Genomic DNA, 57671 nt, shown 5'->3' on the forward strand with positions numbered 1-57671 from the left:
CGAGCGGCGTCTTGACGCCGGCCTCGGCCAGCAGCTTCTTGGCGAGTTCCGGATCGTAGGGATTGATGCCGGTGGTATCGACATAGCCGAGCGATCCCGGCACATAGAAGCTGCCGATCGGCGTGCCGAAGCCATCGACGGCGCCGTCGATCATCGCCTTGCGGTCGATCGCGGCGAGGATGGCGCGGCGGACGCGCACGTCGTCGAGCGGCTTCTTGCGCTCGTTGATGCCGACGATGGTTTTGGCCCTGCTACCGCCGATCAGGACGTTGAAGCGCGGATCGGCCTTGAACTGCGCCAGGCTGCGCGCCGCCGCAACCCGCGGAAACGCGTCGACATCGCCGGACAGCAGCGCCGCGACCTGGGCTGCGGGATCGCCGATGAAGCGGATCGTCACCTTGGCGAGCTTGATTGCGGCGGCGTTGCGATATTCCGGCCATTTGACCAGCGTGATCGACGAGCCCTTGGTCCAGCTGCCGAGCGTATAGGGCCCGGTGCCGACCGGCTGCGTCGCATCGGTCGGCGCGCTCTTCGGCTCGACGATCGAGCCCGACGCCTGGCCGAGCAGGAACGGCAGGTTCGGCTCGGAGTATTTCAGCGCGACCACGATCGTCTCGGCATCCGGCGCCGTCACCGACGTGAACGCCTGGTACAGGCTCCTGTCCTTGTTTGTCGAAGTCGGCGCCGCGGCACGTTCGTAGGTGAACCTCACCGCCGCGGAATCGAACGGCTCGCCATTGTGAAATTTGACGCCCTTGCGCAGCTTGAAAGTGTAGGTCTTGAGATCGGGTGAGGCCTGCCAGCTCTCCGCGAGCAGCGGCGAGACCGAGCCGTCCTCGTTGATCTTGGTCAGCGTCTCATAGATGTTGTAGAGCGTGACTTCGGCGATTGCGGCGGCTGCCGCGTTGGTCGGATCGAGCCCCGGCGGCTCCAGCGTCATGCCCATCACGACGCTGTCCTTCTTGCCCTGCGCGAGGCTCGGCAGCGGCGCTGCGGCGAGCGCGGCAGCCGCCGCGATGACGCATAATTTCCTCAACATCGGCTTGCTCCCCGGACGTGCTCTTCCATCGACTTGGGTTGGTCCCGCACAAAGGACTAACCGGCCTCCGCGACCACAGGCGGCTGCGCCATCACGGCTTCGGCGTGATGGCAGGCGGCCAGGTGGGCCTCTCCCACTGTGCGTAGCGCAGGCGCGGTCTCGCGACAATGCTGGTCGGCCAGGGGACAGCGCGGCGCGTAAGGGCACCCGGTCGCAGCCGATGCCTGCGAGCCGATCGCCTGCGCGCCGCGGCGGCGCCTGATACCACCGGCCCGGGCGCGCGGAACCGCATCGAGCAGCGCGCGCGTATAGGGATGAGCGCCGTGGGCGAACAGATCGGCCGGCCGCCCCTGCTCGACGATCCTCCCCTGATACATCACCGCGATCTCGTCGCAGAGCAGATCGACCACCGCGAGGTCGTGGCTGATCAGGATGTAGCTGAGACCAAATTCGTCCTGCAGGTCCTGCATCAGATTGAGCACCTGCGCCTGCACGGAGACGTCGAGCGCGGAGACCGGCTCATCGGCCACGATCAGCTTCGGCTGGGTGATCAGCGCGCGCGCGATCGCGATGCGCTGGCGCTGGCCGCCGGAGAATTCGTGCGGGAACTTGTCCATGTCGGCGTCGCGCAGCCCGACCTGGCGCAGCACCGCGGCGACGCGCTCGCGCAAGCCAGCGCGATCAATGCGCCCGAGCGCGGTCAGCGGCTCGGCAACGATCCGCGCAATGGTCTGCCGCGGATCGAGCGAGCCATAGGGATCCTGGAACACCATCTGGAAATCGCGGCGGGCGCGGCGCAGCTCATCCGGCGGCATCTGGTTGAGATCGCGGCCCAGCAAGGACACCGTGCCGGACGTCGGGCGCTCCAGCGCCATCACCAGCCGCGCAAAGGTCGATTTGCCCGAACCGGACTCGCCGACGACGCCGAGGCTCCTGCCCGGCATCACCTGCGCTGAGACGCCGTTGAGCGCGTGGACCTGCGCCGCCGGCCTGAACAGGCTTTCACGCGGCAGGGTGTAACGTTGCGCGAGATCCGTCACCGCGAGCAGCGGCGTCGCAGGCGCGACTGATGTTCGATCCAGCACCGTCATGCGCCAACGCCCCCGGCGGCCATCGAGACATCGGTCCTGATGCAGCGCACGCCATGCGCGCCGCCGACATCCACCACGGCCGGCAGCGCCGCGCGGCAGCGCGCCTCGGCGATCGTGCAGCGATCGGCGAACGCGCAGCCCGCGGGCAGGTCGGCAAGCTCCGGCACGGTGCCGGCAATGGTCTTGAGCCGAGTCCCCTTGCGCGCGCCGAGCCGCGGGCGGGCGCGGAACAGGCCCTGGGTATAGGGATGGCCCATCCGCGTGAACACGGCATCGGTCTTGCCGTTTTCGACGACGGTGCCGCCATACATCACCATCATGCGCTCGACATTCTCGGCGATCACGCCGAGATCGTGCGAGATCAGGATCATCGACATGCCGCGCTCCGCGACGAGATCGGCGATCAGATCGAGGATCTGGCCCTGGATGGTGACGTCGAGCGCGGTGGTCGGCTCGTCGGCGATCAGCACATCGGGCTGGCAGGCCAGCGCCATCGCGATCGTGATGCGCTGGCGCTGGCCGCCGGAAAACTGGTGCGGATAGGCATCAACGCGCTTGGCCGCATCGGGCAGACCGACGCGGTCGAGCAAGGCGATCGCTTCGCCGCGGGCTTCAGCCGCCGAGATTCCGGTGTGCCGCCGCAACGGCTCGGCGACCTGACGCCCGATCGTATGCATCGGATTGAGCGCGGTCATCGGCTCCTGGAAGATCATGCTGATGCGGTTGCCGCGCAGCTTGCAATAGGCCGCATCCGGCAGGCCGACGAGCTCGGCGCCATCGAGCCGGATGCTGCCGCTGATCACGGCGCTATCGGGCAACAGCCCCATCAAGGCCAGCGCCGTCACCGACTTGCCGCAACCGGATTCGCCGACCAACCCGATCGTCTCGCCGCGGCGAAGCGCAAAGCTGACGCCGCGCACGGCCTGTGCAGAGCCGCGGCTGGTGTTGAGCCTGACGCCAAGGTCCTTCACCTCGATCAGCGGCGCTTCACTCATGCTCAACGCTCCCGCGCCAGACGGGGATCGAGCAGATCGCGCAAGCCGTCGCCGAGCAGGTTGAGCCCGAGCACCGCGATCGCAATCGCCGCACCCGGATAGACCGCGAGCATCGGCGACTGGAACAGCAGCGTCTGCGCATCATTGAGCATGCGGCCCCAGGACGGCTGCGGCGGCTGGGTGCCGAGCCCGAGATAGGATAGCGCGGCCTCGGCGAGGATCGCGAGCGCGAACTGGATCGTCGCCTGCACGATCAGGATCGACAGGATGTTGGGCAGCACGTGCTCGATGGTGATGCGGAACGAGCCCTTGCCCGCGGCGCGCGCGGCCAGCACGAATTCGCGGGCCCAGATCGCATTGGCCGAGCCGCGGGTGACGCGGACGAAGGTCGGGATCTGGAAGATGCCGATCGCGGTGATCGACGTCACCATGCCCGGACCTGCGACGGCGGCCAGCATGATCGCCGACAGCACCGCGGGAAACGCGAAGGTGAAGTCGCTCATCCGCATGATGAGCTCCTCGGTCCAGCCCTTGCGCGCCGCGGCGATCAGGCCGAGGCAGACGCCGAAGCTCAGGCCGATGCCGACCGCGATGACGCCGACCATGATGGTGGAGCGCGCTCCGACCAGGAGCAGCGAGACGATGTCGCGGCCGAACACGTCGGTGCCGAGCCAGTGCGCCGCCGACGGCGGCCGCAGTTTCGAGGCGACGTCGATGTCATAGGCCGACCACGGCGTCCACAGTAGCGAAAGCAGCGCCGCGCCGAGCACGAGCAGGCTGAGCACTGCGCCAAGCACGAAGCTGCGGTGACGCGATGCGCGGCGCCAGAAGCCGGTCGCCGGCCGCGTGCCCGCTGCGATGGCCGGCGTGCCGGCGGAGGCGGTCAGCGGCGCGCTCATAGATTGGCCACCTTGATGCGCGGATCGATGAAGGCGTAGAGCATATCGACCACGAAATTGACGATCACGACCATCGCAGCCAGCAGCATCACGCAATTGCGCACCACGATCAGGTCGCGGTTGGCGATCGACTGGAAGATCAGCCGTCCGAGGCCCGGCAGATAGAACACGTTCTCGATCACGATGGTGCCGGCCAGGAGATTGGCGAATTGCAGGCCCATCACCGTCATGACCGGGATCATGGCGTTGCGCAGCACGTGGCGCCACAGCACCTCGCGCTTGCCGAGCCCCTTGGCGCGCGCGGTGCGGACGAAATCCTCGCGCAGCACCTCCAGCACCGCCGAACGGGTGACGCGGGCGAGGATCGCGGCCTGCACCACCGCGAGCGAGATCGCGGGCAGCAGCAGCGACTTGACGCCCGGCCAGATGCCGTCGTCCCAGCCGGCAAAGCCGCCGGCGGAGAGCAATTGCAGCTTCACCGAGAACAGCAGGATCAGGAGGATCGCGAACCAGAAATTCGGCAGCGCGATGCCGATTTGGGTCAGCGACATCACGCCGACATCACCGATTTTGTTGTGGTTGGCCGCGGTGTAGATGCCGGCGGCGAGCGCCAGCACCACCGTGATCGACATCGACATGATCGCAAGCGGGATGGTGAGCACCAGCCGCTCCGCGATCAGGGAAGCCACCGGCGTGCCATAGACATAGCTGTTGCCGAGATCGCCTGCCACCATGCCCTTGAGCCAGAGCAGATAGCGAACCGTGAGCGGCTGGTCGAGCCCGAGCTTGACGGTGAGTGCGCGCACCGCCTCGGGCGAGGCGTCGGCGCCCATCAGCATCTGGGCGGCATTGCCCGGCAGTGCGTCGAGCACCAGGAAAATGATCAGCGACGCCGCGAACAGCGTCGCCACCAGGGTCAGGATCCGCCGCAGGAAGAAAACGCTCATGCGCGCCCGGGGTGCAAGGAACGGAGCGCAGGTTTCAACATGTTCGCGAGCGAATGCAAGCCCCTCGCCGCGCCGTTCATGACACCAGCGCCGGCCAGCGGCCGAGCAGATCGCTGGCCTCCTCGAACAGCGCGGCGACGCGCAGCAGTTCCGCATCGGCCCGGAAGCGGCCGACGAGATGCAGTCCGATCGGCAGGCCATCGCGGCCGAAGCCGGAGGGGATGCTGACCGCGGGATGCCCGGTCATGTTGAACAGCATGGTCCACGGAAACCAGTGCGGCCGCACACTGTCAAAACTCTGCCCGTCGATCTCGATGGTGCCGAACAGATCCTGGTCGATCGGCAGCGCCGTACGGGTCAAGGTCGGCATCGCCAGCAGATCGCCGTGCGCGAGCAGCGACTGCACGCGGCGGAACAGCGCGGTGCGGTCGAACATCGCCTGCTGGTACTCGACGCCGCTGACCTCAGCGGCGAGCGCGAGCTGTTTCAGGAACGTGGAGCTGAGGTCATCGGGATAATCGGCCGCGAGCTTCTCGAAGCGGGTGCGCCAGACGGTGTGATTGATGGCGCGCCAGATCGGCTCGATGTCAAAACCGTCGCCGGAGAATTCCTCGAGTTCCGCTCCGAGGCTGGCCAGCCGGTCGAGGCTCGCCTTGAAGTCGGCGGCGACATCCGATGTCACCGGGCGGCCCGGCGGCGACAGGCAGAACAGCACCCGCTTGCCCCTGAGATCGCCGCGCGGCGCCGCACGATCGAGATAATCAGGCACCGGCACACCGATCGACCACGGATCGGACGGGTCCTCGCCGGCCATCGCCTGCATCATCAGCGCCGTATCGGCGACCGTGCGGGTGGTCGGCGTGACGTAGGTCTGGTTGCCGAAGGCGTCCTGCACCTGGCTGTGCGGGATCACGCCGTTGCTCTGCTTGATCCCGACCACGCCGTTGCAGGCGGCGGGAATCCGGGTCGAGCCGCCGCCATCGGTCGCAACCGCCAGCGGCGCGATGCCGCTCGCCACCGCCACCGCCGCGCCGCCGCTGGAGCCGCCGCTGGAGCGCTCCGCGCTCCATGCATTGCGGGTGCGGCCGAACAGCGGCGAGTCGGTCAGGCACTTGCTGCCGAACTCCGGCGTCGTGGTCTTGCCGATCAATATTCCGCCCTGCGCACGAAGCCGCGCCACCGCCACGGCATCATGATTGGGCACGTTGTCCTGGTACGGCACCGCGCCGAAGGTCGTCCGCACGCCCCTTGTGCTGACGATGTCCTTCACGGTGAAGGGGATGCCATGCAGCAGGCCGAGCGGCTCGCCCGCCATGAGCTGGCGCTCCGCGGCCTTCGCCTGCGCCATCGCCTCGTCGGCGCACAGCGTGATGAAGCAGTTCAGTTCGCCCTGCAGCCGCTCGGCGCGAGCAAGCACCGCCGCGGTGACCTCGACGGGAGAAATTTCCCTGGCGCCGATGCGCGCACGCAATTCGGTCGCCGGCAACAGGCACGGATCTCCGCTCATCCCCAAAACGCTCTCCAAAAGTCGGCCGGCAACGTTCGACCGCGTTGACAGCCAGAATGCCTCCCATGTTTACTCGGCGTCCAATACGAATTTGAAGGCCAACCCATACGTTTTCGGTATGCCTATGGATTTGCGTCGGCTTCGTTATTTCGTCGCGGTGGCTGAGGAGCGCAGCGTCGGCAAGGCCGCCGAACGGCTGCGGATGGCCCAGCCGCCGCTTTCCGTGCAAATCCGTAAGCTCGAGGCCGAGCTCGGCACGCCGCTGTTCCGCCGCGGCACGCGCGGCATGGATTTGACCGAGGCTGGCCTCGCGCTGCTGACGCGGGCGAGCGAGGCGCTGGCGCTGGCCGAGGAAGGTGTCGAGGCGGCGCGCGCGATCGCCTCCGGGCAACGCGGACGGCTCGCGGTCGGCTACATGTTCGTGCTGGCAAGCGCGGTGCTGCCGCGCCTGGTGCCGGAGCTGCGCCGGTCGCTGCCGGGCGTCGATCTCGATTTCGTCGAGCTTTCCGCATCGACCCGGGAGACGCTGCTGCTCGACCGGGCCGTCAGCGTCGCCTTGTGCATGCCCGCGATCCATCATCCGGAAATCCAGGTGTCCCAGATCGGCACCCAGCCGCTGATGCTGGCGATGCCCGCGCGCTCGCCGCTCGCCCGCCTCGCCGCCGTGCCGGTCGGCAGATTGCAGGGTCGTCCACTCATCGCCCTGCCTCGGCCTGAGGAACAACCGACCTCGTCGGCGGTGTCGGCGATGCTGCGCCGGCATCAGGTGGTGATGCCGATCGTCAGCCGGGTGGAGACCGTGCACTCGGCGCTCAGCCTCGTGCTCGCCGGCGAAGGGCTCGCGATCCTGCCGGCTTGCGCGAAGCTCGGCGCGCCACCGGGGATCGCGTTCCGGCGCTTCGTCGACATCACTGATGCGATCGAGATCGCGGCCTGCTGGCGGCGCGATTCCGCGAGCCCGTTGATCCGAAGCTTCCTCAGGAGTGCCGAGAAGGTCGTTGCGCACCTGTAAGCACGGTCTTTGCCGTGACGGAGCGACTACCAAGTGTCCGCGGGCAATTCCCAGCTCCGCGGCGGATCGGCGCCGGCGCGCGTGCAGGTGAAGGCGGCGCATTTGCAGGCAAACGACAGCGCGCGGGTGAGCTCGGCCGCGCTGATCTCGCGCAGTTGCTGCCGTGCGATCCGGTTCAGCCGATGCAGCGCGGCGAGCAGCGCGGCCTGAAAACTGTCGCCGGCGCCGATCGTATCGACGACCTTCACCGCCGGCGACTCGACCTCGATCGCCCCCGCCTTGCGATGCCAGGCGCTGGCGCCACTGTTGCCGCGCGTGATGACGACGAGCGATGCGCCGTCCGACAGCAGCGCCGCCGCCCTCTCAGTATAAGCCTCGTCGCCGAACAGATAGGCGAAGTCGACGTCGGACATTTTTACGATGTCGGCCGTGCCGCAGAACGCCAGTATCCGCGTGCGATAGGCGTCCTTGTCCTTGACCAGGTTCGGGCGGCAGTTCGGGTCGAGCGAGATCGTCACCTTCGGCCTGATATCCTCGATGAAGGCCAGCGTCTCGGCTGCACCCTTGTCATGGACCAGCGTGGTCGAGCCGGTGTGAAGGCAGGTGACGCCATCAAGCGCGATCGCATCGCGCCGATAGACCCAGTTCCGTGACGCGGTGTCCGCGTCATAGAACGCGTATTGTGTCTCGGTACCGGTCACCCGCGCAAAGGCCAGCGTTGCCTGGTGATCGCTGCGCGTCGCGCGGCCGAGATCGACGCCCGAGGCCGCGGCGTGATCGGCGATCATCCGGCCGAACGTATCGGTCGAGATGCCGCCGACGAAGCCGGTGGGAACGTCGAGCCGGGCACTGCCGATCGCGATATTGAGGCAGGAACCGCCGACCGCGGGCGTCAGGGCCTCGCGTCCATCCGCCGTCCGTGACGGCAGGAAATCGATCAGCGCATCTCCGCAACTCAGCAGCATGGTGCAAACACCTTACGTCGGCGCCTCGCCGGGCGCCCGCTTCATCGCCTCGCGGCTGTCGCGGTCGAGCGCCCGCAGCATCCTGTGCACGCCGCGCTTGCGGTCGTGAAACTCGGTAAGCTCGGGCCTGGTCGGTTCGCTCAATCGGCCGAGCGCCGACATGCCGGCCATCGCCGCATTGATCGAATTGTGCGCACCGCTGGCGACCGCGCCCAGCATCGCGGCGCCCAGCAGCACGGGTTCTTGCGTCTGCGGCAACGCCACCGTGTAGCCGGTGGTGTCGGCCATGATCTGGCGCACCAGCGGGCTGCGGCTCGCGCCGCCGCCGATCACGATGGTCTTGCCACTGACGCCATGCGCCTGCAGCGCGTCGATGACGTCGGCAAGGCCATAGGCAAGCCCGCACAGGCCGGCGATGAACAGCCGCTCCAGCGCCGACACGTCGGTGTCGAGATCGAGCCCCGCGATCACGGCGCGCGATCCCGGATCGGCATAGGGCGACCGGTTGCCGAGAAATTCCGGCAGGACGTGAACATTGCGCGCAAGCAGCGCCGCCGTGCCGGCGTCGCCCGCACGCGCCAGGATGCGCTTCTCGAGGTACTCGATGACGTCGACGCCGTCGTGCTTCGCGGCGGCCAAAACCTCGGCATGCGCCGGGTGCGATTTCAGCAGGTGATCGACCGCCGCTCCCGCCGCGGACTGGCCGCCCTCATTGAGCCAGAAGCCCGGCACCATGCCTTCGAAATACGGCCCCCAGACGCCCGGCACGAAACAGGGCTCGACCGTCGTCGCCATGATGCAGGCCGACGTTCCCATGATGTAGGCGAGCCGCTTGCAGACATCGACCTCGGCGCCGGAGCCGTCGCGGCCGCCGATCGCGCCGACGCCGCCGGCATGGGCATCGATCAGCGAAGCGCCGACCGCGGTTCCCGGCAGCAGGCCGAGTTCGCGCGCAGCATCCTCCGACAACCCGCGGCCGAGCGGCGAACCGGGCGGCACGATCTCGGCGCCGATCCGAGCAAAGCGGTCGGCTGCGAGGGCCTCGAGCCCGACCCGCTTGAGGAACGATTCGCTCCAGCCGCCCTCGCCGGCGACATAGGTCCATTTGCAGGTGACGGTGCAGGTCGAGCGCGCCTGCGAGCCGGTGGCGCGGAACGAAAGATAATCGGCGAGATCGAAGAAGTGGCCGGCGGCCTCGAAGGTCGCGGGCAGATGCCGCTTCAGCCACAGGATTTTCGGGATCTCCATCTCCGGCGAGATGGCGCCGCCGACATAACGCAGCACGCGATCACCGGTCGCGTTGACGAATTCGGTTTCGTCCATCGCGCGGTGGTCCATCCAGACCACGACGTTGCGCGCGGGATCGCCGGACGGGCTGACGGTCAGCGGTCGTCCGGCCTTGTCGAGCACCACCAGCGAGCAGGTCGCGTCAAATCCGATGCCTTTGACCTGCTCAGCGGCAACCGCCGCCTCGCGCATTGCATTGCGCACGGAGGCGACGCAGGCCGCCCAGATATCGTCGGAGGACTGCTCGACGATATCGCTGGGCTCATGCCAGCCCCGGATCGGATGCCGGGCCGACCCCAACAGCTTCCCGGCCTCGTCGAATACCCCCGCCCGGGCACTGGTGCTCCCGACGTCCACCCCGATATAGGCTTGCCGCATGACCGCTCTATCTTTTGTTGAGCCTGATCGTTCGGCGCAACCCTACCAGCAAGTGTAGCCGCCATCGACAAGAACGATGCTTCCGGTCATAAGGCTCGCCGCCTCGGAGGCGAGGAACAAGACGACGGACGCGATCTCGTCGACCTGCCCCATCCGCGCCATCGGGGTTCCGCCGATCCAGGCGTCGTACATTCTGGGGCTGTTCTTCACGAAGGCGTTCAGCGGGGTCTCGATATAGGTCGGCGCCACCGCGTTGACGCGAACCCCGCGCGCGCCCCATTCGGCCGCCAGCGATTTGGTGAGATGGTGCACCGCGGCCTTGGAGGCATTGTAGAAGCATTGTTCCTGCGGCTTGTTGACGATGAAGCCGGACATCGAGCCGACATTGACAATGGCTCCGGCCTTCGCCTTCAGCATGTGGTTGCCGAAGGCGCGGCAGCACCAGAAGGTGCCGTTCAGATTGACGTCGATGACGTTGAGCCAATGCTCGTCAGTCACGGTCTCGGCCGGAGTCTCGCTGCGCGCGATGCCGGCATTGTTGACGAGAATATCGACCTTGCCGTATTTGCGGACCAGTTCGTCGGCGACCGCGGCGACGCGGCCGGAATCCGTCACGTCCATCAGCGCGATGTCGGCGTCGAAGCCCTTGGCCTTCAGCGCCGCCTGCGCATCATTGGCGACCTTGGCGTCGCGGTCGCCGATAATGACCTTGGCGCCGGCTTCCGCCAGCGCTTCGGCGCAAGCGAGGCCGATGCCCTGGCCGGCACCGGTGATGATGGCGGTCTTGCCGCCGAGCCTGAATTTTTCGAGATACATTTTCTTCTTCCTTTGCCTAGAGCCCGCATTTCGCGGGCGTGCCGCCCCGGCCAGAGCGAAATCAACTGCGAAAAAGCCCGCGTCCTAACTTCTTTTTGAGCATGATCTGTTCGGAAAACCGCTTCACACTTTTCCGGATCATGCTCTACGCGTGGATCGATTTTCCGCTGTCGTCGAACCGATGGATGCGCGCCGGATCCGGGATCAGCGACACGCGATCGCCGGGATGCAGGTCAAGCTCGCCGACATAGCGCGTGGTCAGCATGCCCTGCGGCCCGGCGTCGACATAAAGGAAGGTGTCACTGCCGAGATGCTCGGCGACCGAGACCGTGCCGGGCCAGCCGCCCTGGCCGTCGCGCTCGACCTTCAGATGCTCGGGCCGCACGCCGATCGTCGCAGCGCCCTGCTGTTTCGCGGGCTCGCCGGTGACGAAATTCATCTTCGGCGAGCCGATGAAGCCGGCGACGAACAGGTTGGCCGGCTTCTCGTAGAGTTCGAGCGGCGAGCCATATTGCTCGATCTTGCCGCCGTTCAGCACCACGATCTTGTCGGCCATGGTCATGGCCTCGACCTGGTCGTGGGTGACATAGATCGCCGTGGTGCCAAGTTGTTTCTGCAATCGCGTCACCTCGAGACGCATCTGCACGCGCAGCGCAGCATCAAGGTTCGACAGCGGCTCGTCGAACAGGAACGCCTTCGGCTCGCGCACGATGGCGCGCCCGATCGCAACCCGCTGGCGCTGGCCGCCGGACAGCTCGCGCGGCTTGCGGTCGAGATAGGGCGTGAGGTTGAGGGTCGCCGCGGCGGCCTCGACCTTGCGGTTGATCTCGTCCCTGGCAATGCCGGCCATCTTCAGGCCGAACGCGATGTTGCCGCGCACGCTCATATGCGGATAGAGCGCGTAGGACTGGAACACCATCGACAGCCCGCGCTTGGCCGGCGGCACGTCGACCACGTTGCGCCCGTCGATCAGGATGGCGCCGCCGGTGACGTCTTCCAGCCCCGCGATCAGCCGCAGCAGCGTGGTCTTGCCGCAGCCGGAGGGACCGACAAAGACGACAAAGGAGCCGTCGGCGATCTCGAGGTCGGCGCCCTTGATGATGTGGACCGGCCCGAACGATTTTTGCACACCCTGCAGCGTAATCTGACCCATGGCAAAAGCCTTTCTGCTACTTGACCGCGCCGAAGGTCAGGCCGCGGACGAGCTGCCGCTGACTGAACCAGCCGAGCACGAGAATGGGCGCGATCGCGAGCGTCGACGCCGCCGACAGTTTGGCCCAGAACAATCCTTCCGGGCTGGAATAGGATGCGATGAACACGGTGAGCGGCGCGGCCTCGAGCGTCGACAGGTTGAGGGTCCAGAACGCCTCGTTCCACGCCAGGATCAGATTGAGCAGCAGGGTCGAGGCGAGCCCCGGCACTGCCATCGGCGTCAGCACGTAGATCAGCTCACGCCCGATCGTGGCGCCGTCCATCCGCGCCGCCTCGAGGATATCCTTCGGGATCTCCTTGAAATAGGTGAACAGCATCCAGATCACGATCGGCAGATTGCCGAGGCACAGGATGAAGATCAGGCCAGAGCGGGTGTCGAGCAGGCCGAAGGTCCGGAAAATCAGGTAGATCGGCACCAGCACGCCGACCGGCGGCATCATCTTGGTGGAGAGCATCCAGAGCAGCACGTCCTTGGTCCGCTTGGTCGGCGAGAACGCCATCGACCACGCTGCCGGAATCGCGATTAGCATCGCGATCAAGGTCGAGCCGCCGGCGATGATGATCGAGTTGAGCGCGTGATGGATATAGTCGCTGCGCTCCTGCACGGTCGCATAGTTCTCCGTCGTCCAGTGGAAGAACAGGAACGACGGCGGGATCGCGAAGGCCTCGAGCTCGGTCTTGAAGCTCGCCAGCACCATCCAGAGGATCGGGAAGAAGATCAGGAAGCCGACCAGCCAGGCCGCCGCCGTCGAGATCACCTTGTTCCGTGTCGTGACCTTCCGTGCCATGACGTTACGCCTCCAGATTCCGGCCGACGATACGAACGAGGAAGAACGCGACGATATTGGCGAGCACCACCGCGACCAGGCCGCCCGCCGACGCGCTGCCGACGTCGTACTGGATCAGCGCCTGCGAATAGATCAGGAAGGCGATGTTGGTGGTCTGCAGGCCGGGGCCGCCGCCGGTGGTGACGAAAATCTCCGCGAACACCGTGAGCAGGAAGATGGTCTCGATCAGGATCACCACCGTGATCGGACGCGCCAGATGCGGCAGCGTGATGTAGATGAAGGTCGAGATCGCGCTTGCGCCGTCCATCTCGGCCGCCTCCTTCTGCTCCTCGTCGAGCGATTGCAGCGCGGTGAGCAGAATCAGGGTCGCGAACGGCAGCCATTGCCAGGAGATGATCAGGATCACCGAGAACAGCGGCGCATCGTTGAACCAGTCGATCGCCGGCAGCCCGAACAAATGTGCGATCCAGGCGAACAGGCCCGACACCGGATGCATCAGGAGATTCTTCCAGACCAGCGCGCTGACCGTCGGCATCACGAAGAACGGCGCGATCACCATCAGCCGGACGAGGGAGAGCCCGACCACCTGCTGATCGAGCAGCAGCGCCAGCGGCACGCCAAGGATGATCGTGATTGCGAGCACCGAGCCGACCAGCACCAGGGTATTCTGCAGCGAGGCGAGGAAGGCCGGATCGGTCAGGAAGTAGCGAAAATTCTCCAGCCCGACGAATTGTTCGGAACCGGGATCGAGCAGATTGTAGTGCAGGGTCGCGAAGTAGATCGTGAGCGCCAGTGGCACGATCATCCAGATGAACAGCAGCGCCACCGCGGGCGTGAGCAGCGTGCGTGCAAGCAGTTGGGTCTGCTGGGTCGCCATCCCCGCCTCCTTCTCTCGAAAGGAGCGACCATCCCGTTGCGGGACAGGATGGTCGCGAGTGGCCCAGCTCGGGAGGTTTGAGCTGGTCGGGCGGCCAAGGCGCGTGCTGCGCCCTGGCTTTGTCTGGTGTGGCTTGGTCTGGCGTGGCTTATTTGATGTAGCCCGCGCGTTTCATTTCGCGCTCGGTCGCGGACTGCGCAGCGGCGAGTGCGGCATCCACTGTGGTCGAGCCGGACAGTGCCGCCGAGAATTGCTGCCCCACCTGGGTGCCGATGCCCTGGAATTCAGGAATCGCCGCATACTGCACGCCGACATAAGGCACTGGCTTCACGGTCGGCTTGTTCGGATCCGCAGCATCGATCGAGGCCAGCGTCAGCTTGGCGAAGGGGGCGACCTTCAGATAGTCGGGGTTCTTGTACAGCGAGGCGCGCGTGCCAGGCGGCACGTTGGCCCAGCCGTCCTTCGCGGCGACGAGCTTGGTGTAGTCCTTGCCGGTTGCCCAGGCGATGAACTTCTCGGCCGCCTCGACCTTCTTCGAGCCGGCGGGGACCGCGAGGCTCCACGCCCACAGCCAGTTGGCGTTCTTGCCGAGCCCGGTGTTCGGCGCCAGCGCAAAGCCGACCCTGTCGGCGACCCTGGACTCCTTCGGATTGCTCACGAAGGACGCCGCCACCGTGGCATCGATCCACATCGCGCATTTGCCGGCGTTGAACAGCGCGAGGTTCTCGTTGAAGCCGTTGGAGCTGGCGCCGGGAGGGCCGGCCTGCTTCATCAGGTCGACATAGGTCGTCAGCGTCTTCTTCCATTCCGGCGAGTTGAACTGCGGCTCCCACTTCTCGTCGAACCAGCGCGCGCCGAAGGAGTTGGCCATCGCAGTGAGGAACGCCATGTTCTCGCCCCAGCCGGCCTTGCCGCGCAGGCAGATGCCGTAGACGCCGCCCGACTTGTCGGTCAGCTTCTTGGCCGCGTCGACCACGAAGTCCCAGGTCGGGCTCTCCGGCATCTTCAGGCCGGCCTTGTCGAACAGGTCGGTGCGATACATCACCATCGAGCTCTCGCCGTAGAACGGCGCGGCGTAGAGCTTGCCGTCGACCGAGACCGCGTCCTTGATCTTCGGCAGGAGATCGCCGACGTCATAGTCGGCGCCGAGCTTGTCGAGCGGCACCAGCCAGTTCTTCTTGGCCCAGATCGGCACCTCATAGGTGCCGATGGTGAGCACGTCGAACTGTCCGCCCTTGGTGGCGATGTCGGTGGTCACGCGCTGGCGCAGCACGTTCTCCTCGAGCGTCACCCATTTGACGATGATGTCGGGGTTCTTCGCGGTGAATTCGCTGGAGAGCCCCTGCATGCGGATCATGTCGCCGTTGTTGACGGTCGCGACCGTCAGCGTGGTCTGGGCGATCGAGGGGGCAGAGATCAAAAGAGCAGCCGCGCCCGCAACGGCGCAAAGGACGTTTTTCAAGGTGACCTCCCTTATGTCACGTTGAGCATATGCCCACGTGTTGGGCGTATGTTCACCCTGTCGCCAAGTTTTGTCAAGCGCGCGGGTGCGCCGTCCCACGCGATTGCGGGTTCCACTGCAGCCTGGAATGGTGGTTTTTGCGGAGGCGTAGAGAGCGGCCGACTGGAAGTGGATTGAGCTGGAGCAGCACCCAATGTGCACCTCTCCCGCTTGCGGGGGAGGTCGGATTGCATCGGAGATGCAATCCGGGTGGGGGCTCTCTCCACAATACGATTCGAGGATAGACCCCCACCCCAACCCTCCCCCGCAAGCGGGAGAGGGAGTGCACCCGACTCGTGGCGTCTAGCGATCCAGCACCGCGCGCGCGGTCGCCTCATCCGTGATCAGGCCGTTGATCACCCGGCCCGCCAGCGCGGCCTTGATCGACGGCACCTTGGCGGCGCCGACCGCCGCCGCGATCGTGGTTTGCTCCGCGGGAATCTGCGGCGGAATGCTGGTCAGGCGCTTGTTGGTGCCGCCCTTGATCAGGCGCCCCTTGGCGTCATAGGCCCAACCGGTCACCTCGCCGATCGCGCCGAGCCGCATCATCTCCAGCAATTCCTCGCGGGTGACGAAGCCGTCGACATGGACCTGGGCCTTCTGGTCCATCTGGCCGATGCCGATCAGCCGGAGATCGGCCTTGGCGGCGACCGCCCTCACCCGCGCGATCGGGTCGATGCGCACCATGCGATTGCGCTCGTCCTCGCTCGACATCAAGAACGGCAGCGGCATCGGGTAGTGGCGCGCGCCGGTGCGATCGGCGAGCCGTCCCACCGTGTCGTAGAAGCTCGCCGAGCCGTCGGCGGAGATGTTGCCGACCAGCGAGACGATCTGGTGATCGGGCCGCTCGATCGGCGAGACCCGCTCGACCGCGGCGCGCACCGCGCGGCCGGTGCCGAGCGCCACGATCACGGGCGTCTCTGAGCGCAGCGTCGTCTCCAGCAGATTGGCGCTGCGTTCGGCAATTCCTGCATTCGACAGCGGCGCCGCCGGATCTGATGGCACCACGTCGCAATGCACCAGATCGAACCGCGCCTTCAGCCGGGACGCCAATTCCATACAGGCTGCAATCGGGTGCTCAAGACGGAACGTGATCAGCCGCTCCGCCAGGCACAGCGAAACCAGGCGCTGCGCCGAGGCGCGCGACACCTGCAGCATTTTGGCGATTTCGTCCTGGGTGTGGCCCGCGATGAAATACAGCCAGCCGGCGCGCGCCGCATCGTCGAGGCGAGACTTTTCGTTGTCGGGCGCAGCCATAATCCTGTGTCAGCCTTCCATCCAGAAATCCGTCATCGCGGCGAAGATTCGATCCGCCCCGGCCTGCCGCAGCAGAGCACTGCCGTCCGCCAACCGATAGTGGGCGCCGCCGACAAATCCCCACACTTTCATGCCCGCCGCCCTCGCGGCCGTCACCCCGCTGACGCTGTCCTCGATCACAAGCGTGCGGCGCGGCTCGGCGCCCATCGCGCTTGCCGCATGCAGAAACAGATCCGGCGCCGGCTTGCCGCGCTTGACCATTTGCGAGGTGTAAAGCCGCGGCCCAAAGCTTGACGCAAGGCCCGTCAGCTCCAGCGAGAACCTCACCCGCGCGAGATCGCTCGATGAGGCGACACAATACGGCAGGCGCAAATCCGTCAGCACCGCCGCGACGCCTGCGATCGGTTTGAGCTGGGATCGGAAGGTCTCGCGGACCTGCAACGCCAGATCAGGCAGGAAGCTCGCAGGCAAAGACTTTCCTGCGGCCGCGGCATATTCGATCACGGCCGCGGTGCTACGGCCGAGGAAGAGTTCGAGCGCCCGCCCCGTGCTCATCGCGATGCCGGCCTGGACCATCGCCTCGGCGAGGCAGCGGCAGCTCAACGCCTCGCTGTCGACAAGCACGCCGTCGCAGTCGAAGATGACGAGATCGGTCTCGGGCAGCCGCGGATCCATTCCGACATGAGATCATATGCTCACGCTATGAGCAATAGATCACAATTTCCGCGCGGAATGCCGCGCCTCAAATGGTCGCGGTGCACCACTGGGTATGCTGTGCGACAAGGCGAAATGCCGCATGACACACCTCTGATCGCGACCATCGTCGCGGGACTTGGATTAGCTTTCGTCTTCGGAACCATCGCCCAGCGCTTCCGGGTTCCGCCACTGGTCGGTTATCTGCTCGCGGGTGTCGCCGTCGGTCCCTTTACGCCCGGCTTCGTCGCCGATCAGGCGCTGGCGACCGAGCTCGCGGAGCTCGGTATCATCCTCCTGATGTTCGGCGTCGGCCTGCATTTCTCGCTGAACGACCTGTTGTCGGTGCGCGCGATCGCGGTGCCCGGCGCGATTGCCCAGATCGCGGTCGCCACGCTGATGGGCCTCGGCCTCGCGCTGTTGATGGGCTGGACCGTCGGCGCCGGCCTGGTGTTCGGCTTGGCGTTGTCGGTCGCGAGCACCGTGGTGCTGTTGCGCGCGCTGCAGGAGCGCCGGTTGATGGACACCGAACGCGGCAAGATCGCGGTCGGCTGGCTGATCGTCGAAGACCTCGCCATGGTGCTCGCGCTGGTGTTGTTCCCGGCGGTGGCGAGCTTCCAGGGCGGCGACGGCGCAGCGCTCGTGGCCGATCCGCTCGCCACCCGCTTCGGCCTCGGACTGACCGGCGTGCTGGTGCTGACGCTGGTCAAGATCGCCGTGTTCATCGCCTTGATGCTGGTGGTCGGACGGCGGCTGATCCCGTGGGTGCTGCACTACATCGCGCACACCGGATCGCGCGAGCTGTTCCGGCTGGCCGTGCTTGCGATCGCGCTCTGCATCGCGTTCGGCGCGACCAAGCTGTTCGGGGTATCGCTGGCGCTCGGCGCTTTCTTCGCCGGGATGATGCTGCGGGAATCGCCGCTCAGCCAGCGCGCCGCGCAGGAAACCCTGCCGCTGCGCGATGCCTTCGCGGTGCTGTTCTTCGTCTCGGTCGGCATGCTGTTCGATCCGCTCAGCATGGTCCGCGAACCCTGGCCCTTGGTCGCGACGCTGTTCGTCATCGTGGTCGGCAAATCGCTCGCCGCGCTCTTGATCGTCGTGCTGTTCCGTCACCCGATGGCGACCGCCTTGATGATCTCGGCGAGCCTCGCCCAGATCGGCGAATTCTCCTTCATCCTGGCGGAACTCGGCGTTGCGCTCAACCTGCTGCCGAAGGCCGGCCGCGACCTGATCCTGGCCGGCGCGATCTTCTCCATCATGCTCAACCCGCTGGTGTTCGCGGTCGTCGATTGGCTGACGTCGCGGCTGGAGAAACCGCAAGCGGCATCGCCGACCGTTGCGACCTCAGAGGCGATCCCGGTTACCGAGCTGCAGGACCACACCATCCTGGTCGGCTACGGCCGGGTCGGCAGCATCGTCGGCGATTCCCTGCATCAGCGCAACGCGCCGTTCCTCGCGGTCGAGGCGTCCGACGACATGGTCGCGAAGCTCAGGCAGCGTGGCATCGAGGCCCTGATGGGCAACGCCGCACGCGCCAGCGTGCTGCGCGCAACCAATCCCATCGGCGCACGATCGCTGGTCATTGCGATTCCCGAAGCGTTCGAAGCCGGACAGATCGTCGAGCAGGCGCGCGCGGCGAATGCCGGTATCCAGATCATCGCGCGCGCACATTCCGACGCCGAGGTCGATCACCTGAAGGGGCTCGGGGCCGACATCGTGATCATGGGCGAGCGCGAGATCGCCCGCGGCATGATCGAGGAGCTGGATCGGCGATATCCGGGTGCCGCCACACCGGATGCGCGGGCGGCCGAGCAGGACTCGGCGGCCTGAGGGCGCAGCGGACGCACTCAGCCGCCAAGAAACGCGGGCGCCAGATCCTCCTGCACGATGATGTTGGCGGCTTCCGTCGTCAGTTCGCTGCCGACGAGATCGAGATTCTTCGCCGCCTCGAACAGCATCGCGCGGACGTCGTCCGGCGTCAGTACACCCTTTGCGATCAGCTTGCGCACCAGCGCCTGCAGGATCAGAACGTCGATCTCGCCATGGGCCAGCGGCGTCGGCTTGTCCGTCATGATCGTCTCCCGTGGCTGTGGTTCGTCGTATGCGGGGCTGCTAGCGAGGCTGTGACGCGATGTCCTTGTGCAATTGCTCGAACGCGCGGCGCAGGCCATGCAACTGATCGACCAGATGCAGGATGACGTCGATCCCCTCGTCGTTGACGCCGAAATCGCCCTTCAAATCCTGGATCAGATGCGCACGCGCCAAATCGGTGTCGGAGAAGCTGATCTCGCTCGCGGTCTCTTCCGGGACCAGCCATTGTTGCTCGATCCAGAACTCGAGGGTCTGCACCTCCAGACCCGCATCGATGAGGAACTGCTGCTTGTTCATGACGCACCTTCCTCGCGCGGATTGAATGCCTTGCGATCCCAGTGCGCAACAAACGCCTCGAGCTCGGGATCGGGTCCCTTGGGCAGCACCACCTTGAGCTTGACGAGTTCATCGCCCTGGCCGCCGCCGACGCGAGGCGCGCCCTTGCCGCGCAGCCGCATCGTGGTGCCGGTGTTGGATCCCTTCGGCACCGTCATGGTGACGGCGCCGGTCGGCGTCGGAACGCGGACCTTTCCGCCGAGCACGGCCTCCGACAGCGAGATCGGCAATTCCAGCGTGATGTCGTCGCCCTCGCGGGTGAAGCGCGGATCGGGGCGGACCTCGACCTCGATCAGCGCATCGCCGGGTCCACCTTTACCGCTGCCGGGCATGCCCTTGCCGCGCAGGCGAATGACCTGGCCGTCGACGAGCCCCGGCGGGATCGTGACGTCGAGCGTGCCGCCATCCGGAAGCGTCAGCCGCTTGCTCGCACCGGTAATCGATTCCGCGAAGTCGATCGCGAGGCTGTAATGCAAATCGCGGCCGCGGCGGTTGGCACGCGCCTGCTCGCTGCGCCGGAGCAATTCGGCGAAGGCGTCCTCCTGGTCCATATAGTCGGCATAGCCGGAACTGTCGGCGTAGGGATGCCCCTCATCCGCGGTGGCGAAATCCCGGTAGTAGCGATGCTCCGGCCGCTCGGCGCCGCTGGCGTCGATTTCGCCGGCGTCGAAGCGCTTGCGCTTTTCGGCATCCGAGAGCAGATCGTTCGCGGCCGCGACTTCCTTGAACTTTTCCTCGGCCGCCTTGTCGCCCGGGTTGAGATCCGGATGCAGCTTCTTCGCCAGCTTGCGATAGGCCTTCTGGATATCGGCCGCAGATGCCGCAGGCGCAACGCCAAGAACCTCGTACGGATTTCTCACAACCTGCTCCGCAACACCATGAGTGCACCTGCAATCATGAGGGCGCAAAAGCAGGCGATTTGCAAGAGCGCTCGCGCGGCGCCCGGCCATGGGCGACGCAGCATGCGTTCATGTCGCGCGCGTCAGGACGTATGCCCGGGGTCGAGATATTTCGGGATGTTCTTTTCCTGCTGCGGCGTCATCTTGGCGGGATCCGGCTTGCCCGGCACGCCCCGCGGACCGAGCAGAGCGCGCTGCATATCGTCCTCGCTCAGCCGCGGCTTGCCGTCGTCAAGCTGTCCGCTGCCACCGTGACTCTGTGCCATGACTGTCCTCCAGTGATGATCACTTGCCCGTAGGAGGAACAATACCGCGCTCCGCCGGAACGAGCCAGCGGAGCGGGTATCTATCTTAGCGTTGCTCCTGCCGCTTCTCCTCAGCGGGATGACCTGCGGCAGGCGCAGCATGCGGCGCGGCCTGAACGTGCGGCTCCGGCCGTGCGGCCGGCTGCGGATGCGCTTCAGGGCGCGCCATCGTCTCCGGCCTTGCTGCTGGCTCCGGCCGCGCTTCCGGCCTTGCTGCGGGCTCGGGTCGCGGCTCCTCCTTGCGCACCTCTTCGGGCTTCCGCTCCAGCGCCGGCTTGCTCGCTTGCGCGGCAGGCCGCGCCACCTCGGGTGCGGGCCGCGGCTCAAGCTTGGGCTCAGCCTTGGGCTCGGGAGCAGGCGCTGCGCGCTTCTCTTCGACCGCGGGCCTGTTCTCTTGCGCGGGCGGATGCGCGGGAAGCCCCTTTTCCGGAACCGGCAGCGCGTGCTGCTCAGCAGGCGCAGGCCGCGGTTCGACCTTCGGTTCGGCAACAGGTGCGGCGCGCTTCTCCTCGACTGCGGGCTTGTTCGCCTGGGCAGGCGGAAGCTCCTTGCCCGGGACCGGGAGCGCATGGGAGTCCGCCGGCGCAGGTGCGGGCCCCGGCCGCCGCGGCTCCTCGGCCGCCGGACCCGCAGCGGCGGCAGGCACCGCCTCGCCGGCCGGCCGCGCGCGAACCACGCCCGGCCCCTTCAGTTCGCCGGGACGCGCCGTCGCGGCAACAGCGGGCACGCCGTTATTGGTGCGCTTGAACAGGCTCGGATCCTGGCTTGCGGTCTCGACCTGCTTGCGCTGCAACGGCGTCGCTGCGAAGTGCTGCTCCTTGGCGATCGCACGTTCGGCGGGAGTCGGCCGCACCTCGATGCCGCCGCGCCCGCCATTGTAGCTGACGTTGTTGATGGTGGTCTGATTGATCGTGACGTTCTTCTCGTAGACGTTGGTGATCCGCGCGCCCTGCAGATTGTTTACGGTGCGATTGTAGAAGAAGTTGCCGTGATCCCAGCGGCCGCCTTCATAGCCCGCGCCGCCGTAACCGAAACCGTAATTGATGCCGCCGTAGAAGCCGACGCGATCACCCCAATAGCCCTGATGGAAAATGAAGCCGCCGCCGAACGCGCCCCAATAGCCCGGGGTCCATAACAGCCCCACACGCGGCGGCTGCACCCAGGTGCCCGGCACCCAGTAATAGTCGCCGCGCTCGTCGTCCCACGACCAATTGCCCGGTGACCACATGTAGCCGGGCCCAGGCACCGGCGGCTGATCATAGGTGGGCAGCGGCGGCGGCGCCGTCTCGACGGCAGAGACCGGCGCGCATGCCGCATCTTGTGCGATCGCCGGTGCGGCGGTCGCATGGAACAGCGCCGTGGCGATCGCGGCACACGACACGGTCGAAAGAAGACGAGTGGTCATTGGGAGCCTCTTCGATGAACGTGAGAACCGGAACAAAAGTTCCAGGCATCGGCGCGAACCGACGCACGTCATCGCTAGCGCTTTGACCTTACACCAGCCTGAAACGCATCGACGCAAAGCGGAAACACACTCGCGCAGCTATTCATCGGCAGTTCAGAGTGTGCAGCGACGCAGTGTCGTGCGATTCAGTGACGCGCGACGCTCGCCCGCATCATTCGGCCGCATCATCACTTGCGTCATGCAGAGTGCGACGTCACCAGTTCCGAAACCGTCGCGAACACGACTCTGGCATTCGCACGATTGTAACGATCCGGACCCGTCGAGCAGCTCGACGTCGCAGCGCGCGGTGATCGGCCGAGCCAATAACGGCGTGATGCTACCCTGACGCGTCGACGCGTCCGTAGCAGTGCCTCCGGATGAGTGCCAGAAGCGCGCATCTGCAGCCGCAGGACCTCGAACGTGGTAGGCCAGAGGCCGCGCTCGGCGATTGACACTCCCTTGAAAGGACCACACGATACGGAAAGCGGCAGCGTCAGGCCCGCGGTTTCCGCCGGCGCAATTGTACTCGGCTGCCGCATGATGGATGTCATCGTTCCGCCATCTGTCGCCGGCTGGAATGCGTGGCATACTGGATCTCGACGAGCCTCTGTTTGCCTTGAGGTGCCACGATGAACATAGAGAAGTATACCGACCGCCTTCGCGGCTTCATCCAGTCGGCACAATCGCTCGCCATGCGCGAGGGACATCAGCAGTTCTCGACGCTCTATCTCCTGAAAGTGCTGCTCGACGACAATGAAGGCCTCGCCGCCGGCCTGATCGACCGCGCCGGCGGCAACTCGCGCGCGATCCTCAAGGCAACCGAGGATGCGCTGGCCAAGGTGCCGAAGGTCAGCGGCGCAGGCTCGGGACAGATCTACATGGCGCCCGAGACCGCGCGGGCCTTCGCCGCCGCGGAACAGGCCGCCGACAAGGCCGGCGACAGTTTTGTCTCGGTCGAGCGCCTGCTGCAGGCGCTGGCCGCCGACAAGGACAGCGAGGCCGGCAAGCTGCTCGCCAAGGGCGGCGTCAACGCGCAGAATCTCAACGCCGCCATCAACGCGCTGCGCAAGGGACGCACCGCCGACAGCGCGTCGGCCGAGAATGCCTATGACGCGCTGAAGAAATATGCCCGCGACCTGACCCAGGCCGCGCGCGACGGCAAGCTCGATCCAGTGATCGGCCGCGACGAGGAGATCCGCCGCACCATCCAGGTGCTGTCGCGCCGCACCAAGAACAATCCGGTCCTGATCGGCGAGCCCGGCGTCGGCAAGACCGCGATCGTCGAGGGGCTGGCGCTGCGCATCGTCAATGGCGACGTGCCGGAAAGCCTGCAGGACAAGACGCTGCTCGCGCTCGATCTCGGCGCGCTGATCGCGGGCGCGAAATATCGCGGCGAGTTCGAGGAGCGGCTCAAGGCGGTGCTGCAGGAGGTGACCTCCGCCGAGGGCGGCATCATCCTGTTCATCGACGAGATGCACACGCTGATCGGCGCCGGCAAGGGCGACGGCGCGATGGACGCATCGAACCTCTTGAAGCCCGCGCTCGCCCGCGGCGAATTGCATTGCATCGGCGCCACCACGCTCGACGAATACCGCAAGCATGTCGAGAAGGACGCCGCGCTGGCCCGGCGTTTCCAGCCGGTGTTCGTCTCCGAGCCGACGGTTGAGGACACCATCTCGATCTTGCGCGGCCTGAAGGACAAATACGAGCAGCATCACGGCGTGCGGATCGCGGACTCGGCGCTGGTTGCAGCCGCCACGCTGTCGAATCGCTACATCACCGATCGCTTCCTGCCCGACAAGGCCATCGACCTGATGGACGAGGCCGCGGCGCGGCTGAAGATGCAGGTCGATTCCAAGCCGGAAGAGCTCGACTCGCTCGACCGCGAGATCATCCGGCTCAAGATCGAGCAGGAGGCGCTGAAGAAGGAGACCGATCTCGGCTCCAGGAGCCGCCTACAGACGCTCGAGAAGGATCTCGTGGATCTCGAGAAGAAATCGGCGGACATGACATCGAAATGGCGATCGGAGAAAAGCAAGCTCTCCGATGCGCAGAAGATGAAGGGCGAACTCGAGCAGTTGCGCACCGAGCTTGCCAATGCGCAGCGCCGCGGCGAATTCCAGAAGGCGGGCGAGCTGGCCTATGGCCGGATTCCGGAGCTCGAGAAGAAGCTCGCCGCGGTCGAGGCCAGCGAGACTTCGTCGGCCGGCGAGACCGTGACCGCCGACAATATCGCGCAGGTGGTGTCGCGCTGGACCGGCGTGCCGGTCGACAAGATGCTGGAGGGCGAGAAGGACAAGCTGCTGCGCATGGAGGAGATGCTCGGCAAGCGCGTCGTCGGCCAGGCCGAAGCGGTCCGTGCGGTGTCGACCGCCGTGCGACGCGCGCGCGCGGGGCTGCAGGATCCCAACCGGCCGATCGGCTCGTTCATGTTCTTAGGCCCCACCGGCGTCGGCAAGACCGAGCTCGCAAAGGCGCTCGCCGAATATCTGTTCGACGACGAGACCGCGATGATCCGCCTCGACATGTCCGAATACATGGAGAAGCACTCGGTGTCGCGGCTGATCGGCGCCCCGCCCGGCTATGTCGGCTATGACGAGGGCGGCGCGCTCACCGAAGCGGTACGGCGGCGGCCCTACCAGGTCGTGCTGTTCGACGAGATCGAGAAGGCGCACCCCGATGTCTTCAACGTGCTGCTTCAGGTGCTGGACGACGGCCGCCTCACCGACGGCCAGGGCCGCACCGTCGATTTCCGCAACACGCTGATCATCATGACCTCGAACATCGGAGCCGAGTACCTCGTCAACCAGCCAGAGGGCCAGAGCACGAGCGCGGTGCGCGAGCAGGTGATGAACATGGTGCGGGCGCATTTCCGTCCCGAGTTCCTCAACCGGATCGACGAGATCATCCTGTTCCATCGGCTGCAGAAGAGCGACATGGGCCGCATCGTCGAGATCCAGTTTTCGCGGCTGCGCAAGCTGCTCGAGGATCGCAAGATCGAGCTCGCGCTCGAGCCGAAGGCGCGCGACTGGCTGGCGGAGAAAGGCTGGGATCCAGCCTATGGTGCCCGCCCGCTGAAGCGGGTGATCCAGCGCAGCGTGCAGGATCCGCTCGCCGAGATGATCCTCGCCGGCGACGTGCGCGATGGCTCGCAGGTGAAGCTCTCCGCCACCAAGGCCGGCCTCACCTTCAACGGCAAGAGGCCGGAGACCGCCGCGGCGGACGAATACGAACCGGTGTGAGACAAGCCCGGATTGCACAGGCGACGCGCTGTCATCGCCGCGTCGCCTGCGGGCTTCATATGCAAGCTGGCCTTCAACCAGGGAGAGCGCCATGACGCAGAACATCAAGGACAACATGGAGGTCATCGGCGCCGATGGCGTGCATGTCGGTACCGTCGATCGCGTCGAAGGCAACCGCATCAAGCTCAAGAAAAGTGAAAGCGACGGCTTCCACAAGGGCCATCACCACTATATCGAGCTCGGCTTCGTCGCCGGTGTCGAAGGCACCAAGGTGCGGCTGTCAGCCAACGCCGCCATTGCGGTGACGCTCGAGGAGGAGAAGTCCGGCAAGCCCGTCGATTGACGCAGGCACCTCTGCATTCGAGGTCTTGTAAAGGTTCCAGTTGCATGCTCCTCTGCCTTTCTCTGAACGTCGATCCGACGTCCAGGACCAGCTGTTTTGTCGTCGTGGACTAGCCGTTTAGTAAGGAGAGATGCGTGCCATCAGCCGTTCCGCAACCGGTCGCTGCGAAGCTGACGCGCGCGGCCATCTTCCTTGCGGTCACGATCAAGCCCAATCCGGAATATGATGCGGTGGTGCGATCGCTGTGCGCCGATCTGGCCGCGCTGGTGCGCGCCGTCGGATTCCGCGATCTCGAGGGCCGGCTGTCCTGCGTCATGGGGATCGGCTCCGACACGTGGGACCGGCTGTTCGGCGCGCCGAAGCCGCAAGGCCTGCATCCGTTTCGTGAGATCCATGGCGTCCACCACGCCGTCGCAACGCCGGGCGACCTGCTGTTTCACATCCGCGCTGTACCGATGGACCTGTGCTTCGAGCTCGCGACCCAGATCATGACGCGGCTCGGCGATGCCGTCGCCACCTCGGACGAAGTTCACGGCTTCAAATATTTCGACGAGCGCGACCTGCTCGGCTTTGTCGACGGCACCGAGAATCCGGAAGACCAGGCCGCCCTGGAGGCCACCATCATCGGCGACGAGGACGCGGACTTCGCCGGCGGCAGCTATGTGATCGTACAAAAATACCTGCACGATATGAAGAAGTGGAACGAGCTGCCGGTCGAGATGCAGGAGAAGATCATCGGTCGGACCAAGCTGTCCGATATCGAGCTCGACGATGCGGTGAAGCCGAGCTACGCGCACAATGCCCTGACGACGATCGTGGAGAACGGCGAGGAGCTCGATATCCTCCGCGACAACATGCCGTTCGGCAACATCAGCAAGGGCGAGTTCGGCACCTATTTCATCGGCTACGCCAAATCACCGCACCGGATCGAGCAGATGCTGGAGAACATGTTCGTCGGCAAGCCGCCAGGCAATTACGACCGGCTGCTCGATTTCAGCCGCGCCGTCACCGGCACGCTGTTCTTCGTCCCGTCGGCGACCTTCCTGGAGGATGTCGCGAGCGCGCCGCCTGCAGCCGCGCCCGCCGAGCCGTCCCTGGATGATGCCGAAGCTGCCGACGCACCCGCACCAAGAATACCGCCGTTCGACGGCTCGCTCGGGATCGGCTCACTGAAAGGAGAGGCTGGACATGAATAATCTGCATCGGGGACTTGCCCCTATCTCGGACGCGGCATGGGAGCAGATCGAGGAGGAAGCCTCGCGCACGTTGAAGCGCCATCTGGCGGCGCGCCGTGTCGTCGACGTCGATGGCCCGAAGGGCACTGATTTCTCCGCGGTCGGCACCGGCCATCTCAAGAAAATTTCGACGCCCGGCGACGGGGTCGAGGCGACGCAGCGCGATGTCCGTGCGCTGGTCGAGCTGCGCGTGCCGTTCGAGCTCTCGCGCCAGGCGATTGACGACGTCGAGCGCGGCTCCAATGATTCCGACTGGGACCCGCTCAAGGCGGCTGCGCGCAAGATCGCCTTCGCGGAGGATCGTGCGGTGTTCGATGGCTACGCCGCCGCCGGCATCCAGGGCATCCGTCAGGGCAGCAGCAACCCGGTGCTGACGCTGCCGGCGAGCATCAAGAATTACCCCAACGTGGTGGCGCAGGCGGTCAGCCAACTGCGGCTCGCCGGCGTCAACGGTCCCTATACGTTGCTGCTCGGCACCGAGCCCTATACCGCGATCGGCGGCGCGACTGACGACGGCTACCCGGTGCTGCAACACATCCAGCGCCTGGTCGACGGCAAGATCATCTGGGCGCCGGCGATCGAGGGCGGCGTGCTACTGACCACCCGCGGCGGCGATTTCCAGCTCTCGATCGGCCAGGACCTTTCGATCGGCTATCTCAGCCACTCTGCGACCTCGGTCCAGCTGTATTTCCAGGAGACCATCACCTTCCTGATGCTGACCAGCGAAGCGTCGGTGGTGCTTGCGCCGGAGGCGAAGAAACCCGCCTAGTCTTACCGGCGTTGACTCATCCGGGAAGTCTCCGGCCGTTGCCGGGGCTTCCGCTAAACGTGAAACGGAGAGGAGGCGCGCAATGGACTACGATCTCTACATCAACCCGAAGAAGGCGTCGGTCGGTCTCTATGTCCGCAAGGGCGCGGGTCTCCCCGATCTCGGCGACGCCAAGGACTGGGTGTTCGACGGCACCTCGGCCCAGGCCAATCTGCCGCCGCAGCTCGTGAAAGAGATCGAGGCCAACGGCCACGCCTTTCGCGACATGGATTGAAGTCAGATTGAAGCGACCTCGCGGCAGACTGCCTCCACCTCTCCCGCTTGCGGGGGAGGTCGCATCGCATCGAAGATGCGATGCGGGTGGGGGCTCTCTCCACGACATGACTCGCGTGTTCAACCGGCATGATTCCCGACATTTTGGACCGGCATGATCCCCGACAGTTTGGGTTAAGCGGTCTGTTCGCCCGGTTCGCGCAGCCCCTCACGAGGCGGAGCGAACCGGGTGAACAGGCCGCGGCGGTCGATGAGACCGACGTCGAGGTCGCAGAAGCGGACGACGTGGTCACCGGTATCGAGTTCGGCGATGCCGACAAGTTCGTTCACCAGCGCCTGACCGATAAAGACGAACTTGCCTTTCCATTTAATCTCCCCATTGCCGCGAACACGGCGGGCCTGGTGATCGGCGTCATACCAGGGGTCTTGCTCGCGATCCGGCATGGTGCGTTGAGATGCTCGATAGGCGTCCTCCGGCGGCCGTTGGCCCAGCGCTTCGTGAGGACGTTCCTTATTGTAATGCTCTCGGAAGGCGTCAAAGCGGGCCTGTTGCTCGGACGCATTATCTGCCGGTGGGCTCGATGTTTGCGCCTTCAAGGTGCGATGCATGCGCTCATGGCGACCGTTCTCCTGCGGCGAGGCCGGACGGATGAAGTGCGGCGTAATGCCGAGCTTCAGCCACCAGACCGACAATGTGGTGAGACCGCCGGCGCCGCGCGAGCCGAACGGCGAACCATTGTCGCAGCGGATTGCCCGCGGCAGGCCATGCTCGCGGAAAGCCCTCTCGAAGCGGGGGCGGACGCCCTCGGTCGTCGGTGCGACGATCTGCAGTTCGATCAGGAAGCGACTGTGGCTGTCAGCCACCGTCAACGGATCAATCCGGCACTGGTCGCGGGTGCGGAACCAACCCTTGAAGTCCACGCTCCACTCGTCGTTCGGCTCCTGCACCGGCGTGCAGGGACGCCGCTGGTCGAGCGGACGGCGGCGGCGCTTCACCGGCGAGATCAGCCCCGCGCGCTTGAGAATGCTCCCAATCGTCGACGCCGCCGGCCAATCGATCTCCGGCGCCTGGCGGTCAAGCAGGGCGAGCAGCTTGCGCGGTCCCAGATAGGGAAAGCGCTGCCGAGCCGCGATCACCTTCTCTGCAATCGCCGCATCGGTCGTTTGTCGGCATTGCTGCGGCGCGTGCGAACGGTCCCTGAACCACTCCGGATCGCCGCTCTGCTTCCGCTGGCGCCATGCGTAAAACGTGTCGCGGCAGATACCGTGACGGCGGCACAACTCCGACACGCTCCAGTTCCCGCTCTCGTACTCCATAAGCATCCGGATACGCTCTTCCATCCGACTGGTCTCTCTGAACGGCATCGTCGGGCCCTCCCGCCGATGCTTCTAGAAACCTGTCGGCAATCATGCCGGTCTAAACTGTCGGGTATCTATCCGGTCTGTACCGCGGAGAGAGCCCCCACCCTAGCCCTCCCCCGCAAGCGGGAGAGGGGGCGCACCGCTTTCGCGGTTGCCAATCAACCCAATCTCACCATGCTCCAAAGTGCATCCGCGGCGCCTACTTCTCGCCGACCTTCACCGGGGCGGTCTCGGGCATCAGGCTCATCGCGAGGATGCCGACCGCCGCAGCGAGCAGCAGATACCAGGACGGCGCCAGCGGATCTCCCGTCGCGTGCAGCAGCCACGTGACCACGAGTTGCGCGGTGCCGCCGAACGTCGCGATCGCAACCGCGTAGATCGTGGCGAACACGCCGCCGCGGATGTTCTGCGGCAGCGCTTCGGTGAAGGCGGCATAGAACGCGGTGAACGGCAGCGATCCGATGAACGACAGGATGCCGAAGCCGAACAGTAGCGACCAGGCACCGGGGTCGTGGACGATCCACAGGAAGGCCGGGTAGGTCAGCACCAGCACGACGAGCTGCGGCCAGATCATGATCGGCTTGCGTCCGAGCCGGTCGGCAAGCCAGCCGCCCAGCAACGCACCGATGATCTGCAGCCCGTTGCTGACCAGCGACACCGTGAACGCCAGCGACGGCGAGACATGCAGCGTGTTCTTGGAGTAGGTCGTCATGTATTGCGTCACGTAGGTCGAGATCGTGCCGCTGGCCAGGATCATCACTGCCAGCACGATCACGCGGAGATGCGCCCGCGCCTGCGCAACATGGCTCGAACTCTCGGCGCTCCCGGCAGCACGCTCGCCGTGAGGAACGGTTTCCGGCAGCGTGCGGCGCATCCATATGCCGAACGGCAGGCAGACCGCCCCGAGCAGGAATGCGACGCGCCATCCGTAGGCCTGCAGCATGTCGGGCGCCATGGTGCTGCTCAGGATGACACCGACCAGCGCGCCGATCGTGGCCGCAATCTCCTGGCTGGCGGGCTGCCATGCCACCACCAGGCCGCGATCCCTGGGAGCTGCGATCTCGATCAGATAGGCCGTGGTCGGTCCGACCTCGCCGCCGAGCGCAAATCCCTGCACCATGCGCGCCAGGATCACTATGATCGGGGCCACGATGCCGATCGCGGCATAGGACGGCGTCAGCGCGATGGTCAGGATCGCGCCGCCCATCAGCGCGAAACTCAGCAACATTGCCGGCCGCCGACCGACCCGGTCGGAGAAGATGCCAAGCACGACGCCGCCAATGGGGCGCGTCAGAAAGCCGGCCCCGAAGGTCGCCAGCGACAGCATCAGGCTGCCGTATTCGCTGTGCGCGGGGAAGAAGGTGCGCCCGATCTCGGTCGCAAAGAAGCTGTAGGTGATGAAGTCGTAGAACTCCAGCATGTTGCCGATGGTCGCGGCAAACGCTGCGCGCTTGACATCGAACCCGTCCCTGCTCGCAATGTCCTGCAACACTTTCAGTTCCTTGTCCGCCTGTCCCGAGCGAGTATTATTCCTCGGACCATGCAAGGCAAGGCGCGGCGCACAGCGCGATCTGCATGCGACGCAAGCGACAAGAAGGACAGACCTGATGCCCGCCGACAAACTCTTCATCAATGCCAGGCTCGGTGACGGTGCTGGCAGCGACATGCGGGTCCGCGATGGCCGCATCGTTGCGATCGAAGCGAGGGCCGAGCGCCCGGCCGCGGTCGAGATCGTCGATCTCGGCAACGCGCTTGTCGTGCCCGGCTTCGTCGAGGGCCACATCCATCTCGACACCAGCTTCTATGGCGACACCTGGCGGCCGCACCGTCCCTGCACTGATGGATTCAACGTCCATGAGCGGGTGGCGTTTCAGGCCGAGAACCTTGCTGCCGCCGCGCCGATGGACGTGCGGGCGCGGAACCAGCTCGACCTTTGTATCGGACATGGCACGACGCAGATGCGCAGTCACGTCATGGTCGACGGTTCGGTAGGGCTGAAATCGCTCGAGACCATCCTGAGGGTGCGCGAGGAATACCGGCAGCTGATCGACATCCAGCTCGTGGCGTTTCCGCAGAGCGGGATTCTCAGCAGTCCCGGCACGCCGCAACTGCTCGATGAGGCGATCAGGCTCGGCGCCAATGTGGTCGGCGGGCTCGATCCCGCAAGCTTCGACCGGGATGTCGAGGGGCATCTCAATGTCGTCTTCGGCGTTGCGCACAAGCATGGCGTCGATGTCGATATCCATCTTCATGATGGCGGCATGCTCGGCGCCTTCGAGGTCGAGCAGATCGCGGCGCGGACGCGTGCGCTTGGCATGGAGGGCCGCGTCGCCGTCAGCCACGCCTACGGGCTCGGCGACATTCCTGCGGACGCGCTGAAGAAGACCGCCGACATTCTGGCGCGCTCCGGCGTGGCGATCATGACGAATGCGCCGGGCAGCCGGCCGTTCCCGCCGGTCGCCACGCTCAGGAACGCCGGCGTCACGGTGTTCAGCGGCAATGACAATATCAGGGACAGCTGGTGGCCCTATGGCGACGGCGACATGCTGGGCCGCGCAATGATGATCGGATACCGCTCGGGTTTCTACACCGATGACGAGCTCGCGATCGCGTTCGACATGGTCACCGCGGCCGGCGCCAAGGCGCTGCGGCTCGAAGGCTACGGCCTGCGTGTGGGCGACAAGGCCGATTTCGTGACCTTGAACGCTGCGCATATCCAGGAGGCCGTGGTCGCACGGCCCTCCGGGCGCTCGGTGTACAAGGGCGGGATCCTTACGGCGCGCGACAACCGCGTCGTCAAGGACGTCGGCCGATCCTGAAGCGAGGGCCGCCGCCCGGCGCGAGGACTAACGCGCAGACGGGATGATCGCGCGGAGAATATCGCGGTTCCAGCGTTGCCGGGCGCCATCGAATGCCGCGAAATCGTGATCGAACTGCCAATAGGCCCACGCCCAGCCGAAGCTTTCGGCGCGTCTCGCCACGAACGACAGGTATTTCGCACGGCTCTCTGCCGGCGCGCGCTCGTAGACGCCGAACTCTCCTAGATAGATCGGGCGCTTCTCTTTCTCCGACCAGACGCGGACCTTGTCGAAATCCGCGGCCGCCGTCGCCTCGTCTTCGGCAGAGCCCCAGCTTAGCGGGCCAATCTTCGAGAAGGTTGCCGACCACGGCGCGCCCTGATGGGTAAATCGTACCGGCGCATAATAATGGAACGTGACGATGAGGTTTCTGTCACCGGACGGCAGCGCCAGCTCGTCGACCGGCAGTTCGTCGACGTTGAGGACGGCCGCAACGACGCTTCGCTTCGGATTGGTCTGCCTGATGATGGCGAGACATTCGCCGAGCAGCGCATTCCATTCGGCCGAGGTCATGTTGCCACCGGGCTCATTCAGGACCTCGAACACCAGCTTCGGATATTTCCCTGCATAGCGCGCCGCGATCTGGCGCCAGAACGCCTTGAGCTTCACGGTGCATTCCGCAACGTCGCGCTGGCAGAGGTCGGTGTCGTGCTCGTCGAGGATCGGGATCAGCTTCCGCGCCAGCACGTCCTCGATCACGCCATCGAGGCGCCGCAACACGGCTTCATCCAGGAAGTTTCCGGAATCCATGTGCCTGAAGCCGAAGAAGTTGATCCTGACATGCGAGAAGCCGGCCTGGCGGATCGTATTGAGGTTTTCCAGGCGGAAAGGCGCGTTCTGGTGTCCTTCCCAGATGCCGTCATAGCCGAGAATATTGATGCCGCGCCCCAGTGCCGCGACGTCCGGCGACGCGCCTTGCCCCGCGGCATTCGCCGGCGAGATCTGCACCGCAGACAGCGCCGCCGCCACGAGCGCGCTGAAGGTTCCCTGCAAAATCGATCGGAACGCCGTCATGGTTGCTCCAGCTCGTGCGCACGCGATGACGACACCGGCCGACAGACGGCAAGGAAGAACGCAATCAGCAGCACCGATGTGAACATCGTCGAACGAAGGAACACCGTCTCGGTAAAGTTGGTCTGGCAGTTGAGAAACACGAACCCGATGATCAGTGCACAATGCAGACGATCGATCGCACGCTCCGCGATCAGGCAAAGCACCTTGTAGGAGAACAGAAAGACGCTTGCCGTGAACAGGACATAACCAAGGAATCCCGTCTCGATCAGAATGGCGATATAGCCATTGTGATAGTTGTCGAGCACCCAGCCGTGGTTCTGGTTGAAATAATCGTAGATCGCCGGGTTGGTCCAGAACCCGTTGATGCCAAATCCGAACAGCGGTGCGTCGTCGAAATGACCGATGGCGTACTGCCAGATGAAGGTTCTCTCGGTGAAATTGATCGTCGTATCGAAGACGTGGATCGAGTCGTATCCGGTCGTGTAGAAATACAGGATCAGCAGCACGGCCGCGACGCACATAACGCATGGCAGGATCGCGTAGACCTGCATGCACCTGACGGACCACAGGGACGTCAGCAACAGTGCACAGGCAACCAGCGCCAGGGCGCCGGCGCCGCGCGACTCCGAGAGAATGACGCAGGTCGAGGCGAGCCCGAAGGTGACCAGGAAAGGCAACCATCCCTGTCCGGTTATCTTTCGATAACAGGCAAAGAACATCAGATAGGCACCGGCAAAGCCCAGGGTCTGCTTCGATTCGAAGACGCCCTGCCACTGCCCCATGTGCATCCAGCTGTCGTCGACCCCGATATCCGGGAAAACCACGGCACAGAGCGCAGAGGCCGCGATCAGCACGAAGAGGCCGCGGGTCGTCGTTTTCACGATGTCGTCGATGTCGACGCGGGTGATCATACAGAACGCGCCGAGCGTCGTGATCGCGAGCGCCGCGGCCTTCATCAGGGCGGCACCGCCCAGATTGGTCCAGAACACCGAAATAGTAGCGAACGCGTAGAACGCGATGACCGCAAGCGTGTCGAGATTGAAGGCCAGCCGGAGGCACGGACGGATGAACAGGCTGGCATAGATCAGCACGCCCCACATCAAGAGGGCTATGGCCTGCTGCACCAGCGTCAACTCGGTCGGCAGCAGCGCGGCGTGGAAGGTCCCCATCGACATGATCACGTTGATGGTGATCGACCAGTTGACGACGGTTCTTGCGAAATTTTCCGCCTCGACGCTGGGCGCCTGCCAGGTCGAGCTATCGAGCGCACGTCCGTCCATATCGGTTGTACTCCGCTCATATTAAATGAGCTCGGCACTCCGGTGGATCGCGCCGGAGCGCATATTGCACGCGGTAGGCTTCAGTCTTTGCTAGACGAGGATCGGGTCCGGTTGAGCAGCAGATAGAGAGCATGCGGATTGGTCGTCAAATAGCGCCAGAACAGCCGGCGCGGCTCGAGCCAGAGCCGCCAGGCCCATTCGAGTCCCACGATCTGCATCCACCTCGGCGCGCGCGGCCGCGAGCCCGACAGGAAATTGAACAATCCGCCTGACGTCTTGATGACGCCGACGTTGCCAAGCTGCGGCATGAATTCATCGACGAAAGCCTGCTCGTAGGGCACGCCGAGCGCGACCCAGAGGAAGTCCGGCGCCAGCGCGTTGATCTCGTCGACCTTGGCCCGCAGCGCGTCGCCGCGCAGATAGCCGTGCGAATGGCCGACGATCTTGAGGGCCGGATAGGCCCGGCGGACATTGGCGATTGCCGCCTTGTTCTCGGCATCGTCGGCGCCAAGCAAATAGAAGGTGAGCCCGAGCTCCTCCGCCTTGCGCGCGACGTTATGAAACAGGTCGGTGGTCGCGACGCGCTCGGGCAGCGGGTTCGATGACCGGAGCTTGGACACCATGACGAGCGGTTGCCCGTCGGCATTGATCAGGTCGGCGGTGCGGAACAACCGATCGGTCATCGGCTCGGTCGAGCAGCGCGACAGCACCTCGCCATTGGCCGAGGTCAGATACAGCGGACGGTTGACCCGCCGCTGCGGGTGCACCATCTCGACCATGAAACCCGCAGTCTGCTCGCGATCGAGCACGGCGAGCCGCAGCCCGCCAATGGTTGCCCGGGGAACGCCGGCGGTCGCAGCCCTGCCGACAGGATTGATGCGACGCTCCCGCATTCCGCCTGGCAGCGATGAACCGGCCCGTGGATCCGCCGATGCAGCCGGCTGCTGGTCACCCGAAGTGTTGCAAATCCGGACAGCTGGAGCAGCCGTGTCTGAATTGAGACGCCGCGTCCGCTCGCGATCGGCGCGCGCGGGCGAAATTGCATCCGAAATGCGGGCGTTTTGGCTGTTAGTCAACATTTCACCAAGGGCTCCAGTGCTTACCTGCCCATAACTGCAATATCCGGTCCAGCCGCGTGCCAGCCGCGCGATGCGTGATGATCTCAGGCCGCAACCGGATTATTAACGATACCGACAGATGAGGCGTCACACGCGATCGGTTCACCGCGGTGAACCTTCGATCAGCAACAATGCGCAAAGGTCGACGCACTACATTAATACAAATCGAATTCTACCGGTGCCCGACGTCATCAGCCTTTGCTATAAGGGTATCCACGCCGGCTCGATCGGCACTTTGAAAACCCGTTTGTTTGGTTTCGCATGAATAAGAATGATGACGCGTTCGATGTCTGCATCGACGACGCATTCGACTTCCTGTCCGAAGAATACGCGACGTTGTTTGAAGGGTCGGACGCGACCGCCTTCCAACATCCGCTGTGGCTGGACAGCCTCTATCGCAAGCTCGCGCCGGCCGCGGCTGCGAAGCCGCTGGTCGCCGTCATCAGGCATCGCGCAAGCAAGGCGCTGGCGGCGGTGCTGCCGCTGCTGCGCGTGCGCCGCGGGCCGATGCGCACGATCGAATTCGCGGACCTCCGTGTGTCAGACTACCTGTCGCCGGTCTGCAGCATCGCGACATTTGCCGAGCTGCTGCGGGACGAGCGGGCCTGCGAGAGACTTCGACACCTGGTCCGGCCATTCGATCTGCTGCGCATACCGAAGCTGCTCGATGCCAAGATGCCGATCGAGAATCTGCTCGGAGCGCCTCACCGCAGCTTGATGGATACCAACGCCTACGCGACGGTCCTGTCTGCGCCGTTCGAGCAATGGCAGATCAACGCGTTGGGGAAGTCCTATCAAAAGGAGCTGGCAAAGAAATGGCGCCAGATCCACAAGAAAGGCACCCTCACCTTCTCATGTTGCGACGACAGCGCTTCCATCGGCGAGGCCATGGAGGTGATGAAGAAGTTTCGCGGTCCGCGGTTCCAGGCGCATGGTGATGGCGACCTGCTGCAGCGTCCGGAATATTTCGATTTCTATTCGAGCGTGGCGCTGCGCGGCGCCGGCGCCTTTGCGCGGCTCTATGCCATGAAGATGGACGGCGAGGTCATCGCCACCGCCCTTGGGCTATCTCACCGCGACAGCCTCCTCGTCGTCATGACGGCATTCGATATCGAGGGATACAAGAGCCAGTCGATCGGCGCGCTGACGTTCGAACGGGTCGCGCGGGACTGCATCGAGCGCGGCGATCGGGTGCTCGATTTCACCATCGGTGACGAACCCTACAAGAAGCAGTTCGGGGGACAGCCGACGCCGATGTCGAGTGTGACGCAGGCCGGCAGCGCGGCCGGCTCGCTTGCCCTGTTTGCGCTGAAACAGGCGCCGTGGATCAAGCAGGCCGCCAAGCGGGTGACCGACATCAGGCCGATCCGCACCTCGACCGGCACGCGGTAGCGCCGCCAGGAGTTTGCCAAGAGCTAGCCAGGCGTTTTTTGCGGGCGCCTCGCGCTACAGTTCAGGAAAAACTCAGTCGTCGTCCCGGACAAGCCAACGGGTCGGCGCGAAGCGCCGCCCGATGACAGGCTCCGCGCGATCCGGGACCCATAACCACCGATGGCTGTCGTTAGAACAAGCTGGGGCCCCAGCCTTTGCGCCACAAATATTTGTGGTTATGGGTCCCGGCTTTCGCCGGGACGACACCGAGTGTGCGGCGCCATAGCTCTGGGTTCTTGCTTTGACGCGTTTTCTTCACGCGAACCGGTGCCCACTTCGCCCGAATACGCTTTAACGCAGCGCGCTGCGGACGCGCATCACCCATCCCGGATGAATTCGGTCCACCCGATGCGCGATCGCGCGGCGCAGGAAGTGCAGCTTCCGCTGCATCGTCCAGCGTGCATCGGTGTTCGATGTCAAGTCCTGCCGGTAGCGCGCCAGTTGCAGCGAAAGCTGGTCTGCGGCGAGCTTGTCTCGATCGGAATAGAACTGCGCAATTTTCTCCGTGCCCATGCCGTCGGTCTCGAGCCAGCGCGGCACATGGTGCGTGCAAAGACGTTCGACATCCACCAGCAGACGGCTGACGCCGGTTCCGGCGGCCGGACAATTGGTCTGATAGGCATCGCCGATCAACACGACGCCCGGCTGCAGGTGGCCCTCGGTCGCGGTCAGGTCCATGACCCAGTTCTGCACCGGGCCGACAACCTGGAAGTCGCCGAGATAGGTCTCCAACCCCGGCATCAGACGAAGCAGCGTCCGCCTGGTGTCGCGGCGCAGCTCGCGCATGATCGGATCGGTCGGATCGCGGAACATGAACAGGTTCGCCCGCATGCCTCCCGACATCGGAAACAGGCTGAGATAGTCGACGCCGTCGGCCGCCTTCTTGCCATAGCAGGTGAGGGCATCGAAATCGAACGGCGCGTTGTCCGGCCGCGCGATCGTGAAGCCGAACGAAACCGAGTGGCGCGCGGCAAGCATCTGCCGGCGCATGCCGAGACTGTAGCCAAGCGCGCCCGCCATGCCGGTCGCCAGAATGACGAGACGCGAGACGACGCGTTTACCGGAGGCAAGCGTCAACTGCTGCTGATCGTCGCTGCAGCTGACATTGGTCACCTGGTCAAGCAGGAAGCTCGACGTATCAGGCGTCAGGTCGCGGGCCATGTTGACGAGGTTGGCATAGGAAATTCCGTAGGACCGGCCGACGCCGATATCGATCAGCCTGCCGTCCCTGATGTTGAGCACCCTGTCATAGGGCGCGGCGACGGCCTCGACATCGTCGATGAAGCCGAGGCGGCGCAGGATGTCGATCTGCCGTCCCGCGATCTTTTCGACGCGGAATTCGTCCGGAGGAATCGCGCGCTTGTCGATCAGGACGACCCGGTAGCCGGCCCGGGCAAGGACGGCTCGCGCAAGCGAGCCCGCCAAACCGGCGCCCACGATCGCGACATCCGCTTCGATGACCTCGGCCTCGCAGGTCGCGATCGGCATGGTCGTGCTTTCCTCGGCAATCATGTTTGTCCGCTCCAACGGCTAATTGATCGCAGAACTGCAATTTCCCTGCCTGCCGTGTCGCCTTCCCCAACGAACACGACGAGTTCCATTATTGAGGTTAATGAAAACGTGCCGACTGCGATCGGCCGGCTCTCGGCACATGGCTTGCACCAAAGACCGTCATGAAACCGATCTCTTGGAGGCTCACCAGCAGGATGGCGGGTCTATCGCGTGGCCATGGAGCCTCGACGGACGCCCTTGGCACGCAGACGCGGCCTCACCCGGCGCGCTCCTCGCCTTTGGACCGAACTTCGGAGAAACGCCGATCTGCACCGTTTGCAGACAGCGCGCGCGACGCCGTTCCAGAATGGAGCAAGGCGACGGATTGACCTGGTTCACAACCGCGAGGCGCGCGGAGGCCAGCCGGAAGGAACGGAATCTTAGCAAGACAACATTAACACTCGCGACTTGACCGATTGCTACGGTCGACAGCCTGACTGGATATTGAGATATCTCTGGTGATTGCCTCTGTTCTCCAACTGCTACGGCGCGATGTGACGCGCGGCGTTGCCGGGACCATCCTGCTCAAGGTTGGTAGCGGCGGGTTGGCATTCGCGCTGTTCTCGCTGGCCGCGCGGACCATGACGGCCGACGCGTTTGGAGATTTTGCTACCTGGCTTTCCGTCGCCCAGATCGCATCGGTTGTGGGCCTGGTCGGCCAGGAATTGCTGCTCGTTCGCTTCCTCAACGAATACCAGGTGCGCGGCCAGGCCGATCTCACCAAGGGCGTCCTGCTGTCGAGCCTGAAGTACTCCGCGGTCGGCATGCTGATTTCGATCGCCGCGATCGCGGCGGCGGCGGTCGTTCGCGGCGAGTGGTGGCTGCTGGTCCTGTCGGTCTCGGCGTTTGCGGCCGTCAATGCCGGGCTCATGCTCGGCAGCCAGATCGCGCGATCCCTGGTCAGCATTCTGATGGGGGAAGGCAACCGCGAGTTCTTCTGGCGGGTTGCCGTTGTCCTGTTCCTGATCGCGGTGCTGCTCGGCCACCGGCAGCTCACCCCGGCCGAGCTGTTCACCGCGATGTCGGCCGCGATGGCGCTAGGGCTTGCCGTGCAGATCGTGTCCGTCGTGCGCGCGCTGCCGAACCTGCGCGCGGTCACCGCGCGCCTCGAGACCGCACGCTGGAACCGGAGCGCGTTCCGCTTCTGGCTCTCATCCATTCTTGAAGCGGCCAACCAGTATTTCGACGTCATCCTGGTCTACTGGATGCTCGATCCGGCCACGGCCGGCGTCTATTTCGCCGCCTCGCGTCTGGCGAACATCTTCGCCATGCTCTCGGCTGCGCTCTACACGTTCGGCGCGCGTCGGCTCCCCTCGCTGTATTTCAGCAAGAATCACGGCGAACTCGAACATACGCTGAAGCTGATGGCCGAGGTGACCGCGCTTTGCGTGCTCAGCGGCCTCGTCATCGTCTGGGTCGGCGCCCCCTATTTGCTCGGCCTGTTCGGGCCGCATTTCGCTGCGCAGCAGTGGGTGTTGATCGTGCTCGCAATCGGAACGGCGTTCCAGGCGGCGGGCGGACCGTCCGCCGCGGTTCTGCAACTGACCGGGCATGAACGCGACTATGTTCCGGTCGTCGCCGCCAACGTGGCGTTGCGGCTGGTGGGATTTGTCGTGCTGATCCCCTGGCTCGGCGTGCTCGGCGCTGCGATTGCGGCCACCGTGTCGCTGGTGCTTACCACCATCGCCCTCAACGTGCTGTGCCGCCGCCGGACCGGCGTCGATCCGTCAATCCTGGTGCTGACGCATCTGGCGTCGTCGAAGAGTGGCGCCTACGCGGTCCGCGTCGCCGATAGCAAGGACTAAAGCGTTTTCGAGCGAAGTGGACACCGGTTCGCGTGAGGAAAACGCGTCAAAAGAAAGTTGGAGCCTCTTCAGCTTGCCAATCCCAGGGCTTCGCCCTGACGGCCGCGAACCGCGGCATTGCCGGCCACGCGGTTGACGACGAGCGCTGTCGGCACCGAACCGGACCTTGATAGATCAGCTCTCGCCTTGGCGACGGATGCCGCGTTGGCGGCACCCTCGCGAACCACCAGGATCACCAGATCGGCATGGGCCGCCAGCGCCACCGCAGCCGGCTGCATCGCAAGCGACGATGCATCGACGATGATCAGGCCGAAATCGCCGCGAATATCGTCCGGCGGATATGGCGGCGCCTTGCTGCTGGCGCCCAGCAGCTCGACGACGGACGGCAGATCGGCCTTGATGATCCCCGAGCCTTGCGGCGGCGCGGCCTCGGCCCGCCTCGATTCCATCTCGATCAGGACGCTGAGCGTCCCGTTCTTGACGGCGGACCGGTTCAGCGACCGTGCGACGGTGCTGCCGCCTGCACCGGCCTCGACCGACAGCAGCAGCGCCACCTTGCCGTGGTCTCCCGGAAGCTGCTCGATGTTCTCGACCAGCAGCTGAAGATGCGGGCTGAGATCGGCCTCGGCCGTCGTTGCAATCGGGGTCTGCCAGACGCTCCTGACGGCATCCGGCGACACCATGTTGGGAATGCGGGCCAGCACCGGCAATCCCGGCAGCAGCGATGGCTGCGCTTCGGCGCGACGCGGCACGGGAACGGCCTTGATCGGAAACGGCTTCAGACCGGGAATGGCGACAATCGCCGTCGACGTCAGCAGCGAAACGATCGCGAGCGCGACGAGCAGCAGAGGCAGCGGCGGAAGCGTCGAACGCACCGGCGGCGTCGCCGGCGATGCAACCTTGGTCTGCGAGCTCTGCAAACCGCGCTGCTCGTCGGTCGTCCTGTAGCGCGAGAGGAACTGCTCGTAGATGTTCTTGTTGGCGTCGGCGTCGCGCTGCAATTCCTGCAGCTTAACGAGCGCCTGACCGTCGACCAGGATCTGCTGCTCGGCCGCCTTCAGCTGGTCTTCGAGCGCCTTCTGCTGGTCGCGCTGCGCCTCGTATTCCGACTTCGCGGTGTCGATGTTCTTCTTTCGCTCGATCTCGATCTGTCGGTTGAGGTCGCTCAACTGGCTGAGCGACATCACGAGGTCGGGATGGCGATCGCCGAGCACGGCACGCTTCTGCGCGATCTGGTCGTTGAGGGCTGACCGCTGGGCACGCAGCACGCTCAGCAGATCCTGCTTGACCGGGCCGTCGACATTGGCCTTCAGGTCGCGTTGCGACTGCTCATAGCGCGCCTTGGCCTCTTCGGCGCGGGCGCGCGCGGCGGCGACCTGCTGCGTCAGATCGGTGACGCGCAATTGCTGCGTGGTCGATTCCTTGCCGGCGTTGACGATCCGGTGCTCGAGCTTGAATTTGGCGACGGCATCTTCCGACAACCGCAGGCGGTCGTTCAACGCCTTGAGCCGGCTCTTCAGCCAGTCGGCCGCCTCGTCGGTCGCCACGCTGCGGGTTCCGCGCTGGCTGGCGACGAACGCCTCGGCCACCGCATTGGCGTAGTACGCCGCGCGCTGCGGGTCGTTGGACGTGAACTTGATGGCGATCACATAGGTTAATCCGCGCCTGGAGATATCGAGCCGGTTGCGAAACCGGTCGAGCAGGCGGGTGGGATCGGTCCTGCCGCCGGAGATGTCGCTGTCCTCGGCGATCTTGAGCTGGTCGATCAGCGGCCCGAGAAATCCGTCCGATTTGGCGATCTCGACATAGCTCTGCAGCGCTGCGGCATCTTGCCCGATCCCCGGCAGCACGTCCTGATCGGCGGTAACGCGCTGCTCGCGCGGGTCGACCACGACAAGCGCAGTCGCCGCGTAACGCGCCGGGATCAACATCAGCAAGATGACACCGACCGCGAAGATCACAGCGGCGAGCATCAGAATGCGTTGACCGTTCTCGCGAAAAAAGCCGACCACGCCGGCAAGGCTAAGCACGCCCTTGGTGATTTCTGCGGAAGATTGGCCGGCCGGCACGCCGGCATTTTCCCACGACGCTGCGGGTTCCGTGGCTTCGGAACGTCTCGGGCCTACGCGGCTACCGAACTTCATGGGTTCAAACTCGAATTCAACTGACAGTACTGCTCCAACGTAAATATCTATGGTTAATCTGCGGTTACCCCTCCTTACGCGGCCGTAACCAATTAGTTAACGAGCCAGTTGTACCCTATGTGTGAGACAATCCCTTTTGATTGCGCTTTTGATTGCTGACCATGTCCGATCGCACTAAATGAGCAGTAACCTCAACCCGCGCTACCCGGTGCACGAGCACGCTTCGCGTGATAGGAACGCGCGCAAAAATGAAGGGGGCGAATCCATTCCTTCAACGGGTGAGGAATCCGTGCTCCAATACACGCCAAGCACAGCATTGCGCGAGGCATCGGCCGCGTCGCGCGATCGACCGAACGAGAGCAGGAAGAAGCTGCGTGTTGTCCTGGTGCAGACCCAGGCCGAGAACGCCGGCGCGCAGGAGATATCGCGGCTGCTCGGTGCCGGCCTCACCGCGCGCGGCTATGACGTCGCCAACCTGTTCTTCTTCCGCAAATCGGATTCCTTCGACGAACCGCCCAATACGTTCTATTGCGCGTCGAGCCGCCCGGGAAATCCGGTGGCGCTGCTGCGGATGCTGTGGACGCTCGCCGGACATCTCAGGACCATCCGGCCCGATGTGGTCCTGACCTTCCAGCACTTCGGCAACGTGATCGGCGGAGGCGTGTCGCGCCTCATCAGCCGCGCCCCCGTGATCGCCAACCAGGTATCCTCGGCGATGTCGATGAGCATGCCGGTGCGCGCCGCCGACATCATCATGGGCTCTACCGGCTTCTTCCAGTGCATCACGCTGAACTCGCGGGATATGGAGCGTGAATACGCCCGCTATCCGGCGCCCTATCGCGCGCGGATGAAGCACGTGCCGCACGGCTTCGACGACAAGTCGCACAGCCTGCCGAAGGACGTTGCACGACGGCAGTTCAAGCTGCCGCTGGATCGTACCCTGCTCGGCTGCGCGGCCAGGCTGCACCCGCACAAGCGGCTCGATGCAGCAATCCGCCTGCTGGCCGCCGACCCATCCTGGCACGTTGCGCTCGCCGGCCAGGGCGCCGATGAAGCACGGCTCAGGACGCTGGCCGATGAGCTGAAAGTCTCGGACCGGCTGCACCTCATCGGCGAGATTCCGCCGCGCCAGATGGCCGACTTCCTGGCGTGCCTCGACGTCTTCGTCTTCCCGACGCAGGCCGAAACCTTTGGCCTCGCCGCCGTCGAGGCCGCGAGCGCCGGCATTCCCTGCGTCGTCAACGATCTTCCCGTTCTGCGCGAGGTGCTGTCCTGCCAGGGACAGCCCGCGGCGGTGTTCGTTGACGCTGCTGACGAGGCGGAGTTTTCGGCCGCCGTATCGAAGGTCCTGACCGATCGTGTGTTGAGCGACCAGCTGCGGCAAAGCGCCGTGGGCCTGAAGTCGCGCTATTCGTTGGATGCCATGATAGAGGAATACGTCCGCATTCTCGCCAACGCCGTGGGGGCGGACGCGCACTAGGAAGTTGGGCTGGACATGATTATCGAGTTCCGCTGCGATCGTGAGCAGCCGCGGCTCTGGATGTGCCGCGAAAAGCTGCGCGTCAACGATCAGGATATTCCCGTTCAAATCGCCTGGACCACGACGCCGGAACCTCGACCGGCCGGCCTCGACATGCTGTTCGAACTCGAACGCATCGTCCTGCGCAAGGGCAAGGCCGGCGGCGCCGACCGGCTGAAGACGCTCCCGGAGCGGCCGCGCGCAGGCAATCCCGACGTGGTGGTCGACTTCACCAGCGCCGAGCGCGATCCGGACTGCGCCGCCACGCTCTATCTCCGTCCGCGGTTCAACGGCTCCACCGGAGAGCATGCGGCGCTGACGGCGATTCTCGCCGGCGACCTGCCGGTGATCGAAATCGTCAACGAGCGCGACGGCTCGGTCATGGACCGCGGCCATCCCTCCGCGGAAATCGCAGCCGGCTTAAGTGGCGGGCTCGAAACGGTGATGGCACGCACGCTGTCCATGCTGCCTCCGATTCTGTCGGGAGTTCCGCGGCTGGTGCCGCAATTGGCCGCTCCGGCGAGCGCCGGCGCGCCGCGCAACCCCGCGCCGTTTGTCGTGCGTGGCGTGGCGACTTCGATCGCCAAGGAAATCTATCGGCTGTGCTGCTACGCGCCGCACTGGCATATCGGATGGCGCTACGCCGAGAACGCGGATGTCTGGCGCACCGGTGACCTGTCCGGCCCGGCCTGGAAGGTGCTCGGCGATCCCGGCAACCACTTCTATGCCGATCCCGTCCCGGTGAAATGGCAGGGCAGGACGTTCGTGTTCTTCGAAGATCTCGATCACCGGGTCGGCAAGGGCATCATCTCGGCGATCGAATTCGACGGCAACGGCCCGGTCGGCACCGTGATGCCCGTGCTCGAAGAGCCGTGGCACCTGTCCTACCCGTTCCTGATCGAGGACAATGGCGAGCTCTGGATGATCCCGGAGAGCACCGCGCATCGGGACGTCCCGCTCTACAAATGCATCCGCTTTCCGGACAAATGGGAGCGGCACAGCACGCTGCTGTCCGGGCTCGAGCTGGCCGACGTGACCATCACGCAGCACGATGGTCTGCACTACATGTTCGGCGCCTGGCGCGATGGCACCGGCGGATATTCCGACACGCTGGCGATCTATTACGCCGACCGGCTGCTCGGCCCCTGGCAACCGCATGCGGCCAATCCGATCCTGATGGATCGTGCGAGCGCGCGGCCGGCCGGAAACTTCGTGACCGTCGACGGAAAACTGTGGCGCCCGGTGCAGGATTGCAGCAGCGGCTACGGCGCGGCGCTGGGACTTGCGGAAGTGCTTGAACTGTCGCCGACGACATACAAGCAAGCGGTCCGCCACCTGCTCAAGCCCGGGCCGCTGTGGAGCGGACGGAAGCTGCACACGCTCAACCGGTGCGGCCAGCTCGAGGTGATCGACGGCTCGCGGGTGCAGCCGAAGACCACAGCATTCCTGGCCAGCCTGCGATCAAGCGGCCGATCATCGCAGTGGGCCTGGCACAGCGCGCTGGCGAAGCCGATCGCACGACGGCTCCACTAGCGCACCGGCCATCGATGTAACGGCTCAGTTCGGCTCGGCGCTCAGCACGCCGCCGAACTGCTCCCAGGAGCTCCCGGTCCAGCGCTGCAGCTGAAGCTGCGTATAGGCCATGCTGTTGTCGGGCCCGGTGTTGACCGTGACGCCCGGCATCAGCGTCGGCAACACAAGTCCCTTGATGTTGCGCGCCTGCTTCACGATGTTCTCGCGCGACAGGTCGTTGCCGCATTGCTTCAGCACCTGCTCCAGGATCTGGCCCTGCTGGGTCCCGAACAGATAGTTGCTGTCGCCGATATCGGCACCCGAAAGATACTTCTCGAAATGGGCGCGATACCATTTGATGCCGGGATCGTCGGCCCATTTCTTGTCGTTCGGATCCTTCGCGATGGTCGCCACGACGACGCCCACCGCCTTGTCCGCTCCGGCCGGCACGATGGTCGAGGAAACCGAGCTCGACACGTAATTGACGATGGTGAGCGGCGACCAGCCGATCTCGTTCGCCTTCTTGATCGCTTGTGCTGCGAATTTCGGCGTGCCGGCGATCAGGAATGCCTGGGCGCCCGACGCCTTCAGCGTCACCACGCGGGAGTCAATCGTGGGCTCGGTGACCTCATAGGGCGATGTCACCACCTTCTTGTCGAATTCACCCTTCAGGGTTTCCTTGAACGCGGCCACGAAGTCACGGCCGAGGTCGTCGTTCTGGTAGAGGATCGCGATCTTCGCGTCTGGCGCCGTCTGGGCGATGTACTTGGCGTAGATCTTTCCTTCGGTATTGTAGCTCGGCAGTCCCGTGGTCGTCAGCGGAAACTCGGCGAAGTTGGCAAACTTGGTCACGCCGCTCACGACAAAGAGGTGCGGCACCTTCTTCGCGGTCACGTATTTGATGGTTGCGCCGATGCCGGGCGTTCCCAGCGGGCTGAACAGGAACGCGACCTCGTCGCTCTCGATCAGCTTGCGGGTCTGCTCCACCGCCTTGGGCGGTGAATAGACATCGTCATAGGTGATGAGGTTGATCTTGCGGCCGTTGATGCCGCCGCGATCATTGATGGAGTTGACATAGGCGATGAGGCCCTTGCCGGTATTGCTGAGCGGAGATGCCGGGCCGCTGAACGGGAATGTCGCCCCGATCTTGATTTCCGATTCCGAGATACCAGGCGTTTCGGCGCGGACGGGAGCCGCGGCAAAGGCCGCGAGAACCGCAATGCAAACTGCAAACTTTCTCAACAACATGCAACTCCCCTTGGTTTTATGAGTTTGAGGCAACCCGTCGCGTCGGGCCTACCAGGCCTCGCCGAACGGCCTGATCTCGACATTGAACGACCACGCGCTGCGATCCTGGTGCGCGACGTGCCAGATCTCGTCAGCGATCGCTTTCGGCTTGATGAAGAAATCGTCCGGCCGCTCCGGCCAGCGCTTCCGCGTCCACTCCAGATCGATCACCGCATCAATGACGACGTAGGCGACGTGAACGCCTTGCGGCCCGAGGTCGCGCGCCATCGCTTCGGCGAGAATCCGCTGCGCCGCCTTGGTCGGCGCGAAGCCTGCGAAGCCAGCCTTGCCACGCAACGCCGAGGTGTTGCCGGTCGCAACGATGGCGCCCTTGCCTGCCCCGATCATCGCCGGGGTAAAGCGCCGTGCCAGATACAACAGCCCCATCGTGTTGACATGGAAGTTGCGATTGAGAATCTGCGGATCGATCTCGCGAAAGGTGCCGAACGCGCCGCCGACGGCGTTGTGGATCACGACGCCGGGATTGCCGAGATCGCGCTCCACCTCTGATGCCACCGCCTCGACCTGCGCGGGGTCGGACACGTCGCATCGAAAGGCCTTTGCGCCCGGCAGTTGCTTCTCGAGCGCGGCGAGGCGTTCCTCGTTCCTGGCGAGCAGCGCCACGCGATAGCCGCCTTCGGCGAATCTCCTGGCGAGCGCTGAGCCCGTGCCGGGTCCTACGCCGGAGATCAAACAAACAGGTGCGGTCATGCGATCACCCCTCCGCGTTGTGGCCAACAGGTTTCATGCTCAGGCGGCCGCCTTCGACCGCAGCTTCTCGACATAGGGCTTGAGCTCCGGCGCAAAATGCGCGTGCTCGAGCAGCCGCGCAAAGTGGGCGAACATCAGCGGATAGTCATCCTGCACGCCCGGGTGCAGGATTCTCTCCAACCCCTGCTCGCGCAATTGCTCGGCCCGCCCGTGCTCGTTCGTGAACAGCGCGAGTTCGGCGGCAAGGCAGATGTCGGCAATCGAGATACCGGTTCCCACCAGCGTCTCGCGTCGCGGCGACAATGCCTGCTCGATCCCGGAAGCATAGATTGCGAACGCGTCCTTGGCGCGCGCATGAATCGCCGCATCGACGGTGCCACCCGACAACGCCAACAGATAGATCTGCGTGTCCCGTGCGAACACCAGGCTGACGTCAAGGAAGCTGTCGATCCTGGACGCCTCGTAGGCGTCGCGCCCATAGAGGGCGAACTTCGCCTCACCGAGCCGCGCCACCGCGCGCATGATGCTGTTCGATTCGAAAATGCCGACCTTGCCGTCGGCGCCGAATGCGGCGGGCACATTGCCGAACGGCTGTGCTGCCATGAACGCATCGGTCTTGAACAGCTGTGCGCCGGTCAACCCGACCCGGCCGGTCCGCGCCAGCGACGACAGCGAGGCGCGTTCGTGCTCCGTCAGCGGATGGGCATCGTAATCCCACAGCCAGTCGCGCAATTCCTTGCCGGAGGCACCACGGACCTCGACATCGACGCCGCAGAACCGCGCCGCGATGGTTGCTTTCCAGACGCGTGGGTTCGGCAAGTAAGAGAATATACGCAGGTCAGCCATTGTGGACTGCTCCCGTTGCGACAGGCCTCAGGCGGCGAGCTTCAGGATCTTAACGACATCGCCGGGCTCGCGGATCGGCTGCGGGTTGGCCCGGGTGAAGATCGACAGCATGGCGTTGCGGCCGATCAGCTCAAAACGGTCCTCGCCGACGCCGACATCAGCCAGCCGTCGCGGCAGGCCGAGCTCGGCGATAAAGCCGGCGAACGCCTCGCCGGCGTCACGCCCCGGCGCGCCGAGCGCGGCGGCGATCGTCTGCTGGGCGGCCTCCGTCGCGGGACGGTTGTAGCGCAGCACGCTCGGCATCATCACCGCGGTGCAGAAATAGTGTGGAACGTCGCAGGTGCCGCCGAGGACATGGCCGATGGCGTGGCTTGCGCCCATCGGCACCCGCGACTGCAAGCCGAAGGCCGACAGCCACGAGCCCAGTTGGCAATTCAGCCGCGCCGCCTCGTCGTCCGGATTGTCCTTGGTGCGCAGCAGGCCGTCGTGCAGATAGCGCAGCCCCTGCTGGCACACTGCGTCGACGAGCACGTTGGGACGGCTGGAGCAGATCGCCTCGATGCCGTGGTCCATCGCGCGGGTGCCGGAGCCCAGCCAGAGCTTTTCGGGCGTGTATTTCGTGATCGCGGGATCGAGGATGATGCTGCGCGGCATCATCATCGGGTGGTTGAATATCTGCTTCAGCTTGCGGCTGGTGTCGGTGACCAGCGCGCCGGAATTGTACTCGCCCCCCGACAGCGTGCTGGGGATCGCGATCATCCGGACCTTCGGGTTGCGGAACGGCCCGAAGCGGCGCTCCGGCGTAGTCTCGAAGCCGTCGAGCCCAGCAGCTTCGAAGATCTCGTGCTCCATGCACATCAGCACGATCTTCGCCGCGTCGACCACCGAGCCGCCGCCGATGGCGACGACCAGGTCGGCCCTGGCTTCGCTCGCCTGTCGCGCGATCTGCGTCACCACATCCCGCGTGGTGTGCTGCGGCACGCCGTCGAAGGTCGCGGCATGGCGATCACCGAGCGCTTTGCGGATCTTCTCGACCTCGTCGGTCGTGGTGTTCAGCGTCCGGCTCGCGATCAGATAGACGCGCTTGGCGCCCAGCCGTTCGGCCTCCTCGCGCAGCGCCTCGGCCGCCGGCCTGCCGTAGATCACGGATTCCATGCTGGGGTATTGATGGCTGCCGACGAAGCCCATGCTTTCACTCCCTCGATGTGTCCGTGAGTTACGCCGCCGGTCAGGCCGACAGCTTGGTGAAGTCCGGCTGACGCCGTTCGGCGAAGGCGGCGAAGGCCTCGCGCGCTTCCGGTGTCGTCAGCCGCTCCTTGAACAGCACGCCTTCCTCGGCGATCTGCGCCGCGATCCGCTGCTGCTCGCGCATCAGCTGCTTGGTCATGCTGAGCGAACCCGCCGGCCGTTTGGTGAGTGCGATCGCAGCGTCATGCGCTTTCTTGCGCAGATCAGCCTGCGGCACCACGGCATTGGCGAGGCCGGATGCCAGTGCGCCCTGCGCATCCATCGGCTCGCCAAGCGCAAACATCGCATAGGCGCGCGCGTGCCCGATCCGCAACGGCAGCAGCCAGCTGGATGCGGCTTCCGGAACGAGAGCGAGATTGACAAAGGGTGTGATCAGTCGCGCGTTGTCGGCGAGATAGACCAGGTCGCAGTGCAGCAGCATGGTGGTGCCGACACCGACCGCATTGCCCTGCACCGCCGCGACGATCGGCTTGCCGACCTTGCTGATGGTTTCGATGAAAGTGTGGGCCGGACTGTCGACAGTGCTTTCACCGCGCGCCTGGCTTGCGAAGTCAGCCAGATCATTGCCCGCGGTGAAGCTGTCGCCGTCGCCCTGGAACAGGATCACCCGGACAGAGGCATCCGCCTCCACCTGCTTGAGCGCCGCGGACATGACATTGTACATGGCGCCGGTCAGCGCGTTCTTCTTTTCCGGCCGCCGCAGCGTCAGCGTCATGACGCCGGCTGCGATCTCAACCTTGACATGCTCGGTCATGGCACTCTCCGGTTAGGCGACCGCACGGGCCGGCCTGGTTTCAAATTTGCCATCGAGGAAGCCGGTCAGCCGCTGCCGGATGATCGCTTCGGCCTCGGCCATGATGCGGTCGATCAGCTCCTTGACGGTCGGGATGTCGTTGATCAGCCCGACCACCATGCCGCAGCTCCAGGCGCCGGCATCCATCTCGCCGTCGATCATCACCTTCGGGTAGACGCCGGCGACCTGCTCGTGGATGTCCTCGATCTTCAATTTGGCGCCCCTTTCGCGCTCGATCTCGAGCAGCTCATCGACGCCTTTGTTCTTCAGCACGCGCTCGGTGTTGCGCAGCGCGCGCATCACCAGACGGGTGTCGAGCTCGTCGGCATCGAGCAGCGCCTGCTTCACATTGGCATGGACCGGCGCTTCCTTGGTGGCGATGAAGCGCGTGCCCATGTTCATGCCGGCCGCGCCCATCGACAGCGCCGCGACGAGGCTGCGCGCATCGGCCATGCCGCCCGAAGCCACGAACGGGATCTTCAGCTCGTCTGCCGCACGCGGCAGCAGGATCATGTTCGGGATGTCATCCTCGCCGGGATGACCGCCGCACTCAAAACCGTCGACGCTGACCGCGTCGCAGCCGATCTTCTCGGCCTTCAGCGAATGCCGCACCGAGGTGCATTTGTGGATCACCTTGATGCCGGCTGCCTTCAGCGCCGGCATGTACTGCTCCGGGCTACGGCCCGCGGTCTCCACCGCCTTGACGCCGCCCTCGCGGATCGCCGCGATGTATTCCGGATAGGGCGGCGCGGTAAAGCTCGGCAGGAAGGTGAGGTTCACGCCGATCGGCTTGTCGGTCATGTCGCGGCAGCGCGCGATCTCCTTGGCCAGCAGCTCCGGCGTCCTCTGGGTCAGGCCGGTGATGATGCCGAGGCCGCCGGCGTTGGACACCGCAGCCGCCATCTCGGCAAAGCCGACATAGTGCATGCCGCCCTGGATGATCGGATGCTGGATACCGAACAGTTCAGTGATTGCTGTCTTCACAAGTCTCTCCCGCGTTTCCGATCAATGGACGATTTCGAACAGGCCGGCCGCGCCCATGCCACCGCCGATGCACATGGTCACCACGCCGTATTTCGCCTTGCGCCGACGGCCCTCGATCAGGAGATGGCCGGTGAGCCGCGCCCCGGTCATGCCATAGGGGTGGCCGATCGCGATCGAGCCGCCATTGACGTTCAGCCTGTCCGGATCGATGCCGAGCTTGTCGCGGCAATAGATCACCTGCACCGCGTAGGCTTCGTTGAGCTCCCAGAGATCGATGTCGTCGATCTTGAGGTTGTGCCGCTTCAACAGCCGCGGGATCGCGGCGACCGGGCCAACGCCCATCTCGTCCGGTTCGACGCCGGCGGCGACGAAGCCGCGGAAGATGCCGAGTGGCTTCAGGCCCTTCTGCGCGGCGATCCTGTCGCTCATGATCACGCAGGCCGAGGCGCCGTCCGAGAGCTGGCTGGCATTGCCGGCGCTGATGGTCTTGCCCTCGAACACCGGCTTGATCTTCGCGAGACCTTCCGACGTGGTATCCGGCCGCGGACCTTCATCCTTGGCCAGCGTCACCTCTTGATAGCTGACGTCCTTGGTGTCCTTGTTGACCACGGCCATTTTGGTCGTGATCGGCACGATCTCGTCGTTGAAACGGCCGCCCTGCAGCGCGGCGCCGACGCGGCGCTGGCACTCGAGGCTGTATTCGTCCTGCTTGTCGCGGCCGATCCCGTAGCGCTCGGCGACGACCTCGGCCGTCTCCAGCATCGACATGTACATCTCGGGCTTCATGGCCATCAGCTCGTCGTCGACGGCATGGAACCTGTTCATGTGCTCGTTCTGCACCAGGCTGATCGACTCGATGCCGCCGCCGATCGCGATCTCGACGCCGTCAAGCATCACCGACCGCGCGGCAACCGCGATCGCCTGCAGGCCGGAGGCGCATTGCCGGTCGATCGTGGTGCCGGCAACAGTGACCGGAAGTCCGGCGCGGATCGCGCCCTTGCGCGCGACATTCATCACCATGGTGCCCTGCTGCATGGCGCAGCCCATCACCACGTCCTCGACCTCGCCCGGCGCAATGCCGGCGCGCTTCACCGCCTCGGCCATGACGTGGCCGGCCAGGGTCGGGCCGTCGGTGTTGTTGAGCGCGCCGCGATAGGCCTTGCCGACGCCGGTGCGCGCGGTGGAAACGATGACTGCATCCTGTGACATGCTTGCCTCTCTCTGGCTTAGGCGGCCGCGTCGAGCTGCGCGAAGCGCAGCACGTGGTAGGCGGGATCGCCGAACTGGATGTTGATGGAGGAGATCCGCTTGAAGTAGTGGCCGACATTGAGCTCGTCGGTCATGCCCATGCCGCCGTGCAGCTGCACGGCCTGGTCCGCCACGAACTTGGCGGCATAGCCGATCTTGGACTTGGCGCCCGAGGCGAGCCGGGAAATGCCGGCCTCGCCCTCGCTGAGGCTGAGGCTGAGATGCTGCATCAGGGACAGCGTCTCCTGATGCGCGATGAACATGTCGACCATCCGGTGCTGCAGCACCTGGAAGCTGCCGATCGTGACGCCGAATTGCTTGCGCGTCTTGGAATAGTCCAGGGTCGCCGCGTTCAGCTCGCCGATCGCGCCGACCGTCTCGGCGCAGAGCGCGCCGATGGCCTGGTTGCGGCAGGTCTCAAGCGCCGTGACGCCCCCGCCTTCGTTGCCGAGTAGCTCTCCGCGCACGCCGCGCAGGCTGATCTCCGCCGCGCGGCGACCATCGATCGTCTTGAAGCTTTGCAGGTCGAGATTGGCGGCGCGCCGATCGACCACGAACAGGCTGACGCCGCTGCGATCGTGACGATGGCCCGAGGTGCGGGCGGAAACGATGAGATAATCCGCCCAGGGCGCGGCCATCACCGCCGTCTTCTCGCCGGTGATGACATAGTCGTTGCCCTCCCGGTGCGCTGTGGTGGTGACGGTGGCGAGGTCGAAGCGCGAGCCCTTCTCGGTCCAGGCCAGCGCCCAGAGTTTTGATCCGGCGATGATCTCGGCGATGTAGGCCTGCTGCTGGGCGTCGGAGCCGGCCTGCTCGATCAGGCCGCCGGCCACCACGACCGTCTCGACGAACGGTTCGACCACAAGATGGCGGCCGAACTCCTGCATGATGATCATGGTCGACAGCGGCCCGCCGCCGAGCCCGCCGACGGCTTCTGAAAATGGCGCGGCGAGCAGGCCGAGCTCGGCGAATTCTGCCCATTGCTTGCGGCCCAAACCCTCCTCGCTCGCGACGATCTTGCGGCGGGCGTCGAAATCATACTGGTCGCGCAGCAGCCGCTGGACGCTGGACCGCAACAATTCCTGCTCTTCCGTGAACTGGATATCCATCCGATCCTCTCGTGCCGCTGTTGCCAAAGCGCGATGAGATGCGCCTTAGCTCCTTGTTTGAGCATGATCTCCGCTTTTCCGGATCAGAGACCAAGCACCGCCTTGGCGATGATGTTGCGCTGGATCTCGTTCGATCCGCCGTAGATCGAGAGCTTGCGCGAGTTGAGATATTTCTCCGACGCCGTGTGGCCATAGTCCGGACCCGGCATGAAGTGATTGGCGCTGATTGGATGCTCGCGGATCGCAAGCCCGTAATTGCCGATCGCGCGGTGTGTCAGCTCGGTGATGTCCTGGAAGATCTCGGTGCCGCGAATCTTGAACAATGACGCCGCCGGTCCCGGATCGATGCCGCGGGCCATCTGGGCGACAACGCGCAACTCGGTTGCCTCCAGCGCCAGCACGTCGAGCTCGACGCGGGCGATGTCCCTGATGAATTCGAGATGCGCCGGATCGTCTTCCGGGATCTCGGCCTTCACGATCTTCTTCAGCCGCTCGATATAGCGCGTCGAGCGGCCGATGCCGGCCATGCTGGTGCGCTCATTGCCGAGCAGGAACTTGGCGTAGGTCCAGCCCTTGTTTTCCTCGCCGATCAGGTTCTCGGCGGGGACGCGGACGTCTTCCAGGAAGACGTCGTTGACCTCGTGCGAGCCGTCGATGGTGATGATCGGGCGCACCGTCACGCCCGGCGACTTCATGTCGATCAGCAGGAACGAAATGCCGGACTGCGGCTTTGCCGTGGGATCGGTACGAACCAGGCAGAAGATCCAGTCGGCATGCTGCGCCAGCGTGGTCCAGGTCTTGTGCCCGTTGACGATGTAGTGGTCGCCGTCGCGCACCGCCTTGGTGCGAACGGTGGCCAGATCGGAGCCGGAGCCCGGCTCCGAATAGCCCTGGCACCACCAATCCTCGCCGGACAGGATACGCGGCAAGTACTTCTTCTTCTGCGCATCGTTGCCAAACGTATAGATGACCGGGCCGACCATGGTGACACTGAACGCCAATGGCGGCATCGTGCCGGCGCGCGTCGTCTCCTGCTCGAAGATGAAGCGGCGGGTGATCGACCAGCCAGGCCCGCCATATTCCTTCGGCCAGAGCGGCGCGATCCAGCCCTTGTTGTGCAGGACGCGATGCCATAGCAGCATCTGCTCCTTGGAGAGGTCGGTCTCCGGATTGGGGACGCGCATCTCCGCCGGATAATTGTCCTTGATGAAGGCGCGAACCTCGTCGCGAAACGCCGCATCTTCAGGGGAGAGCGCGAGCTCCATCGTACAGGCTCCCTACCACTTCTCGCCGAAGGGCCGGATTTCCAGCTCGAAGGTCCAAGCACTCTTCGGCTGCTGGTAGAGCTGCCAGTAGGATGTGGCGACCGAGGCCGGCGGCATCAGCAGATCGGGATCGTCGAGCGCGTTCGGGCCGAGCGCCTCGATGCGGCGCTGCCGCACCCATTCGGTGTCGACGCCGGAATCGATGATCAGATGCGCGACATGGATGTTCTTCGGTCCGAGCTCTCGCGCCATCGCCTGCGCCACCGCGCGCAGGCCGAACTTGGCGCTGGCGAAGGCGGCATAACCGCTGCCGCCGCGCAACGACGCCGTCGCGCCGGTGAAGAAGATGTTGCCCTCGCCACGCGCCGTCATCAGCCGCGCCGCCTCGCGTCCCGCCAGGAAGCCGGAGTAGCAGGCCATCTCCCAGACCTTGCGGAACACCCGCTCGGTGGTCTCCAGGATCGGGAAATTGACGTTGGCGCCGATGTTGAAGATGCAGACCTCCAGCGGCGCATGCTTGTCGGCGTCGTTGAGGAAGGAGATGATTTCCTCCTCCTTGCGCGCATCGAGCGAGCGGGCATGGATCTCGCCGCCTGCCGCCTCGATCTCCTTGACCAGCGGCGCCAGCTTGTCGCCGTTGCGGCGGCCGGCGAACACCGTGAAGCCCTCGGAGGCGAACTTCTTGGCGATCTCGCCGCCGATGAAATCACCGGCACCAATGACGGCAACCGTCCTGTTTCTCTTCTGCATGGTGGTCTCCGGTCTTGTCTGAGTGAACTGTTCTGCGGACGACGCGTCAGCTTCAACTGCGCAACGATTCCGCAAGCTTGTGCTTCAGCAGCTTGCCCGTCGACGTGGCGGGCAGAGCATCCATCAGGATAATCTCCGACGGACGCTTGTACGAGGTCAGTTGCGGAGCAACATGGGCCATCAGGTCCGCCACGGTGACGGTCGAGCCCTTGATCAGCTGCACGAAGGCGACAACCTCCTCATTGCCTTCGACCGCCCGGCCGACCACGGCGCACTGCACCACGGCGTCGTGCGTGCTCAGCACCGCCTCGATCTCGGCCGGATAGACGTTGAAACCGGAGCGGATGATCATCTCCTTGGTGCGCCCGACGATATAGAGGGCGCCGTCCTGGAAACGGGCGAGATCGCCGGTGTTGAACCAACCGTCGGGGTCGATCGCCTTGGCGGTCAGATCGGGGGCGCGGTAATAGCCGCGCATCACATTCGGGCCGCGGACGTGAAGTTCGCCGACTTCGCCGTCGCCCACGGGCTTGAGATCGCGACCGACCAGCTTGGCCTCCAGGCCCGGCATGACGGTGCCGACCGCGTGGTCGTCTCGCGGGTTATCGGGCCGGACGCCGGAGATGCCCGGCGAGCATTCGGTGATGCCGTAGCCATTGAGCAGCGACAGCCCGAGCTCCTGCTCGACCCGGGATTTGAGCTCGAGATCGAGCGGCGCACCGGCCACGGAGATCACGCGCAACCGGCCACGATCGAGCTTCGGCAGGCCGGCATTGCGGCGATATTCCAGCAGTCGCTGATAGGTCGCGGGCACGCCGTTCAGGATCGTGATGCCCTCCTCGGCCATCGCCTTGACCAGCGCGGCCGGATCGTACTTGGCGACCAGACGCACGGTGGCGCCGACCATCAAGGTCATGGTCAGCAGCGAGATGCCGACGATATGCGAGATCGGCAGCACGCAATACTGCACGTCGTCGGCCGCCATCTTGCGGAAGGCCGCGGTGCCGCGGGCGCTGAACAGCAGATTGCGATGGGTCAGCATCACGCCCTTTGGCGCGCCCGTGGTGCCGGAGGTGTAGATCAGGACCGCGACCTGGTCTGCGCCATCGGCCTCGACCGGCTCGGCAACCGTTGCCAGATTGAGGCCCGTGACGGCGACGCCGCGGAGCGGACCGACATCCTGCACGGCCGCCTCGTAGCGCGCAGCGTGGGTGGCTGCCTCCTGCGAGACGTCGGCAGTCAGCAGCACGCGGCGGGCGCCGCTGTGATCCCTGATCTGATCCAGCTCACGCGGCGACAGCCGCGGATTGACCACGATCGACCACACGTCGAGCCGGCTCGCCGCCAGCAGCACGCAGGCGAGCGGAACGGAATTCTCGCTGACGATCATCATGCGGTCGCCGGCCCGGATGCCGAGCGCCTGCAAGGCTTCGGCGACCCGGCCGACCGTTCGATCGAGCTCGCGATAGGTCAGCCGCATCTTGTCGTCGACCAGCGCCAGATGATCCGGCGTCGCCGCGACGTGGTGATCGATCACCGCGTGGATGCGGTTCGGCAAGCCTTCCACACTTCCTTCAGCCACCTGCGTCGACGCCTGCACTGAAACCTCCCTGTCGCAGCCCTTCGGGCTTGATT

The 57671-nt window shown here is 65.1% G+C and carries 50 protein-coding genes (1 of these 50 running past the window's edge); 12 read left to right on the top strand and 38 right to left on the bottom strand.

Annotated features, from left to right (window positions below; translation table 11 throughout):
* The 6 genes from WDM24_RS32995 to WDM24_RS33020 form a co-directional block, all read right to left on the bottom strand.
* Positions 1 to 1039: the 5' portion of an ABC transporter substrate-binding protein gene (locus tag WDM24_RS32995; protein ID WP_248114307.1), read on the bottom strand. Its footprint begins 452 nt before the window's first position; the window shows 1039 of its 1491 coding nt (coding positions 1–1039); the start codon lies at positions 1037 to 1039; its stop codon lies beyond the left edge, outside the window.
* 56 nt (positions 1040 to 1095) lie between these two features.
* Entirely contained in the window at positions 1096 to 2130 is a 1035-nt protein-coding gene (locus WDM24_RS33000) for an oligopeptide/dipeptide ABC transporter ATP-binding protein (protein WP_338828737.1), read from the bottom strand.
* Positions 2127 to 3125, bottom strand: coding sequence for an ABC transporter ATP-binding protein (locus WDM24_RS33005; protein WP_338828738.1), 999 nt, complete (start codon positions 3123 to 3125; stop codon positions 2127 to 2129). The genes WDM24_RS33000 and WDM24_RS33005 overlap by 4 nt, the downstream gene beginning before the upstream one ends.
* Before the next feature lie 2 nt (positions 3126 to 3127).
* On the bottom strand, positions 3128 to 4024 hold the full coding sequence (locus WDM24_RS33010) for an ABC transporter permease (protein ID WP_338828739.1): 897 nt from the start codon (positions 4022 to 4024) through the stop codon (positions 3128 to 3130).
* Positions 4021 to 4971, bottom strand: a complete 951-nt coding sequence (locus WDM24_RS33015) for an ABC transporter permease (RefSeq protein ID WP_338691588.1) — start codon at positions 4969 to 4971, stop codon at positions 4021 to 4023. The genes WDM24_RS33010 and WDM24_RS33015 overlap by 4 nt, the downstream gene beginning before the upstream one ends.
* A 76-nt stretch (positions 4972 to 5047) precedes the next feature.
* Positions 5048 to 6478, bottom strand: coding sequence for an amidase (locus tag WDM24_RS33020; RefSeq protein ID WP_338828740.1), 1431 nt, complete (start codon positions 6476 to 6478; stop codon positions 5048 to 5050).
* 124 nt (positions 6479 to 6602) lie between these two features.
* On the opposite strand from WDM24_RS33020, the gene WDM24_RS33025 reads away from it, so the two are divergent.
* Positions 6603 to 7490: a LysR family transcriptional regulator gene (locus tag WDM24_RS33025; protein WP_338828741.1), complete on the top strand. Its 888-nt coding sequence runs from the start codon at positions 6603 to 6605 to the stop codon at positions 7488 to 7490.
* Between the two features lie 26 nt (positions 7491 to 7516).
* Here the strand turns inward: WDM24_RS33025 and WDM24_RS33030 are convergent, their stop codons facing one another.
* The 9 genes from WDM24_RS33030 to WDM24_RS33070 all read right to left on the bottom strand — a co-directional run bounded on the left by WDM24_RS33030 (position 7517) and on the right by WDM24_RS33070 (position 17246).
* A complete protein-coding gene (locus tag WDM24_RS33030; RefSeq protein WP_338828742.1) occupies positions 7517 to 8455 on the bottom strand; it encodes a carbohydrate kinase in 939 nt (312 codons plus the stop codon).
* A gap of 12 nt (positions 8456 to 8467) precedes the next feature.
* On the bottom strand, positions 8468 to 10120 hold the full coding sequence (locus tag WDM24_RS33035; protein ID WP_338828743.1) for an FGGY-family carbohydrate kinase: 1653 nt from the start codon (positions 10118 to 10120) through the stop codon (positions 8468 to 8470).
* Between the two features lie 42 nt (positions 10121 to 10162).
* A complete protein-coding gene (locus WDM24_RS33040) occupies positions 10163 to 10936 on the bottom strand; it encodes an SDR family NAD(P)-dependent oxidoreductase (protein WP_338828744.1) in 774 nt (257 codons plus the stop codon).
* 145 nt (positions 10937 to 11081) lie between these two features.
* The gene (locus tag WDM24_RS33045) at positions 11082 to 12089 is read right to left on the bottom strand and encodes an ABC transporter ATP-binding protein (protein ID WP_029080374.1); all 1008 of its coding nucleotides are present in this window, start codon (positions 12087 to 12089) and stop codon (positions 11082 to 11084) included.
* Positions 12090 to 12105: 16 nt separating this feature from the next.
* Positions 12106 to 12936, bottom strand: coding sequence for a carbohydrate ABC transporter permease (locus tag WDM24_RS33050; protein WP_029080375.1), 831 nt, complete (start codon positions 12934 to 12936; stop codon positions 12106 to 12108).
* A gap of 4 nt (positions 12937 to 12940) precedes the next feature.
* Positions 12941 to 13813: a sugar ABC transporter permease gene (locus WDM24_RS33055; RefSeq protein ID WP_338828745.1), complete on the bottom strand. Its 873-nt coding sequence runs from the start codon at positions 13811 to 13813 to the stop codon at positions 12941 to 12943.
* A 148-nt stretch (positions 13814 to 13961) separates the two neighbouring features.
* Positions 13962 to 15275 (bottom strand): sugar ABC transporter substrate-binding protein, encoded by a 1314-nt coding sequence (locus WDM24_RS33060; protein WP_338828746.1) that lies wholly within the window; start codon positions 15273 to 15275, stop codon positions 13962 to 13964.
* A gap of 342 nt (positions 15276 to 15617) precedes the next feature.
* Positions 15618 to 16571 (bottom strand): sugar-binding transcriptional regulator, encoded by a 954-nt coding sequence (locus tag WDM24_RS33065; RefSeq protein ID WP_338691594.1) that lies wholly within the window; start codon positions 16569 to 16571, stop codon positions 15618 to 15620.
* Positions 16572 to 16580: 9 nt separating this feature from the next.
* A complete protein-coding gene (locus tag WDM24_RS33070; RefSeq protein WP_338828747.1) occupies positions 16581 to 17246 on the bottom strand; it encodes an HAD family hydrolase in 666 nt (221 codons plus the stop codon).
* A 114-nt stretch (positions 17247 to 17360) separates the two neighbouring features.
* On the opposite strand from WDM24_RS33070, the gene ybaL reads away from it, so the two are divergent.
* Positions 17361 to 19094, top strand: a complete 1734-nt coding sequence (ybaL, locus tag WDM24_RS33075) for a YbaL family putative K(+) efflux transporter (protein ID WP_338828748.1) — start codon at positions 17361 to 17363, stop codon at positions 19092 to 19094.
* A gap of 17 nt (positions 19095 to 19111) precedes the next feature.
* Here ybaL and WDM24_RS33080 read toward each other — a convergent pair whose 3' ends face one another.
* From WDM24_RS33080 to WDM24_RS33100, 5 genes are all read right to left on the bottom strand, one after another.
* Positions 19112 to 19336: a hypothetical protein gene (locus WDM24_RS33080; RefSeq protein ID WP_021081495.1), complete on the bottom strand. Its 225-nt coding sequence runs from the start codon at positions 19334 to 19336 to the stop codon at positions 19112 to 19114.
* Between the two features lie 40 nt (positions 19337 to 19376).
* Positions 19377 to 19652, bottom strand: coding sequence for a chaperone modulator CbpM (locus WDM24_RS33085; RefSeq protein WP_338828749.1), 276 nt, complete (start codon positions 19650 to 19652; stop codon positions 19377 to 19379).
* Positions 19649 to 20551 (bottom strand): J domain-containing protein, encoded by a 903-nt coding sequence (locus tag WDM24_RS33090; protein WP_338828750.1) that lies wholly within the window; start codon positions 20549 to 20551, stop codon positions 19649 to 19651. Before WDM24_RS33090 ends, WDM24_RS33085 begins: the two co-directional genes overlap by 4 nt.
* Positions 20552 to 20673: 122 nt before the next feature.
* Positions 20674 to 20856 carry a hypothetical protein gene (locus WDM24_RS33095; protein ID WP_166209278.1) on the bottom strand — a complete coding sequence of 61 codons (183 nt, stop codon included), beginning with the start codon at positions 20854 to 20856 and terminating at the stop codon, positions 20674 to 20676.
* Positions 20857 to 20941: 85 nt separating this feature from the next.
* Positions 20942 to 22300 (bottom strand): hypothetical protein, encoded by a 1359-nt coding sequence (locus WDM24_RS33100; protein ID WP_338828752.1) that lies wholly within the window; start codon positions 22298 to 22300, stop codon positions 20942 to 20944.
* A 668-nt stretch (positions 22301 to 22968) separates the two neighbouring features.
* Between WDM24_RS33100 and clpB the strand changes: the two genes are divergently transcribed.
* From clpB to WDM24_RS33125, 5 genes are all read left to right on the top strand, one after another.
* On the top strand, positions 22969 to 25581 hold the full coding sequence (gene clpB / locus WDM24_RS33105; protein ID WP_338828753.1) for an ATP-dependent chaperone ClpB: 2613 nt from the start codon (positions 22969 to 22971) through the stop codon (positions 25579 to 25581).
* Between the two features lie 91 nt (positions 25582 to 25672).
* A complete protein-coding gene (locus WDM24_RS33110; protein WP_166209284.1) occupies positions 25673 to 25924 on the top strand; it encodes a DUF2171 domain-containing protein in 252 nt (83 codons plus the stop codon).
* A gap of 134 nt (positions 25925 to 26058) precedes the next feature.
* Positions 26059 to 27120 carry a Dyp-type peroxidase gene (locus tag WDM24_RS33115; RefSeq protein ID WP_338828754.1) on the top strand — a complete coding sequence of 354 codons (1062 nt, stop codon included), beginning with the start codon at positions 26059 to 26061 and terminating at the stop codon, positions 27118 to 27120.
* A complete protein-coding gene (locus tag WDM24_RS33120) occupies positions 27113 to 27928 on the top strand; it encodes a family 1 encapsulin nanocompartment shell protein (protein ID WP_338828756.1) in 816 nt (271 codons plus the stop codon). The genes WDM24_RS33115 and WDM24_RS33120 overlap by 8 nt, the downstream gene beginning before the upstream one ends.
* Before the next feature lie 82 nt (positions 27929 to 28010).
* Entirely contained in the window at positions 28011 to 28202 is a 192-nt protein-coding gene (locus WDM24_RS33125) for a hypothetical protein (protein ID WP_097672779.1), read from the top strand.
* Positions 28203 to 28375: 173 nt separating this feature from the next.
* On the opposite strand, the gene WDM24_RS33130 is transcribed toward WDM24_RS33125, so the two are convergent.
* Both WDM24_RS33130 and WDM24_RS33135 read right to left on the bottom strand, forming a co-directional pair.
* The gene (locus tag WDM24_RS33130; protein WP_224496526.1) at positions 28376 to 29542 is read right to left on the bottom strand and encodes an integrase core domain-containing protein; all 1167 of its coding nucleotides are present in this window, start codon (positions 29540 to 29542) and stop codon (positions 28376 to 28378) included.
* 220 nt (positions 29543 to 29762) lie between these two features.
* A complete protein-coding gene (locus WDM24_RS33135) occupies positions 29763 to 30983 on the bottom strand; it encodes an MFS transporter (protein WP_338832491.1) in 1221 nt (406 codons plus the stop codon).
* Between the two features lie 187 nt (positions 30984 to 31170).
* On the opposite strand from WDM24_RS33135, the gene WDM24_RS33140 reads away from it, so the two are divergent.
* A complete protein-coding gene (locus WDM24_RS33140; RefSeq protein ID WP_338828757.1) occupies positions 31171 to 32382 on the top strand; it encodes an amidohydrolase family protein in 1212 nt (403 codons plus the stop codon).
* 27 nt (positions 32383 to 32409) lie between these two features.
* Here the strand turns inward: WDM24_RS33140 and WDM24_RS33145 are convergent, their stop codons facing one another.
* The 3 genes from WDM24_RS33145 to WDM24_RS33155 form a co-directional block, all read right to left on the bottom strand.
* On the bottom strand, positions 32410 to 33435 hold the full coding sequence (locus WDM24_RS33145) for a glycoside hydrolase family 5 protein (RefSeq protein WP_338828758.1): 1026 nt from the start codon (positions 33433 to 33435) through the stop codon (positions 32410 to 32412).
* Positions 33432 to 34715, bottom strand: a complete 1284-nt coding sequence (locus tag WDM24_RS33150) for an O-antigen ligase family protein (RefSeq protein WP_338828759.1) — start codon at positions 34713 to 34715, stop codon at positions 33432 to 33434. Before WDM24_RS33150 ends, WDM24_RS33145 begins: the two co-directional genes overlap by 4 nt.
* A gap of 80 nt (positions 34716 to 34795) precedes the next feature.
* A complete protein-coding gene (locus WDM24_RS33155) occupies positions 34796 to 35608 on the bottom strand; it encodes a WecB/TagA/CpsF family glycosyltransferase (protein ID WP_338828760.1) in 813 nt (270 codons plus the stop codon).
* A gap of 486 nt (positions 35609 to 36094) precedes the next feature.
* Here WDM24_RS33155 and WDM24_RS33160 point away from each other — a divergent pair, with 486 nt between their 5' ends.
* A complete protein-coding gene (locus WDM24_RS33160) occupies positions 36095 to 37225 on the top strand; it encodes a GNAT family N-acetyltransferase (protein ID WP_338828761.1) in 1131 nt (376 codons plus the stop codon).
* Positions 37226 to 37555: 330 nt separating this feature from the next.
* Here WDM24_RS33160 and WDM24_RS33165 read toward each other — a convergent pair whose 3' ends face one another.
* Positions 37556 to 38776: an FAD-dependent oxidoreductase gene (locus tag WDM24_RS33165; RefSeq protein ID WP_248114300.1), complete on the bottom strand. Its 1221-nt coding sequence runs from the start codon at positions 38774 to 38776 to the stop codon at positions 37556 to 37558.
* Between the two features lie 497 nt (positions 38777 to 39273).
* Here WDM24_RS33165 and WDM24_RS33170 point away from each other — a divergent pair, with 497 nt between their 5' ends.
* Positions 39274 to 40620 carry a lipopolysaccharide biosynthesis protein gene (locus WDM24_RS33170; RefSeq protein WP_248114299.1) on the top strand — a complete coding sequence of 449 codons (1347 nt, stop codon included), beginning with the start codon at positions 39274 to 39276 and terminating at the stop codon, positions 40618 to 40620.
* Positions 40621 to 40688: 68 nt separating this feature from the next.
* Here WDM24_RS33170 and WDM24_RS33175 read toward each other — a convergent pair whose 3' ends face one another.
* Complete coding sequence (locus WDM24_RS33175; RefSeq protein ID WP_414645644.1) at positions 40689 to 42764, bottom strand: GumC family protein; 2076 nt, start codon at positions 42762 to 42764, stop codon at positions 40689 to 40691.
* Positions 42765 to 43053: 289 nt separating this feature from the next.
* On the opposite strand from WDM24_RS33175, the gene WDM24_RS33180 reads away from it, so the two are divergent.
* A complete protein-coding gene (locus WDM24_RS33180; RefSeq protein ID WP_338828762.1) occupies positions 43054 to 44244 on the top strand; it encodes a glycosyltransferase family 4 protein in 1191 nt (396 codons plus the stop codon).
* 15 nt (positions 44245 to 44259) lie between these two features.
* The gene (locus WDM24_RS33185) at positions 44260 to 45816 is read left to right on the top strand and encodes a glucosamine inositolphosphorylceramide transferase family protein (RefSeq protein ID WP_338828763.1); all 1557 of its coding nucleotides are present in this window, start codon (positions 44260 to 44262) and stop codon (positions 45814 to 45816) included.
* A 24-nt stretch (positions 45817 to 45840) separates the two neighbouring features.
* On the opposite strand, the gene WDM24_RS33190 is transcribed toward WDM24_RS33185, so the two are convergent.
* The 11 genes from WDM24_RS33190 to WDM24_RS33240 form a co-directional block, all read right to left on the bottom strand.
* Positions 45841 to 47043 carry an ABC transporter substrate-binding protein gene (locus WDM24_RS33190; RefSeq protein ID WP_338828764.1) on the bottom strand — a complete coding sequence of 401 codons (1203 nt, stop codon included), beginning with the start codon at positions 47041 to 47043 and terminating at the stop codon, positions 45841 to 45843.
* A 48-nt stretch (positions 47044 to 47091) separates the two neighbouring features.
* Positions 47092 to 47793, bottom strand: coding sequence for an SDR family NAD(P)-dependent oxidoreductase (locus tag WDM24_RS33195; RefSeq protein ID WP_338691611.1), 702 nt, complete (start codon positions 47791 to 47793; stop codon positions 47092 to 47094).
* Positions 47794 to 47832: 39 nt separating this feature from the next.
* Complete coding sequence (locus WDM24_RS33200; RefSeq protein ID WP_338691612.1) at positions 47833 to 48639, bottom strand: glutathione S-transferase; 807 nt, start codon at positions 48637 to 48639, stop codon at positions 47833 to 47835.
* A gap of 27 nt (positions 48640 to 48666) precedes the next feature.
* Positions 48667 to 49827, bottom strand: a complete 1161-nt coding sequence (locus WDM24_RS33205; protein WP_338691613.1) for an iron-containing alcohol dehydrogenase — start codon at positions 49825 to 49827, stop codon at positions 48667 to 48669.
* A gap of 40 nt (positions 49828 to 49867) precedes the next feature.
* Positions 49868 to 50641 (bottom strand): enoyl-CoA hydratase-related protein, encoded by a 774-nt coding sequence (locus tag WDM24_RS33210; RefSeq protein ID WP_338828765.1) that lies wholly within the window; start codon positions 50639 to 50641, stop codon positions 49868 to 49870.
* 12 nt (positions 50642 to 50653) lie between these two features.
* Entirely contained in the window at positions 50654 to 51664 is a 1011-nt protein-coding gene (locus WDM24_RS33215) for a nitronate monooxygenase family protein (protein ID WP_338828766.1), read from the bottom strand.
* Positions 51665 to 51685: 21 nt separating this feature from the next.
* Positions 51686 to 52873, bottom strand: coding sequence for an acetyl-CoA C-acyltransferase (locus WDM24_RS33220; RefSeq protein WP_338828767.1), 1188 nt, complete (start codon positions 52871 to 52873; stop codon positions 51686 to 51688).
* A gap of 17 nt (positions 52874 to 52890) precedes the next feature.
* Entirely contained in the window at positions 52891 to 54021 is a 1131-nt protein-coding gene (locus tag WDM24_RS33225; RefSeq protein ID WP_338828768.1) for an acyl-CoA dehydrogenase family protein, read from the bottom strand.
* A gap of 83 nt (positions 54022 to 54104) precedes the next feature.
* Positions 54105 to 55286 (bottom strand): acyl-CoA dehydrogenase family protein, encoded by a 1182-nt coding sequence (locus WDM24_RS33230; RefSeq protein WP_338828769.1) that lies wholly within the window; start codon positions 55284 to 55286, stop codon positions 54105 to 54107.
* A gap of 12 nt (positions 55287 to 55298) precedes the next feature.
* Entirely contained in the window at positions 55299 to 56036 is a 738-nt protein-coding gene (locus WDM24_RS33235) for an SDR family oxidoreductase (protein ID WP_166209342.1), read from the bottom strand.
* 52 nt (positions 56037 to 56088) lie between these two features.
* Positions 56089 to 57636 carry a class I adenylate-forming enzyme family protein gene (locus WDM24_RS33240; protein ID WP_338828770.1) on the bottom strand — a complete coding sequence of 516 codons (1548 nt, stop codon included), beginning with the start codon at positions 57634 to 57636 and terminating at the stop codon, positions 56089 to 56091.
* Positions 57637 to 57671: the final 35 nt, after the last annotated feature.

The organism is Bradyrhizobium sp. 27S5 (genome assembly GCF_037217225.1).
In the GTDB taxonomy this organism is placed as follows: Bacteria; Pseudomonadota; Alphaproteobacteria; order Rhizobiales; family Xanthobacteraceae; genus Bradyrhizobium; species Bradyrhizobium septentrionale.

Bases quoted from the DNA above. Each gene is read 5' to 3' on its own strand.
- WDM24_RS33225 (WP_338828768.1), bottom strand. From the start codon at position 54,021: ATGGATATCCAGTTCACGGAAGAGCAGGAATTGTTGCGGTCCAGCGTC.
- WDM24_RS33040 (WP_338828744.1), bottom strand. From the start codon at position 10,936: ATGTATCTCGAAAAATTCAGGCTCGGCGGCAAGACCGCCATCATCACC.
- WDM24_RS33155 (WP_338828760.1), bottom strand. From the start codon at position 35,608: ATGCGGGAGCGTCGCATCAATCCTGTCGGCAGGGCTGCGACCGCCGGC.
- WDM24_RS33150 (WP_338828759.1), bottom strand. From the start codon at position 34,715: ATGGACGGACGTGCGCTCGATAGCTCGACCTGGCAGGCGCCCAGCGTC.
- WDM24_RS33110 (WP_166209284.1), top strand. From the start codon at position 25,673: ATGACGCAGAACATCAAGGACAACATGGAGGTCATCGGCGCCGATGGC.
- WDM24_RS33200 (WP_338691612.1), bottom strand. From the start codon at position 48,639: ATGGCTGACCTGCGTATATTCTCTTACTTGCCGAACCCACGCGTCTGG.
- WDM24_RS33055 (WP_338828745.1), bottom strand. From the start codon at position 13,813: ATGGCGACCCAGCAGACCCAACTGCTTGCACGCACGCTGCTCACGCCC.
- WDM24_RS33020 (WP_338828740.1), bottom strand. From the start codon at position 6,478: ATGAGCGGAGATCCGTGCCTGTTGCCGGCGACCGAATTGCGTGCGCGC.
- WDM24_RS33095 (WP_166209278.1), bottom strand. From the start codon at position 20,856: ATGGCACAGAGTCACGGTGGCAGCGGACAGCTTGACGACGGCAAGCCG.
- WDM24_RS33120 (WP_338828756.1), top strand. From the start codon at position 27,113: ATGAATAATCTGCATCGGGGACTTGCCCCTATCTCGGACGCGGCATGG.
- WDM24_RS33000 (WP_338828737.1), bottom strand. From the start codon at position 2,130: ATGACGGTGCTGGATCGAACATCAGTCGCGCCTGCGACGCCGCTGCTC.
- WDM24_RS33030 (WP_338828742.1), bottom strand. From the start codon at position 8,455: ATGCTGCTGAGTTGCGGAGATGCGCTGATCGATTTCCTGCCGTCACGG.
- WDM24_RS33025 (WP_338828741.1), top strand. From the start codon at position 6,603: ATGGATTTGCGTCGGCTTCGTTATTTCGTCGCGGTGGCTGAGGAGCGC.
- WDM24_RS33135 (WP_338832491.1), bottom strand. From the start codon at position 30,983: ATGCTGGAGTTCTACGACTTCATCACCTACAGCTTCTTTGCGACCGAG.
- WDM24_RS33125 (WP_097672779.1), top strand. From the start codon at position 28,011: ATGGACTACGATCTCTACATCAACCCGAAGAAGGCGTCGGTCGGTCTC.
- WDM24_RS33070 (WP_338828747.1), bottom strand. From the start codon at position 17,246: ATGGATCCGCGGCTGCCCGAGACCGATCTCGTCATCTTCGACTGCGAC.
- WDM24_RS33045 (WP_029080374.1), bottom strand. From the start codon at position 12,089: ATGGGTCAGATTACGCTGCAGGGTGTGCAAAAATCGTTCGGGCCGGTC.
- clpB (WP_338828753.1), top strand. From the start codon at position 22,969: ATGAACATAGAGAAGTATACCGACCGCCTTCGCGGCTTCATCCAGTCG.
- WDM24_RS33035 (WP_338828743.1), bottom strand. From the start codon at position 10,120: ATGCGGCAAGCCTATATCGGGGTGGACGTCGGGAGCACCAGTGCCCGG.
- WDM24_RS33230 (WP_338828769.1), bottom strand. From the start codon at position 55,286: ATGGAGCTCGCGCTCTCCCCTGAAGATGCGGCGTTTCGCGACGAGGTT.
- WDM24_RS33220 (WP_338828767.1), bottom strand. From the start codon at position 52,873: ATGTCACAGGATGCAGTCATCGTTTCCACCGCGCGCACCGGCGTCGGC.
- WDM24_RS33205 (WP_338691613.1), bottom strand. From the start codon at position 49,827: ATGGGCTTCGTCGGCAGCCATCAATACCCCAGCATGGAATCCGTGATC.
- WDM24_RS33100 (WP_338828752.1), bottom strand. From the start codon at position 22,300: ATGACCACTCGTCTTCTTTCGACCGTGTCGTGTGCCGCGATCGCCACG.
- WDM24_RS33235 (WP_166209342.1), bottom strand. From the start codon at position 56,036: ATGCAGAAGAGAAACAGGACGGTTGCCGTCATTGGTGCCGGTGATTTC.
- WDM24_RS33080 (WP_021081495.1), bottom strand. From the start codon at position 19,336: ATGACGGACAAGCCGACGCCGCTGGCCCATGGCGAGATCGACGTTCTG.
- WDM24_RS33005 (WP_338828738.1), bottom strand. From the start codon at position 3,125: ATGAGTGAAGCGCCGCTGATCGAGGTGAAGGACCTTGGCGTCAGGCTC.
- WDM24_RS33015 (WP_338691588.1), bottom strand. From the start codon at position 4,971: ATGAGCGTTTTCTTCCTGCGGCGGATCCTGACCCTGGTGGCGACGCTG.
- WDM24_RS33175 (WP_414645644.1), bottom strand. From the start codon at position 42,764: ATGAAGTTCGGTAGCCGCGTAGGCCCGAGACGTTCCGAAGCCACGGAA.
- WDM24_RS33010 (WP_338828739.1), bottom strand. From the start codon at position 4,024: ATGAGCGCGCCGCTGACCGCCTCCGCCGGCACGCCGGCCATCGCAGCG.
- WDM24_RS33195 (WP_338691611.1), bottom strand. From the start codon at position 47,793: ATGACCGCACCTGTTTGTTTGATCTCCGGCGTAGGACCCGGCACGGGC.
- WDM24_RS33050 (WP_029080375.1), bottom strand. From the start codon at position 12,936: ATGGCACGGAAGGTCACGACACGGAACAAGGTGATCTCGACGGCGGCG.
- WDM24_RS33145 (WP_338828758.1), bottom strand. From the start codon at position 33,435: ATGACGGCGTTCCGATCGATTTTGCAGGGAACCTTCAGCGCGCTCGTG.
- WDM24_RS33210 (WP_338828765.1), bottom strand. From the start codon at position 50,641: ATGACCGAGCATGTCAAGGTTGAGATCGCAGCCGGCGTCATGACGCTG.
- WDM24_RS33160 (WP_338828761.1), top strand. From the start codon at position 36,095: ATGAATAAGAATGATGACGCGTTCGATGTCTGCATCGACGACGCATTC.
- WDM24_RS33190 (WP_338828764.1), bottom strand. From the start codon at position 47,043: ATGTTGTTGAGAAAGTTTGCAGTTTGCATTGCGGTTCTCGCGGCCTTT.
- WDM24_RS33065 (WP_338691594.1), bottom strand. From the start codon at position 16,571: ATGGCTGCGCCCGACAACGAAAAGTCTCGCCTCGACGATGCGGCGCGC.
- WDM24_RS33140 (WP_338828757.1), top strand. From the start codon at position 31,171: ATGCCCGCCGACAAACTCTTCATCAATGCCAGGCTCGGTGACGGTGCT.
- WDM24_RS33085 (WP_338828749.1), bottom strand. From the start codon at position 19,652: ATGAACAAGCAGCAGTTCCTCATCGATGCGGGTCTGGAGGTGCAGACC.
- WDM24_RS33130 (WP_224496526.1), bottom strand. From the start codon at position 29,542: ATGGAAGAGCGTATCCGGATGCTTATGGAGTACGAGAGCGGGAACTGG.
- WDM24_RS33165 (WP_248114300.1), bottom strand. From the start codon at position 38,776: ATGATTGCCGAGGAAAGCACGACCATGCCGATCGCGACCTGCGAGGCC.
- WDM24_RS33185 (WP_338828763.1), top strand. From the start codon at position 44,260: ATGATTATCGAGTTCCGCTGCGATCGTGAGCAGCCGCGGCTCTGGATG.
- ybaL (WP_338828748.1), top strand. From the start codon at position 17,361: ATGCCGCATGACACACCTCTGATCGCGACCATCGTCGCGGGACTTGGA.